Source organism: Deltaproteobacteria bacterium, assembly GCA_023382265.1.
Taxonomy (GTDB): Bacteria; JAMCPX01; JAMCPX01; order JAMCPX01; family JAMCPX01; genus JAMCPX01.
Window position 1 is genome coordinate 1 of record JAMCPX010000026.1, and the last position, 47,048, is coordinate 47,048.

The 47,048-nt window shown below is 39.6% G+C and carries 38 protein-coding genes and 2 pseudogenes; 23 read left to right on the forward strand and 17 right to left on the reverse strand.

Annotation, left to right across the window (positions count from 1 at the left end):
* The 3 genes and pseudogenes from M1381_05040 to miaA form a co-directional block, all read right to left on the reverse strand.
* Positions 1-420: pseudogene (locus tag M1381_05040) on the reverse strand (sigma-54 factor interaction domain-containing protein).
* 126 nt (positions 421-546) lie between these two features.
* Positions 547-852, reverse strand: a pseudogene (locus M1381_05045) (GAF domain-containing protein).
* Positions 853-988: 136 nt separating this feature from the next.
* The gene (gene miaA / locus M1381_05050) at positions 989-1,927 is read right to left on the reverse strand and encodes a tRNA (adenosine(37)-N6)-dimethylallyltransferase MiaA (GenBank protein ID MCL4478453.1); all 939 of its coding nucleotides are present in this window, start codon (positions 1,925-1,927) and stop codon (positions 989-991) included.
* 282 nt (positions 1,928-2,209) lie between these two features.
* Here miaA and M1381_05055 point away from each other — a divergent pair, with 282 nt between their 5' ends.
* From M1381_05055 to M1381_05065, 3 genes are read left to right on the forward strand one after another with little or no spacing between them, the layout of a single operon-like run.
* On the forward strand, positions 2,210-2,800 hold the full coding sequence (locus M1381_05055) for a YdcF family protein (protein MCL4478454.1): 591 nt from the start codon (positions 2,210-2,212) through the stop codon (positions 2,798-2,800).
* On the forward strand, positions 2,800-4,713 hold the full coding sequence (gene asnB, locus M1381_05060; GenBank protein ID MCL4478455.1) for an asparagine synthase (glutamine-hydrolyzing): 1,914 nt from the start codon (positions 2,800-2,802) through the stop codon (positions 4,711-4,713). Before M1381_05055 ends, asnB begins: the two co-directional genes overlap by 1 nt.
* The gene (locus M1381_05065) at positions 4,710-5,837 is read left to right on the forward strand and encodes a DegT/DnrJ/EryC1/StrS family aminotransferase (protein MCL4478456.1); all 1,128 of its coding nucleotides are present in this window, start codon (positions 4,710-4,712) and stop codon (positions 5,835-5,837) included. The genes asnB and M1381_05065 overlap by 4 nt, the downstream gene beginning before the upstream one ends.
* Before the next feature lie 42 nt (positions 5,838-5,879).
* Here M1381_05065 and thrC read toward each other — a convergent pair whose 3' ends face one another.
* Together thrC and alaC are read right to left on the reverse strand one after the other, a co-directional pair.
* Positions 5,880-6,938, reverse strand: coding sequence for a threonine synthase (gene thrC, locus M1381_05070; GenBank protein ID MCL4478457.1), 1,059 nt, complete (start codon positions 6,936-6,938; stop codon positions 5,880-5,882).
* A 151-nt stretch (positions 6,939-7,089) separates the two neighbouring features.
* Positions 7,090-8,268 carry an alanine transaminase gene (alaC, locus tag M1381_05075; protein MCL4478458.1) on the reverse strand — a complete coding sequence of 393 codons (1,179 nt, stop codon included), beginning with the start codon at positions 8,266-8,268 and terminating at the stop codon, positions 7,090-7,092.
* Positions 8,269-8,703: 435 nt separating this feature from the next.
* Between alaC and M1381_05080 the strand changes: the two genes are divergently transcribed.
* A complete protein-coding gene (locus tag M1381_05080; protein MCL4478459.1) occupies positions 8,704-10,239 on the forward strand; it encodes a hypothetical protein in 1,536 nt (511 codons plus the stop codon).
* Positions 10,240-10,381: 142 nt separating this feature from the next.
* On the opposite strand, the gene M1381_05085 is transcribed toward M1381_05080, so the two are convergent.
* From M1381_05085 to M1381_05110, 6 genes are all read right to left on the reverse strand, one after another.
* Entirely contained in the window at positions 10,382-10,903 is a 522-nt protein-coding gene (locus tag M1381_05085; protein MCL4478460.1) for a hypothetical protein, read from the reverse strand.
* Positions 10,904-11,058: 155 nt separating this feature from the next.
* Positions 11,059-12,249 carry a type III PLP-dependent enzyme gene (locus M1381_05090; protein MCL4478461.1) on the reverse strand — a complete coding sequence of 397 codons (1,191 nt, stop codon included), beginning with the start codon at positions 12,247-12,249 and terminating at the stop codon, positions 11,059-11,061.
* Between the two features lie 3 nt (positions 12,250-12,252).
* Entirely contained in the window at positions 12,253-13,698 is a 1,446-nt protein-coding gene (locus tag M1381_05095; protein MCL4478462.1) for a saccharopine dehydrogenase NADP-binding domain-containing protein, read from the reverse strand.
* Positions 13,699-13,764: 66 nt separating this feature from the next.
* Positions 13,765-15,159 (reverse strand): cellulase family glycosylhydrolase, encoded by a 1,395-nt coding sequence (locus tag M1381_05100; protein MCL4478463.1) that lies wholly within the window; start codon positions 15,157-15,159, stop codon positions 13,765-13,767.
* 21 nt (positions 15,160-15,180) lie between these two features.
* Positions 15,181-15,447: a hypothetical protein gene (locus tag M1381_05105; protein ID MCL4478464.1), complete on the reverse strand. Its 267-nt coding sequence runs from the start codon at positions 15,445-15,447 to the stop codon at positions 15,181-15,183.
* 51 nt (positions 15,448-15,498) lie between these two features.
* Entirely contained in the window at positions 15,499-16,914 is a 1,416-nt protein-coding gene (locus M1381_05110; protein MCL4478465.1) for a radical SAM protein, read from the reverse strand.
* A 458-nt stretch (positions 16,915-17,372) separates the two neighbouring features.
* Between M1381_05110 and M1381_05115 the strand changes: the two genes are divergently transcribed.
* The 9 genes from M1381_05115 (at position 17,373) to M1381_05155 (ending at position 28,167) form a co-directional block, all read left to right on the forward strand.
* Complete coding sequence (locus M1381_05115) at positions 17,373-19,448, forward strand: methyl-accepting chemotaxis protein (GenBank protein MCL4478466.1); 2,076 nt, start codon at positions 17,373-17,375, stop codon at positions 19,446-19,448.
* 69 nt (positions 19,449-19,517) lie between these two features.
* The gene (locus M1381_05120) at positions 19,518-20,693 is read left to right on the forward strand and encodes a hypothetical protein (protein ID MCL4478467.1); all 1,176 of its coding nucleotides are present in this window, start codon (positions 19,518-19,520) and stop codon (positions 20,691-20,693) included.
* 118 nt (positions 20,694-20,811) lie between these two features.
* Complete coding sequence (locus M1381_05125; GenBank protein ID MCL4478468.1) at positions 20,812-22,080, forward strand: hypothetical protein; 1,269 nt, start codon at positions 20,812-20,814, stop codon at positions 22,078-22,080.
* A gap of 273 nt (positions 22,081-22,353) precedes the next feature.
* Complete coding sequence (gene purL, locus M1381_05130) at positions 22,354-24,534, forward strand: phosphoribosylformylglycinamidine synthase subunit PurL (protein MCL4478469.1); 2,181 nt, start codon at positions 22,354-22,356, stop codon at positions 24,532-24,534.
* Positions 24,535-24,548: 14 nt separating this feature from the next.
* Positions 24,549-25,973: an amidophosphoribosyltransferase gene (gene purF / locus M1381_05135; GenBank protein MCL4478470.1), complete on the forward strand. Its 1,425-nt coding sequence runs from the start codon at positions 24,549-24,551 to the stop codon at positions 25,971-25,973.
* Positions 25,963-26,517: an orotate phosphoribosyltransferase gene (gene pyrE, locus M1381_05140; GenBank protein ID MCL4478471.1), complete on the forward strand. Its 555-nt coding sequence runs from the start codon at positions 25,963-25,965 to the stop codon at positions 26,515-26,517. The genes purF and pyrE overlap by 11 nt, the downstream gene beginning before the upstream one ends.
* Positions 26,510-27,085, forward strand: coding sequence for a hypothetical protein (locus tag M1381_05145; protein MCL4478472.1), 576 nt, complete (start codon positions 26,510-26,512; stop codon positions 27,083-27,085). The genes pyrE and M1381_05145 overlap by 8 nt, the downstream gene beginning before the upstream one ends.
* A 22-nt stretch (positions 27,086-27,107) precedes the next feature.
* Positions 27,108-27,725 (forward strand): MotA/TolQ/ExbB proton channel family protein, encoded by a 618-nt coding sequence (locus M1381_05150; GenBank protein ID MCL4478473.1) that lies wholly within the window; start codon positions 27,108-27,110, stop codon positions 27,723-27,725.
* Positions 27,726-27,744: 19 nt separating this feature from the next.
* Positions 27,745-28,167 carry a biopolymer transporter ExbD gene (locus tag M1381_05155; protein MCL4478474.1) on the forward strand — a complete coding sequence of 141 codons (423 nt, stop codon included), beginning with the start codon at positions 27,745-27,747 and terminating at the stop codon, positions 28,165-28,167.
* A 204-nt stretch (positions 28,168-28,371) separates the two neighbouring features.
* Here the strand turns inward: M1381_05155 and M1381_05160 are convergent, their stop codons facing one another.
* Positions 28,372-29,559, reverse strand: a complete 1,188-nt coding sequence (locus M1381_05160; protein MCL4478475.1) for a thiolase family protein — start codon at positions 29,557-29,559, stop codon at positions 28,372-28,374.
* Positions 29,560-29,682: 123 nt separating this feature from the next.
* Between M1381_05160 and M1381_05165 the strand changes: the two genes are divergently transcribed.
* The 3 genes from M1381_05165 to M1381_05175 all read left to right on the forward strand — a co-directional run bounded on the left by M1381_05165 (position 29,683) and on the right by M1381_05175 (position 32,725).
* Entirely contained in the window at positions 29,683-30,483 is an 801-nt protein-coding gene (locus M1381_05165) for an SDR family NAD(P)-dependent oxidoreductase (GenBank protein MCL4478476.1), read from the forward strand.
* Between the two features lie 71 nt (positions 30,484-30,554).
* Positions 30,555-31,628, forward strand: coding sequence for a glycosyltransferase family 4 protein (locus tag M1381_05170; protein ID MCL4478477.1), 1,074 nt, complete (start codon positions 30,555-30,557; stop codon positions 31,626-31,628).
* Positions 31,625-32,725 (forward strand): polysaccharide deacetylase family protein, encoded by a 1,101-nt coding sequence (locus M1381_05175; protein MCL4478478.1) that lies wholly within the window; start codon positions 31,625-31,627, stop codon positions 32,723-32,725. The genes M1381_05170 and M1381_05175 overlap by 4 nt, the downstream gene beginning before the upstream one ends.
* A 32-nt stretch (positions 32,726-32,757) precedes the next feature.
* On the opposite strand, the gene M1381_05180 is transcribed toward M1381_05175, so the two are convergent.
* The 3 genes from M1381_05180 to M1381_05190 all read right to left on the reverse strand — a co-directional run bounded on the left by M1381_05180 (position 32,758) and on the right by M1381_05190 (position 38,798).
* Entirely contained in the window at positions 32,758-33,957 is a 1,200-nt protein-coding gene (locus M1381_05180; protein MCL4478479.1) for an amidohydrolase family protein, read from the reverse strand.
* A 115-nt stretch (positions 33,958-34,072) separates the two neighbouring features.
* Positions 34,073-35,566: a kelch repeat-containing protein gene (locus tag M1381_05185; protein MCL4478480.1), complete on the reverse strand. Its 1,494-nt coding sequence runs from the start codon at positions 35,564-35,566 to the stop codon at positions 34,073-34,075.
* A 55-nt stretch (positions 35,567-35,621) separates the two neighbouring features.
* Entirely contained in the window at positions 35,622-38,798 is a 3,177-nt protein-coding gene (locus M1381_05190) for an IPT/TIG domain-containing protein (protein ID MCL4478481.1), read from the reverse strand.
* Positions 38,799-38,973: 175 nt separating this feature from the next.
* Here M1381_05190 and obgE point away from each other — a divergent pair, with 175 nt between their 5' ends.
* From obgE to M1381_05225, 7 genes are all read left to right on the forward strand, one after another.
* Positions 38,974-39,966: a GTPase ObgE gene (obgE, locus tag M1381_05195; GenBank protein ID MCL4478482.1), complete on the forward strand. Its 993-nt coding sequence runs from the start codon at positions 38,974-38,976 to the stop codon at positions 39,964-39,966.
* Positions 39,935-41,065 carry a glutamate 5-kinase gene (gene proB / locus M1381_05200; GenBank protein MCL4478483.1) on the forward strand — a complete coding sequence of 377 codons (1,131 nt, stop codon included), beginning with the start codon at positions 39,935-39,937 and terminating at the stop codon, positions 41,063-41,065. The genes obgE and proB overlap by 32 nt, the downstream gene beginning before the upstream one ends.
* 5 nt (positions 41,066-41,070) lie before the next feature.
* Positions 41,071-42,324 carry a glutamate-5-semialdehyde dehydrogenase gene (locus M1381_05205; protein MCL4478484.1) on the forward strand — a complete coding sequence of 418 codons (1,254 nt, stop codon included), beginning with the start codon at positions 41,071-41,073 and terminating at the stop codon, positions 42,322-42,324.
* Between the two features lie 2 nt (positions 42,325-42,326).
* A complete protein-coding gene (gene nadD, locus M1381_05210; GenBank protein MCL4478485.1) occupies positions 42,327-42,971 on the forward strand; it encodes a nicotinate-nucleotide adenylyltransferase in 645 nt (214 codons plus the stop codon).
* Between the two features lie 79 nt (positions 42,972-43,050).
* Complete coding sequence (rsfS, locus tag M1381_05215; GenBank protein MCL4478486.1) at positions 43,051-43,314, forward strand: ribosome silencing factor; 264 nt, start codon at positions 43,051-43,053, stop codon at positions 43,312-43,314.
* Between the two features lie 2 nt (positions 43,315-43,316).
* Positions 43,317-43,781: a 23S rRNA (pseudouridine(1915)-N(3))-methyltransferase RlmH gene (locus M1381_05220; protein ID MCL4478487.1), complete on the forward strand. Its 465-nt coding sequence runs from the start codon at positions 43,317-43,319 to the stop codon at positions 43,779-43,781.
* Positions 43,782-43,789: 8 nt separating this feature from the next.
* Entirely contained in the window at positions 43,790-45,136 is a 1,347-nt protein-coding gene (locus tag M1381_05225) for a hypothetical protein (GenBank protein MCL4478488.1), read from the forward strand.
* A 243-nt stretch (positions 45,137-45,379) separates the two neighbouring features.
* On the opposite strand, the gene M1381_05230 is transcribed toward M1381_05225, so the two are convergent.
* Both M1381_05230 and M1381_05235 read right to left on the reverse strand, forming a co-directional pair.
* Positions 45,380-46,006, reverse strand: coding sequence for a hypothetical protein (locus M1381_05230; GenBank protein MCL4478489.1), 627 nt, complete (start codon positions 46,004-46,006; stop codon positions 45,380-45,382).
* Positions 46,007-46,113: 107 nt separating this feature from the next.
* Positions 46,114-47,048, reverse strand: a 935-nt coding sequence (locus M1381_05235; GenBank protein ID MCL4478490.1) for an OmpA family protein, incomplete at its 5' end; no start/stop codon positions are given.

Genomic DNA, 47,048 nt, shown 5'->3' on the forward strand with positions numbered 1-47,048 from the left:
TTTAAACCATGTGATCTGCCTTTCAAACTGTCTTTCCTGTAGAACTCTTAAAAGTTTTGCCTGAGTGGATGGTGTCAATTCTCCGATTTCATCAAGGAATATGGTTCCCTCGTTAGCAAATTCAAATCTTCCTTTTTTCAGCTCGTTTGCACCGGTAAAAGCGCCCCTCTCATAGCCAAACAGCTCGCTCTCTAACAATGTTTCCGGCAATGCTGCACAGTTAATTTTTACAAATGGTTTGGATGCTCTCGGGCTATGGAAATGTATCGCTTTTGCAACAAGCTCTTTACCCGTGCCGCTCTCCCCTCTTATAAGAATGGTAGCAGAGCCGACGCTCACTTTATCTATAATCTCGAATACCTCCTCTATGCGCGGACTTATACCTATTATATTTCCCGGGCGGTATTTTGATTTAAGTTCATTAAGCAACTCCATCTTCTCATGTTCCATTTCCTGACGCTGTTTCTCTATGGTTTGATTTAACTTTATAGCCAATCCTATAAGCGTTGCAATCATGGAAAGTAAATTAACATCTTCTTCAAAAGAAGTATTATCCGTAAATTGCCTTTCTGCACCAAGAACTGCAACTACCTTTTTATCTACATTAACCGGTACTGCAACAAATGAGTTCATGCCCCGCTTAAGCTCTTTACCCATTTTATTTATGAACATTGGTTCATCTTTTATATCAGGAATGACAATCGGCGTACCGCTCTTACCCACTTTACCTATTATACCCTCACCTACCTTATATCTTGCTTTCTCTTTTTCCTCGTATGACACACCATAAGAGTACTCAACCACAAACTCCTTCGTTTGCTGTTCATAGACGGCAAGCATTATCTTATTCATTTCAAGATACGATACGATTAATTTTAAAGTAGAACTAATGGATTTGTTTAAATCAATAGTGAATGCGAGCTGTTTACTTACTTCATAAAGTAAAGTAAGCTCTTTATTCTTCCTGTTAAGCCTTTCTATTGTACCTTTATGTGTCTTTGGCATATACAAACCTGTCTATCAAGCCGTCCAACCTTTGCCGATCAGTTCTTACATCTATCCATATAGCATCTTTCACGGCTTTAAACCATGTGATCTGCCTTTTTACATAAGCCTTTGTATGCTGCTTTATTAAATTTATTGCAGTATCTTTATCAAATATACCCTCAAGGTATGCTATCATTTCCTTATACCCCACTGTCTTCATTGACGGCAAATCTGCTCCATAACCATTATCTGTCAGCCACCCGGCTTCGTCTATAAGACCTCTGTTGATCATGCCATCAACCCTGTTTTCAATGGCAGAGATGTGAGCTAGTTTATCAGCATAATAAAGTACGATATACAGATAATCGTACCTTTTATCAGAAAAGCCATGCTCTTTGAGATACGTATGCATTGTTATACCAGTAGCATCAAAGATCTCAAGCGCCCTTATTATTCTATACGAGTCATTAGGCTTTATGTGTACCGAATCTTCCGGATCTACCGCCTTTAACCTGTTATAGAGAAACTTGTTACCGTAGAGCCTTTGCTCCTCTTTTAATCCATTTCGAATTTCAGGGCTGATGTAAGGCACTCCTGCAATGCCGTAAACCAATGCTTTTATGTACAGTCCTGTTCCTCCGACTATGAACGGGATAAAGCCATTATTTGAAATTGATTTTATATGTTCGTCTGCCATTTCAATATATTTAGCAACACTGAAATATTCAGACGGTGTTATAATATCTATCATATAATGTTGTATCATAGCCAATTGCTCTTTATAGGGTTTCGCGGTTCCTATATCCATATATCGATACACCTGCCTTGAATCACAATTGACGATTCTCCCATTATATTTTAAAGCAAGTTCTATGCCTATCTCGGTTTTACCCGTAGCTGTTGGCCCTGTAATAATAATGATTTTTTGCTTCTTATTCATACGGTTATACTCCCTGTGTAACTCTCCAAACTTAGCCTTCTTCCATAGATGCCCTATTACATTCTTATTATATACAAAGTCAACAGGGTGCCCGAGAATTTAAAAATTCCTGTTTTGTTATATTTAACTCATTCCAATGTCCAATGAATTTAATATATTACAAACTGGAGATTTCCAGGTTATCATATATAAATGATATTCCGTGACAGTCTTGAACCGTATAGCCTTACGAAATATAAAAGTCCATAGACTGATTTTATTATTTACTGTATAAGAATAATTATGAAACGGACAATTATTAGAGTAGCCATAGTGGCATTGTTTTTATTTATAATGCCAATTTTAAGCCTGCCGCTTATCGGCAGATTACTTTACATTTCCAGTACACCGCATAAAGCAGACACAATTATTGTTTTAAGCGGTGATTCGGAGCCATATTATCCGAGAACAGAAGAAGCTATAAAACTATTCAAACAGGGCTACGCCCCCTATATAATCTTTACAGGATATGGGTTTGGCGGAGACAGCGCAGAGTTCTTATCAAAGATAGCATTGCATTTTAAGATACCGAAAAATGCAATTCTCATAGAGCCTCATGCACAAAACACTTATGAAAATTTTTTATTTTCAAAACCCATTATTTTAAAACATGGATTTCAATCAATACTGATTGTTACATCACCGTATCATCAGTTAAGAGCTTACCTTGTTGCAAAAAAAATATTTAAAGGAACAGGCATTAAGATCTATAACTGCGCCTCAAGCAAGCCGGAATCAATTCATTACGCTGTATATGAAAGAATAAGAGAGGGCAGATTCGAATTGATGGAGTGTATAAAGATATTGGGCTATTACATGCTTGGACGGATATAATGTGCGGTATCGCAGGCATAATATTATTTGACAATAAAAAGGTAAACAAGGAGGAACTGATTGAGGCAACCGATGTACTCAAGCACAGGGGGCCTGATGCAGGGGATGTATATATTGATAATGAATCAATACCCAGGGTTGGTCTTGGGCATAGAAGATTGGCTATCATAGATTTATCCGCATCGGCGAATCAGCCAATGACAAATGAGAATAAAGATGTATGGATTGTATTTAATGGAGAGATATACAATTTTCAGAATCTAAGGGCGCAATTAGGTCATAGGCATAGCTTCGTTTCAAACAGCGATACGGAGGTGATTGTCCACCTTTATGAACAGTATGGTGAAGATGCCATTTCAATGCTTGATGGCATGTTTGCTTTTGCTATATACGATAAAAAAGCCCATAAGATTATTATTGCAAGGGACAGGACAGGCAAAAAGCCTGTTTATTATTATAAAGATTCGCACAAATTGATCTTTGGCTCTGAGATCAAGGCGGTATTAAAGTTTCTTGAAAGGCATGAGATAATTATGAATGAGCATGCGATTCCATCGTATCTCGTTTATGGCTACACAATGCCTGCACAAACCTTTTATAAGGGCATATACAGGCTTGATCCTGCACATTACATGGTAAACAAACAAAATGGAAGCCTTGTTATAAAAGAGTACTGGTCATTAAAATCCCGCATAAATGATGTCTCATCTAATCCCGTACATACATCAAAAGACGATCCCATGCTGAGATTGAAATTGGCGGATGCTGTTAAGAAAAGACTTATATCTGACGTGCCTCTCGGCGCATTTTTAAGCGGTGGTGTGGATTCAAGTATTGTAACAGGCATAATGAGTAAGTTTATGAACGAGCCTGTCAAGACATTTTCAATCGGATTTTCAGAGGACCCAGACTACGATGAAACGGCGTATGCTTATATTGTTGCAAAGAGGTTTTTGACAGATCATCATTCATTTGTTGTAACACCATCAGCGATCGATCTCATAGACAAACTTCTGTACCATTATGACGAACCTTTTGGAGATGCTTCTGCAATCCCGACATACATCGTTTCTCAGCTTACAAGGCGGTATGTTACTGTAGCTTTGAATGGGGACGGCGGTGATGAGATGTTTGCGGGCTATCAGAGGTTTATAGCGGGTTCAATGTCAGAGTCAATGCCCGGACTGCTCCGCGGCATGTTTTATGATTTTTCATTTTTAATACCTGCACAAAAAAGAGAAAGGGCAATACCTTCCCGCATAAAAAAATTCCTTAAAGAGCTCAAATACCCGTTCATACAACGCTATCTTGATTGGATCTCATACATAAGATTGGATGCAATAAATACCTTTGTTAAACCGGAACTGCTGTACAGGGATTATAAAGAGGAAATACTCTCATACTTTGGCAGCCATATTAAGGGTATTGAGCATGCAAGCCCGTTAACGCAGCTTTTGTACATAAATTTTAAAACATACCTGCCCGATGATCTGCTTATAAAAATGGATCGTATGGCAATGGCAAACAGCCTTGAAAGCAGATCACCCTTTCTTGATACAGGTTTGATCGAATATGCATTCACACTGCCCGATAAACTTAAATTAAACTTTATAAAGACGAAATATGTACTTAAGCACACATTTAAAGATATACTGCCGCGGCAAATACAACACAGGAGAAAGATGGGATTTGGTGTCCCCCTCGGTGCTTGGTTCAGAGGCAGTTTAAAAGATTATACCGCTGAATATCTTAATTCAAACACATCCGAGATATATAATTATCTAAACAGGGAAGCTGTAAATCGTTTATATGAAGAACACCAAAAAGGTATGGCTGATCATGGTTTAAAACTATGGTTGATCCTTACACTTGAATTATGGTTAAGAACATTAAAAAAAGGGAGTGAAATATGATCAAACAATTGGATCTTTCAAAACATTATGCTTTGCTTAATGACAGGATCATGCAAAGGCTGAGGCAGGTTTTTGAAACACAGCAGTTTGTACTCGGCAATTATGTAAACGAATTCGAAAAGGCATCCGAGTCTTATCTGGGTGTGAAACACGCAATAGGTGTTGCGTCGGGTTCCGATGCTATCTATCTTGCGCTTATGGCCATTGGTATCGGTAAGGGAGACAGTGTCATAACAACCCCGTTCACATTCTTTGCGACCGCATCCCAGATAGTCAGGCTGAATGCGGTTCCTGTTTTTGTGGATATAGACCCCGTAACATTCAACATCTCAATAGATGCTGTAGAAGCGGCATTAAAAAAGCATAAAAACGTAAAAGCCATATTACCCGTTCATCTCTACGGCAGATCCGCCGATATGCAGGGAATTATGAAGCTTGCAAAGAAATACAGGGTATGCGTTATTGAAGATGCCGCACAGGCTTTTGGTGCAAGGGTATCTTATGACAACGGGTATAGAAAAGCAGGGGCCATTGGCGATATCGGATGTTTCTCATTCTATCCGACCAAAAATCTCGGTGGTGCAGGTGATGGAGGCATGGTTGTAACAAACAATGATAAGTCGGCAGATCTGTTAAAAATGCTAAGGGTTCATGGTTCTGCTCAGAGGTACGTTCACAAATATTTCGGCATAAACAGCAGACTCGATGCCATTCAGGCGGTTGTGCTTTCTATAAAAATCGAGTTTATCGAGCAATGGAATCACGCGAGAATTGAGATTGCAAAACATTATAATGAGAAGTTTATATCAGAAGGATGCGGTGAAGCAGTTGGGCTGCCGGAAATGTCCGATGATCATACACACGTGTTCCATCAGTATACGATAAGGATAAAAGACCGAGATAAGGTAAGGGAAGAGCTGCTGAAAATGGGAATTGGAACAGAGGTTTATTACCCCATACCTCTTCATCAGCAGCCCGCATTTAAGTATCTTGGATATAAAAAGGGCAGTTTTAAGGAGGCAGAGCTTGCGGCGAAAGAGGTGTTAAGCCTTCCGCTGTATCCCGAATTAACCGAGGAGGATCAGCTGGAGGTTGTTAGAAAGATAAAAAGTATTTTATGCTGATTATCCAAAAAATGTCATAACTATGGAGAGGTTTTTATTGTATTAGAGCCCCATTACCTTTAGCACTTCTTCGATTGAAGGCTGAACTACAATAGGTTCATGGAATGCTTTTAAAGCGGTGTTGGGATCCTTTAGCCCATGTCCGGTAAGTGTACATACAATAAATGCATCGGGCTTAAAATAACCGCGAAGATTCATTTTTATTAATCCGGCAATAGAGGCTGCTGATGCCGGTTCACAAAACACACCCTCCATACTTGCTATAAGCTTGTACGCCTCAAGTATCTCCTTATCGGATACCATATCTATTATACCGCCCGACTCATCTCTTGCTTGTTCAGCTTTTTTCCAGCTTGCCGGATTACCTATTCTTATTGCTGTTGCAATGGTCTCTGGATTTTTTATTGGATAGCCTCTTACTATCGGTGCAGCGCCGTCCGCCTGAAAGCCGACCATTATCGGTGTTTTATCTATGTAATCTTGAAGTCTGTATTCTTTATAACCCATCCAGTATGCAGTAATATTACCCGCATTCCCTACCGGCAGGATATGGTAATCGGGTACCTTTGATAACTGTTCGCACACCTCGAATGCGGCTGTTTTTTGTCCTTCTAACCTGTAAGGGTTAAGCGAGTTTACAAGTGTTACCGGGTATTTATCCGAGATCTCTTTTACTATTTTAAGGGCATCATCAAAATTGCCCTTTATCTGTATGACTTTGGCACCATGAACAATAGCCTGGGATAGTTTACCAAGTGCTATTTTGCCTTCCGGTATAATGACATAAGCCTTCATGCCTGCCGATGCTGCATAAGCTGCTGCTGATGCAGATGTATTACCCGTTGACGCGCATATAACAGCACGTGAGTTTTGTTTTTTTGCCATTGATACGGCTAATGTCATGCCCCTGTCTTTGAATGAGCCTGTGGGATTTAAACCTTCATACTTAAGATATATATGAAGGGATGGATTAATAAAAGAGCTCAGGTTTTTTGCCTCAACAAGAGGTGTATTCCCCTCGTTTATCGTTACTATATTTTCTTCTTCTATCTCAGGCAGAAACTGTCTGTATTTTCTTATTACGCCTCTATAAATGCTCATATCATATAACCTCTTCCTCTATCCTATAATTATGTATTTCATTTTACAACCTTCAATTTGTCTATGAATCTCAAATAATATCTTGTTTTTATGTAACCGATGTCAATGGTTTTAAGACTTTTTTATTTGAAGAAACACCATTTTCCATACTTTATAATACCCTTTTTATCCCCCTTACAGCCTGCTGTATACGTTCTTCGTTCTCAATAAGTGAAAATCTGACATATCCTTCTCCATAATCTCCGAACCCTATACCCGGGGAGGCTGCAACTTTTCCTTCGGTCAAAAGTAATTTAGAGAACTCGAGTGAACCTAACGACCTGTGTTGTTCAGGGATTTGAGCCCACACAAACATTGTAGCCTTTGGTTTCTCAACATGCCATCCTATTCTCTCCAGCCCGCTTATAAGAGTATCTCTACGGATTTTATAGGTATTGGCAATTTCTTTAACAGGCTCATAAGGCCCGTTTAATGCTGCGATTGCAGCTATTTGAATGGGCTGAAACATTCCATAATCAAGATAGCTCTTTATCCTGGATAAAGCATATATCATCTTCTGATTACCTACTGCAAAACCAACCCTCCAGCCCGGCATGTTATAACTTTTTGATAATGAAAAAAATTCAACTGCTATGTCTTTTGCACCTGCTATCTCAAGTATGCTTGGTGCCTTATAACCATCAAAAACAAGATCAGCGTAAGCCAGATCATGAATCACATAAAACTTATTTTCTTTTGCAAAAGAAATAACCTTTGCAAAAAACGCAAGATCTACAACTGCAGTGGTAGGGTTGTTAGGGAAAGATATGATAAGCAGCTTTGGCTTTGGCCAATTATTCTTTATCACTTTTTCAAGCTCATCAAAGAATGTCTGATCTGAAGAAAGAGGAATCGACCTGACGTCCCCTCCTGCGATAATAACAGAGTATGGATGTATCGGGTATGCAGGCCCTGGAACTATTGCGACATCACCTTTATCAATCATGGCGAGCATAAGATGGGCAATGCCTTCTTTCGCACCAAGTGTAACGATTGCCTCTGTTTCCGGATCGAAGTTTAGATTATAATTGCGTTTGTACCAGTCGCATATAGCGAGTCTAAGCTTAGCAATGCCTCTTGAAACAGAATACCTGTGATTCTTTCCATTCTGTGCTGCTTCGATCAACTTGCTGACGATGTACTTTGGCGTTGGTTGATCGGGATTACCCATACCAAGATCAATAATATCTTCTCCGGCATGTCTTGCCTTCATCTTTAACTCGTTAACTATATTAAACACATAGTACGGCAGCCTTGTTATTCTTGGAAAATCGTCAGTATCTATTTCCATTCAAAATCCTCCATAATTTATTTAACCAAAAATATAATCGGAATACAATAATTTTTGAAGGTTAAAGGTTAGATGACTATGAAGGTTTTCTCTACGTCCTCATTCCGGTTTATGAACGGATAAAAGGTGCCTTCAGGAACAGGGTGTTTGTCTATGCCTTTTCAACTTCTGTTCTGTTTATTGTATTTGCATCATTGAACTCCATTTAATCCTATTTGTTGTTTCAACCATTCTATTGCTCCGGGGGCTTTTTTCATTCTGATAGAAATCCATTTGAATAACAGTACGCCTCATCTCCACCATTATTCAAACTTCCTCATTGTATTATTTGGGTTCATTGTTTTACAGTAATACAGCCGGTGACGGGAAAGATTTTAACATTCCTTGACAGTTGAATATTTCTTATAATAATAATCTTAATAAAGGAGGAAGGCTATGAAAAATTTAAAAAAAGTTATGTTTCTCGCAGTAGCGTTTTCATCTTTGATAGGTCTCTTGTTTATCGCAAAACCGTCTTTTGCAGATCTTAAGGCGTCCAATTTTGAATTCGGTGGTTACTACAGGGTAAGGCAGATTTATTATCATAATATAGCGACTCGGAACTCTGAGAATACCTCATATTTTATCCAGCGATTTCGTCTTGATCCAATACTAAATGTGAATGAAGATATAAGCATACATGCGCAGATAGACATGCTTGATAATGTATTATGGGGAGATAATACTCAGGTGGATCTTGGTAATTCAGTGTACAGCGGTAATCCAAGCAACACCTCTGCTTATTATTACCCTTCGGTTACAACACCCGATGGTACAGCACTTCTGAATATTAATCTTACAAGGGCATGGCTTGAGTATCATTCACCGATTGGTAATTTCTCGATCGGCCGTATGCCATTAGGATTTGGACTCGGGGTAAATTACAATGATGGTGATGGTTTTAAAAATGAATGGGGTGATGCATACTACGGCAACACAGCGGACCAAATACAGTTTGCAACAATGCCAATGGGTAAAGATGGACCGCTCGTAACAGTACTTGATTATGCAAAGATGAAATCGGGCAATATAAACAATCCTTATGACGATGAGGATTGGTACATGTTTATTCCCGGTTATAAGACAAAAAACTATACGGTGTTTTTACTGCTGCTCAATATAGAACAGAATCTTTATAAGAAGAATATAAACTATGCAGAACTGTATGCTGATCTAAAGCCTACAGAGCATTTAAAGTTACTCGCGGATTATTTCTATATGAGTGGATCTCTCATGCCGTTTACAGCAGGCAGCACTGGAGCATCAGCTTTACAACAGCAATTAGGGACTTCCACATTAACCGTAAAGGATGCACAGGGCGGAGTATTGAGAGGCATATACACGCAAAACCCGCTTGATTATATTTTGGAAATCGGTTTCTCTCCTGCAAATGGAACAAAACCAGATTATATAGAGACGTACCCGTTCAGCAATGATTACAACTCAAGCTTAATCCTGTTCAACAACACAGGACTTGCGGGCCCGAACTCATTTCCAAATCCAACGATCTCAACACTTAGTGCGGTGGGTGGTCTAAACAACCCTCAAACTTCTATTCCACCACAATCAGTTTTGAAGGATGATTTTACATATTTTGCGCCTATGGTAAAATTTGTACCTGCTGATTTCTTTAATGCAAAGCTTCAGCTCATGTATGCTGAAACAAACGATTTTACAAACTACTCTCCAGCAGGTTTAGCTTGGTTGGCAACCAACAGGCAAGGTCCACCTCCAGCAGTTAAGCTTGCAAGGGACCTCGGGTATGAGGCAGACCTTGGTGTGGATTTCACATTATCACAAAAGTTTATTTTCGGCTTCGAGACAGGCTATTTGATTCCAGGTCATGTATTTGACTATACAAACAGTGCAGGACAGACCAAGAGTGCGGACGGCGTATTCGCGTTTGAAACAAGATTTACAGTATTGCTCTAAACGGATTATAACAAATAGCTATTTAAAAGGCATCCTGCTTAAAGCAGGATGCCTTTTTTTAGGTTTAATCATCAGGCGATATAGCCCGCATCATGCAATAAGAAAGTTTGTCCGCTTATACGAGATTCATACTTTAAAATGATCATTGATTATGTGGAGACGACACAGGATTAGCAGGTACACTATTGGGAGCTACAAAATATTTGAACCCGGGCCTAACCTCCGGATGACAGATTTCGCCCCCAAGGTTTCCTGTCCATGCTATAAAACCTATAGCAATAACTGATAGGATGATAAGGCTGTTAAATAGCCATGGTAAAAGCCTTTTTTTTCTGCGCATAAATTCCAATTCAACAATGGATGCGGCACCGATCACTTCAATGGTTATGAGTGAACCAGTTGCCGCATCACAATGCGGATCAATATACTTGTTATCCACGTTGGAAAGGTGTAAAGGCTTTATACTATCTTCCGCCATCTGTCCTGCTACGTATGTAGGAATTGTCATCAAGGCAATTAGTACAAAGAACCCGAGACTAACCTTTTTAACATCATTATTTTTCATCAATAACCCTGCCGAGAACAGTAAAAACCCAAAAAATACGCCTGCAATAGGAAAATGGATCAACATCAAATGCAGGTGCATCCAGTTTATGTGTGGCATTTTTTCTCCTTTTTAAAAGAAATTATTTGATCATATTTTCTGAGGGAATATAATCTTAAAATAATGTTTTATCAAGAATAAAGATTTGTTGTGTGATAGCCTGATGTAAACTTATTACGGGTGGTCTAATTTTATAACTGGGGGGTAAACCGGATTTATAGATTAATATGGATGACCTTTGCGGGAGGCATTCCGTTGAAATTTGTTGAAGAGGCTGTTGTATAAGCGCCCATGTTTTCCGTATAAACGAGATCTCCGTCGTTTAAACTGGGCAGGAAAATCTTTCCTGTATTGTGAATGTATTCATTCTCCGAGAGGGTATCCAATCCGTCACACGTCGGACCAAACAACCTGCATTCTTTGGGTTCACCGTCTTTAACCGCTCTTACCGTTATTGGAATATGATCATAAATTAATGCGGAAAAGGTATGATACACCCCATCATCTATATAATACGAAAAAGGATTTGTTGAGTGTTTCGCCAGTACGACACCCGCAACCTCTGTTCCCGCATTTGCAACTAAAAATCTTCCAGGTTCTGCGAGCAGTAATACTTTATCTTTTGAAAACAATCTATCAATCTCTTTATTTATTATATTGGCCAGTCCTTCAAAAGACTGCTCATCCCCGTTGTATTTTACCGGGAAACCTCCTCCAATATCCACAATCTTTATAGGATATCCCTTTGTTACGGTCTCTCCAATCGCATAACCTTTTGATTCCGCTTCCTTGAAGATTTCAGAAATAGTTCTTAACGCCCTTACAAAATTCTTTGGCTGATTGCACTGGCTCCCTGCATGAAAACTTATTCCCTCAACGGTCATGCCGTCTTCTATTGTCTTTTTTATCAAGTCTATGGCTTGTTCCGGTTCAATTCCGAATTTATTGGAGAATTTTACGACAGAACCTTCGTCCGATATTTTTATCCTCAATAATAGCCCGGCATCCGGAGAGTGTATTTTTATCTTTTTCATTTCTTCGATACTGTCATAGGTTAAGAGCGGTTTGTATAAATTTAAAACGTGCAGTGAATCCTGGTTTTTTACGGGATTTGCATAGATGATATTGTTCCAGATAAAATTCTGCAGCTCTCTCGGCTCAAGATGTTTTACCAGATCAAAAATCAAGTTAAATTCATTGAGAGAAGCAACATCAAAGCTTGAACCGAGTTTCAATAATGTTTTTATTATTTCAGGGTCGGAGTTTGCCTTTATTGCATAATAAATCTGGACCCTGGGGAGTCTTTCCCTGAATTCCAGATAGTTTTTTCTTATCTGCTCGTGATCTATTATCAGGAGTGGAGTCCCGTTCTCCTGAGCCAACTTTTTAATAGTTTTTCTATCCATGTTTCAAGGCAGAGTTCTAAAGCATTCGAATTGCCACGGATCTCCGTCTACACTATGACTCTGGTTTTCTTTAAAGAAGATAGTCCTGCTTTTCAGAGGATTCCAGTCATATGGCATTGAGTGCAGTTCGCCGAGATAAGGCTTTGCTATGGTTAAGATATAATCATGAGGAATATCATCCGGAATAAGAATTCCCCTCCTGGGATTTTCGATCATGTACCTTACCGCTGAAACAACCCCGGCTGCCACCTGAAGAGTTGTTGCGTTCTGTCCCGGTGCGAGTCTTCTTGTTTCTCCAATGCTTAAGATTGAACCTGTCCACCATGAATTGTAGAGATGACCCATTAACAATGCCCCCAGGATATCCTTACCTGAGATAATCTCATCGGTCATTATTCTCAATTTTGGCTGTAATTCATAATTCCTTGCCCTTAATTCAGCAAGTGACACTATTGCCTCATGGCAGGGCATATAGGCATAATGTACTGTCGGTCTGTAGATTGGATTACCCTCTTTATCACGGACGGTCAGCCTGTCTGAAATTCCAAATGCCTCTCCATGTCTTATTATCATACCTTCAATCGGTCCAACTTCAGGCACAAACGATTTAATACTCGTGTTCATTCCCATCTGAGCCACGAATATCTGGTTTTTTGGACCATACGGCGCTTCAAATGCAAGCGGCGGAAGCTTTTTTTCATGAGTTCCCCAGCCCATTTCAGCCGGTGCTATACCTTCCTCTCTAAAACCCTCTATACTCCAGGTATTCACAAATTCATCAACCTCTTTCGGCCTATTCGTTATTTGTGTGTCTCTTTCGCTGCAATGAATTACCTTGACTCCGAGTACCCGTGCTAAATTGGGGAAATCTTTCGCTTTTTTATAGCTTGATAATTCTTCAAGCAATACCCCTGAAAACTTTTTATCTTTCACAATCTCATCTGCGATATCGATTAATCCTTGTTTTGTAAAGTGAGAAATTAATCCCGGATTTGCTCCATGGTCCAGAATTGCCGTTGCGGAATCCCCGAATTCGTTTTTCAGCTCTTTTATCTTCATCTGCCTCCGGTAAAGGGTTTTTTCAAAAATATCCTGGTTTTTATAGGGGTCCCATAATTCAATAGAGGTATCTACGTACAGTGCATTATTATTATGACACCATGTTAATGTGTCTGCCGTTTCTATATTCCATGCCAGATCAACAATTAACCCGTTTTTACCTGCATAGGTATCCAAAACCGATGTCAGATTTTCAGGCGTTATTTTTTTATGCACAAATTTTATTCCTGTGTCTGTAAATGATTTCAACTTAGAAGATTTATCCGCAAAGTCAATAATGGTTATTTTTCCCCTCGGTACATCTATGTGGTCGAGAAGGATTGGAAGTGTGCATTGAGAAACAGCACCATACCCCATGATTAAAATGTTATTGCTGAAGTTTAATTTCATAAATTATTTATCTGCAATGAATATAAAAGTGTTTCTATTAAGTCAATGTTTTTTTTAATGATGTAGCTATATCGCAGGGATAATCTGGATCCAGTGCTTCTGCACGCTGCCAGTGGTTGTAAAATATAGCTCGTTTGAGGAGGTATCCGTATTATAAATGCCGTCACTGATCTGAACAGAAATACCTGTTTGATAAACCTCCGGAGGTATGTATATAACCGTTGGTGCAGTAATGCCATTTTCGTTAAATTCCAGTCTGAAATCTTCTGTAGCCGGACTGAAGTTTATTAGTGTAGGGATACCTGCTATTGCCATCGGGTAAGGTCTTATAAGAGCGTTTACATAAGGTTTTTGACTCATGTCGGGGTTAACAAGGCTGGCGCCTTCATTATTCCATGTATCCTTTACTGCATAGTCCCAGATTGTTCCTCCCATCAGATGTTTGTCCAGCATGTTATAGTAGCTCTGAATCACAATGTCTGTGGCTCCGCCGAACTCACCGAGTATGACAGGTGTGCCGAGCTGCTGTGCCTTTTGCTGAACAAGTGTTAAAGCCTGATCAATGCTGTTTGTAATCGCAGCCCCTGTTAAGGTTCCCGGAACATAGTAATGAGGTGCATAAACAATATTTGAATCGTATAGCTTCGGAAAGTTACTCTGCTGCCCAAGATCGCCGTAAAATACATAAGGCTCAAAAAAGATTATAGCGCCCGGGTCCACCGGTCTTATAGCGTCAATGACCTTCTGATAAAATGGAGCAAGATAATCCTGCTCAAAAGTTGAAACAGTAAAATATCCATTCCACGGCTCATTGAATATCTCATAGCCTACAACCATATTGTTGTTCTTGAATTTACTGGCAATCAATTTGAACGCATTGATAAAATGCGACTGCAAAGTAGTATCCGTCCAGAACCTGGTAAATGACTGCATAACGGGTGGTGACAGATAGTTCAAAAACCAGTTTTGCCCGCATGAAGGGTAAGGTACAGAAAGTTGAGAAGGGTCACCTGTTGCAGCCCATTGAGGTGCTCCGTCTCCGCAGAATCCCCTTGTAAAAAGGTCCTGGTGCATATCAATAAAGACATATATGCCCTTTGATGTAAGCCAGTTTACACGCTGGCTCATATCGTCAAGATATGCCGTATTGTAAACACCTTCTGTCGGTTCAAGTGCCTCCCACACTGTGACGTATCTTACGAAATTCATTCCCCAGTTTTTGATCTGTTGAGCACTTGTTTCTGATGTAAACGGTATGAACGGAGGTATCTTGCTGTCACCTCCTGCATTTATGCCTCTTAAGATAACAACCCTACCGTATTGATCCTTAAGCCATTGACCATCGGTATGCAGTGCTTTTGCAGCAGCAGATTTCCCGCTGCCGCTGCAGCCTGAGAATACGGCTGCAGAAAAGAGTGCAACGGTTATCACAACAAATCTGTTAAGCATATCTTTATCCATTGAATCCCTTTTACCACTGCTCTACCAGCCTGTCAATTCTATGCAGGAGTCCATACCGGCCTCAGCAGTACCTGTCCGCTCAATAAAGAACCCTAAATCAACCAAAGTACAAAATGCAGGGAAAAGGCAATTAAGCTCCCCAAAAGCAGGCGTCTGGTATATGTTATACCAGAGTATGTGGGCATACATTCTAAGGATTACCGCTATTGCAGGAATGACAACGTAAACCGCTTTACCCTGCGTAAACATCGAAGAAATCTTTTGATTATAAGTGGCAGAGATGTTCATATTGCCCGTATATTATTTTATTGTTAATTTTAACAACCAAAATCTTTCTTTTTATTTTATCATATCCTTCTTTATCCTGTCACCAAACATATTTATGTAATCCTCTACCGTGCCATTTCCTATATGATGCTCGGTCCCCGTTTCTTTTGGTCCTTTATATTCAGTATCCCATGATTCCTGAGCTATCTTGCTATATTCTCTTGCATATTTATCAAGACTGGGGCCAAGAGTCGTTACCGTCTCCCATCCTCCGCCCTGTGAAGGTACCGCACCTGAAGAGGCTACTACATCCCTGAGCACCTGCGGTCTATCAATAACCATGCATGGCATTAAGAGGTTTGTATACTCTTCCTGTCTCTTCCTTATTGTTGTAAACAGAGGCGAACGGAGTATATCGATTACTTTATTGTCTACAATACTGTCCGTATGATACTGGACAAAGACGCACGGATCTACATGACCGCTTGCTGTAACATGAAAATAACCCCTTCCTCCGGCAAGGCATGCATGGCCGTCTGAACCCGCAACCGTTCCGTCCATCCAGAAATCAATAATAGGCAGTTGTCTTGTTTTTCTCAACTCACGAATCCTTTTGCCGCGGTAGTATCTTTGCTGTGGTGTAGGCATTAAATCTATATCAGGGGATCTCCCAATAGGCATATAGTTAAAATACCAGCCTACGTAACATCCCTTTTTCTCAAAAAAGTCTACAAACTCATCACTTACAATGAGTTCGTTATTCTCTTTCGTTGCGGTGGCAGAAAAGCCATAAAGTCCGCCGAGCCCTCTTAATTCGTCCATAAGTGACATAACAGTATTAAATGCACCTTTGCCTCTCCTCGCGTCTGTCTGCTCTTCAAAACCCTCTACGGAAAAACAGGGGATTATATTCCCGAGTTTTACTATATCCTTTGCAAGATCATCCTTCTCTATATAAACACCGTTTGTGTAAACCTGAAAGATCATATCGTTGTGCTTCTCAAAGATCTTCATCATATCTTTTCGTATAAACGGCTCTCCACCGGTAATTACGGCAAAATACATACCGTACTCTTTACTCTCAGTCAGAACCCTATCTATCGTATTAAAATCAAGTACGTCATCCTGCGTATAGTTTGCTGAATAACAGCCATAGCATTTTAGATTGCATCTGAAAGTCGGGCTGATCACCGGAAGCGAAGGTGGTATAAATCCATACTCTTTTATGAATTTATCTATTTTTTCGGAGGCAAATAACATGGCATTCCCAAACAGGTTTTCTGTAAATCTTTTCTTGACAGTAGGTGCAAGGCGTTTATATTGCCGCTTAAAGTTAAGGAGCAGTAGATTTATAAAATCTCTTGCATCGGGATACTTAATTAGATCCACCTTTGATTTTACAATTGATAGGAACATCCTGTCCGGTATATGCGCGGCCACATTCGTTAATCCGTTTAAAAGACTTCTGTTCAGTTTCGTGTTCTTCATATAAACCTCCTGAAGTTAATTTTAATATTATACGGTTAGGCATTGATCAGATATAGCTTATACAATTTTTCGTCCTTTTTGGCTCCAGTCCGTTGAGCACAATCTATTCTGAATAAATATCATTATCAATATATATCTTTGTTATGTAATTGTCAAGAATAAGGGTTGGGGCCGCAATTGGTCAGGCGTATACACGGAGACAAAGAGTTTGAACCAGCTGGAAATAGCGGAACAAAACTTTTAGTTTGTCAAGAATCCATAAGCTTTCATCTCCGTGATTGAAGATTTAGAAAAATTCCCAGATGGCTAAGTGCAGGGGCTAAAAAAGCTTGTACGGTTACAGAGGCAGGAGTATTTAGAGCTCTTTCGTGAAAGTGCTTTTCGATACCAATATCATTGATAAACTTGATTATATGAGTCTTAATGGTGTATGAAGGTATAAAAAGGAGGTCTTTAAAGTGTTTAGTATCAATATAAGACTTAAAATAACTTTACTCATAGCAGGAATATTATTTATACTTGAAGCCACTCAATTAATCTTTAACTGGTACGGCTTAAAATCCGGTTTCTATGATAATATTACGAAACAGGCTGCAAGTGTTACAAGTATGGAGTCATCATATCTGTCCTATCAATTGGCAACTCAGTTCACATCCGGAACGGTTCCGCATATATCTGGAGAATCACTATCTGAGGTAAAAAAACTCGTACAGGGGCTACAGAGCGTTTATGTCCTTACGCAGAGCGGGGAGATAATAGGTTCATACAGTGAAAACGGACGGGCTGAAATAGTTCCACAGAATGTTTTGAACTATATACAAAAAAAACATGCAGCCAAAGGTACTATCAGTGGAATGAGACACAAGTATTTTATAAATTCCATTCCAACCAATCCAGTTAGTTATGTAGCAATTGTCTTGTCTTATTCAGATCTAAGCAATGTGTTATGGAAGGATTTTAGGCATAATGTCTGGATTTCCATCATCATCTATTTTATAGTTATCTTTATCACATACTTTTCTATATACATAATTACCAGACCTGCGCTAAAACTGCTCTCACACACAAGACAGGTTGGGAGTGGAGAATTGACGCACCTTGCGAGAATTTATTCGAATGACGAGTTTGGAATGCTAACAAAGGCTTTTAATGAAACAACTTCAAAATTAAAAGAAGTTATAATAAAAATAAAAGACGTAACAAAAGAGGTCATTGATATTTCCTCATCCCTTTCGGACACATACAATGGACTTGAAAAAAGTTATAATAAGGAGATATCGGGACTAAAACTTGCGTTTAATGCAATAAATTCCGTTATGACAGGCATAGACAATATAGCAAATACGATGGAAGGGATTGTCGGTCAATATTCTGATATTAATGCTGCATTAAACGAATTTATGAGTTCAATCGGAGAGGTTGATAATTCTACGGAAAAATTAACGGTATCTGTAGGCGACATATCCGTTTCTATTGAAGAAATAGCAAGCTCTATTAAAGAAGTATCAAATAACGCCGGTGAGCTGTCAAAATATATTGAAGAATCAACAGCATCTATGAATCAGATGCGGAGTGCGGTAAAAGATATAAGTGAATCTTCAATACACAGTGCAAACCTTTCGGAAACCGTTAAAAATGAAGCCATAGATGGTTTAAAATCAGCTGATGAAACATTGAAAGGTATAGGTAAGATAAAGCAGGCAACAGACGGCATCGTGGCATCCATCAATTCGCTTGTTCAGGGTTCTAATCAAATAATGGATGTACTCGATGGTATAAATCAAATCGCGGATAAAACAAATCTTCTTGCACTTAATGCAGCGATAATAGCAAATCAGGCAGGAGAACACGGTAAAGGTTTTGCCGTAGTAGCCCAGGAGATAAATGATCTTGCGGAAAGAACAAAACTTTCTACAACGGAAATAGACAGGATAATAAAATCCATAAATGTAGAAATGCAAAAGGCTAAAATTGCCGCTGATACAGATATCAAATCAGTGGATGACGGAATCAATCTGACAAAAACGACACATAGTAAATTAACCATAATAAAACAAAGCTCACAGGATGCAGGAGCAATGGCTTTATCAATAGCAAGGATGGTAAAAGAACAATCGATTGGTATAAACACTATTGCAGAAGCGCAGGAGATGATCTCAAAGGTTTCAAAACAAATACTCTCTGCAATGAATGATCAGGTAAGCGGCACAACTCAGATCAATCAAACGATAGAGGGTATAAAACAACTGACAAATAAACTACATATAGCGACTTCTGAGCAAACAAGAACCATTCAGCAGATAACAAAAAATGCGGATACCACAATGCATTCTATTACAAGCGTTAATCAAACACTTGGTATGCAGAAGCAGGAAAACAAAACAGCAGTGGACACAATCGAGAATAGTCTTAAGATTATAGAAGAAAATATCTCTATGTTGAATCACACAAAATCTCTCCTTATAAATCTAAGAGAAAGGCTTTCATACCTAAGTGAAGGGGTTGATTGGTTCAGGCTTGATAAGACAAATTAAACATATTGACTTTTACATTTTGTGTGATATAATATAAAAATAAATCACTAAAAAAAGGAGGAAAATGTAATGAAAAAGTTATTTATTATCTTAAGTGTTTTGTTTATGGGAGGAATGCTTTTCGGCTGCGGCACAACCAATCAGGCCAGTACCCCTACCACAGCTGTTCAGCAGTATAACATTACCGGGACACTTCAGGGAACGATCATGGATGCTCTTACCGGTGCAGCCATAGGAGGCGGGAATCTTCAGTTATTTTTAATTCAAGGTACATCAACCCGCACACCGAACAAGCTGATCACGGATACTAATAATCCACTCGCTGGTGAATATGCTTTTAGCAATATTCCGGTTGATATAGTTAATGGAGATACTGTTTATCAACTTGTTGTTATCAAGCCTGGATATCAGGAGTTTGATGCTGATGTGGAATTGAGCGCCAATTCAGCCGTAGTCCCTATTGTTGATAGTGTAATTAACGAAATAGGAAATATCTATCTCTTCCCTCTCGGTTCATCTGCTGGTAATTTAACCATTTCTGTACTCGATCCTTACGGCGTACCGATCCCGAATGCAAACGTTCTCTTAAAGCAGAACGTAACCAATAACAGTACAACCGCTAATACCGGTGACAGGCTTGTTCCTTCGGGCGGGTTGTATCCGGAGTTGAATGCAACTACCAATGCAGCAGGATTGGCAACATTTAGCAGCGGAACCTTGACCCTTGGCGGTAATTACAATGCGGTGGTACCTGCCATGACATTCAATGGTGAGCAGCTTGAAACGACTCCATCTGCAGTGTTTTTCATCGGAACATCTTCAACAACTCAAGTCGTGACCATGCTGTCTGCTTATGATACGCTTTACGCAGTTTCTGCATCGAACTCGGTATCCGGACAGATTACAGCCAACGGTGTGCTTGTCATAACGTTTAACCAGCCCATTATTCTTAGCACGACTACCTTTAACGTAACGCTATCAGCCGGCTCTGGCGGTGTCCTCGGTTCGGCTACAGTAACCGGAGTTCTATCCAACAATAATACAACTCTGACACTTACCCCGAGTATCACAACTCCACCTACTGCAAAGGGTGCGTCTATTATCTACACATACGGCGGGAGAATAACATTGCAGAATTCGCAGAAGTTGACTCCGTATACCTTATTTACAGGCGGCGCCAATGATGTAAAAAACATAACCACCAATACAGCAGTCAGCGGTGATGTACAGTTAACGAGTTACTGAGAGCTATAAGCTAAATTTTAGTATTAAAGCCCCGTCAAATACGGGGCTTTTTTTTATTGAAAAATATTAATATGTCTGATAATGTAACACAAAAATAAGGGATGTGGATGGAGGTAATATGAAACCAAATAAGTCATTAATAATTATATTACTTTTTCTGAGTTTTATGCCGCTTGATGTCTTTGCACAGCAGTTGCCACAGCATGGTCTGATGATGCTTTCCGGAAACAGGTTCCTGCGTATAGTAGATGGCGGCAGGGTTTATTCCATGATAGAATTTACCAGACAAATGCCCTTGAAGATCGAAGTGGGTGGACCGGGTAAGCTTATTGTTTATATAAAAACCGCGATATCTCAAAGATATATTGGTTTACCCGCATTCAGACTGTTCATAAAAAAGGACAGCTATATGACAAATCAATATATGTTTCCCAAGACCACGAGATCTACCCTTTCCTTTGAAGGGATTAAAGGTTACAACCCGTCTGTAGAGGTACATTCTATACCCATTGATGTGCCTGAAGGCGTACATACCTATGAGATATACCTTTCCCAGAGCCCCTACATCGTGGGGCTTGCGAGTTTTGGGTATACGCAACTGGTTAACAAGCGTATCCCTATAACTCATGGGAAGGGCATAGGAAATATTACACGTACAGGGCATCATGCGCACGGGTATGAAGAAAGCTATGGAAAAACTTTTTACATAGAACCCTATTTAATGGCTGGAGAGGTATATGAACAAGGCACAAGCAGCGATTCTGTTTATGGAGGCGCGGGTGTAAACGCAGATTTTTTTATCAATAAATATCTTGCAGTATCGGGGATGGCAAACTATACGGACTCGGCTCAAAGATATCTTACGCTGAGTAACAATATTCTGCCCACCGGTTCGGACACGTATATCGCAAATGAGCAGATCATACTCATACATGCACTGATTTCATACGCTTTTTTACACACCAGCAGAAACATCCTTATGATTGGTGCCGGATGGGGCGACCTTGAGATGATAAATGATGTGTTGCCGGATGTGAGAAATGATCCCGTTGCATCAGCACTATTTAAAGCCGCTTATCAATCGGCTCCGTTACAACAATTGGTATATAATATAAACGGACCAGTTGTATCGGCACTACTTAAAATAGGTCTGTCTGAAAGTACAAGCCTGAGCATAAGGCCTTCTTACATGCAGGACGTATCCGGTGTATCTGCAAACACGAACCCGGTACTGGGTGCGCCCTACAACCTTTTGCTGTACCCTGTAGGACTTGCATTTAATCTATCATCCGGTGTATCCGTGGAAGTAGGCTACGATGGAAGATTTCTTGCATTTAAAGGAACAAGCAGGCTCTATAACGGAGGTTTTATTGCGGTACTGTTTTAGATTATTAACGGGTTTATACCATAACATTGCAAACTGATTTTAACCCAAAAATGAGATACGAGAATTTGCCTGTTCGCTTCATACGCCAGCTTAAAAGTATGGATTGTACAATTAATTACTCAAAAAGTAGACCGGTATGAGAGTAAAGCTTGCGTCAACAGAAAACTCAAACAGCATAAGAGCTCATGCAACAATACCGGAGCACTGTAACGCTGCTGCTGAGATGGAGCTTGAAGTTGACGGATGGAACTATTAACTATATGAAGGCATGATATGGAAAAATTAGACAGGATGCTTAAAGAACTTAATATCGCAACCAGCGAGTATAAAAAAATAGTTAAATATTTAGGCAGAGAACCCAACATTACAGAGCTCTGGATATTCTCTGCTATGTGGAGTGAACATTGCAGTTATAAAAGCTCAAAGGTTTACCTTAAAAGACTGCCCTCAACAGGTAAACAGGTTTTGATCGGCCCAGGCGAGAATGCGGGGGCTGTTTCAATAGGTAATGGGCTTGCAGTGATCTTTAAAATGGAGAGCCATAATCATCCATCATTTATTGAGCCGTACAATGGTGCTGCAACAGGTGTTGGCGGCATACTTAGAGACGTTTTTACAATGGGTGCAAGACCTGTTGCTATACTTGATTCCCTAAGGTTCGGAGAACCCGACAATGATAAAATGAGATATCTGATAGATGGTGTTGTATCGGGTATTGCTGGATACGGTAATTGCATGGGTATCCCGACCGTCGGCGGTGAGATATACTTTGATGATTCATATAAATCCAATATCCTTGTTAATGCAATGGCGGTTGGAATAGCTAACGTTGATCGCATATTTCTTTCAAAGGCTTACGGAGTAGGTAATCCCGTTTTTTATGTGGGTTCTAAAACAGGAAGGGACGGGATTCATGGAGCTACAATGGCTTCCGCGAGCTTTTCAGAGGAAACCGCGGAACTAAAACCAACTGTTCAGGTGGGAGATCCTTTTATGGAAAAACTGCTAATGGAGGCATGTCTTGAGCTTATGCAAACAGACCATATTGTTGCAATACAGGATATGGGTGCTGCAGGGCTTACTTCATCATCAGTGGAAATGGCCGCAAAGGGCGGTCTCGGAATTGAGATCGACCTTGACAGGGTTCCCACAAGAGAGCAAGGCATGCTTGCGCATGAGGTTATGCTTTCCGAATCACAGGAGAGGATGCTTATTATTGCAAAAAAAGGTCATGAAAAAGCGGTTGAAAAGATATTTAAGAAATGGGGGCTTGATGTCGGCATTATCGGCAAACTTATAAAATCGCCGGAGATCATAATAAAGACGGGTAATGAAATTAAGGCACAATTACCTCTTTCATCGCTTGTTGATATCTCGCCAGTCTATATAAGGTATGCAAAGATGCCTGATCACATAAGCACTTTAAAAGATTTTTCTTATGATGAGCTTCCGGAACCCGGTGATTATAAAAAAACGTTACTCGATTTGCTTGCATCACCAAGCATAGGTAATAAAGCATGGGCGTATAAACAATACGATTACATGGTAGGCACGGATACGGTTATAAAACCCGGCGGCGGTACCGCTTTGATAAGAATAAAAGGCACAAAAAAGGGTATAGCAATAACGACCGATGGTAATGGCAGGTATACTTATCTTGACCCGTATGCCGGATCTGTCATTGCCGTATGTGAAGCTGCAAGAAATATTGCATGTGCCGGAGCAAAACCAATTGCAATTACAGATTGTCTTAATTACGGAAATCCGGAAAAACCTGAAGTTATGTGGCAGTTTATAGAATCAATAAATGGAATTGAGTCGGCCTGTATGAGATTGGGCATACCGGTCGTTAGCGGCAATGTTAGTTTTTATAATGAAACAGAGGGTAAATCCATATTTCCTACACCCGTTATTGGTATGGTGGGATTGATAGATGATGTAAATAAACGCATAACGCCTGATTTTAAGAACAACGGGGATCTCATCATTACGCTTGGCAACACCCTTGATGAGCTTGGCGGCAGTGAGTATCTTAAACTTATAACAGGTGCAATAAAGGGCAGCCCGCCCTCGATAAAACCGGAATTGGAGAATCGGATTATTGAGTTAATTCTTACAATGAACGAATCGGGTATAGTGAAATCGGCAACCGATTGTTCTGAGGGAGGGCTTGGTGTTGCAATAGCAGAAAGCGCAATATCGGGAGATATAGGTGCAAAAATAAAGATAAAATGGAGATACAGACCCGATATAGAATTGTTTTCCGAGACGCAACACAGGATTTTAATAACTATAGATAGGTCAGACTTAAAAAGGTTAAAGTTGATGGCGGATAAAAATAATGTGCCGTTTCAAACGATTGGGACAGTTAATGGAAAATCGCTGAGCATTGACGGCCTGTTTTCCATTCCTGTTAATGAATTAAAAAATGTGTATAATAAAGGTTTACAATAGTATAGATTAATCTTATGGATGAATTAAAAGAAGATTGCGGCGTGTTTGGTATATGGGATGATAACGATGCAGCAAAGTTAACATATCTTGGGCTTTACGCGCTCCAGCATAGAGGGCAGGAAAGTGCAGGCATTGCCATATCAGACGGGACAAAACTTTATTCATATAAACAGATGGGATACGTGAATGAGATTTTTAATGAGCATGTACTTGCCATGTTTCGGGGCAAAAACGCAATAGGACATGTAAGATACTCAACTTATGGTTCGAGTGATTTGAGAAATGCCCAGCCTTTTGCTGTTGAGTATAAAGCGGGCGGGCTTGCAATCGCTCATAACGGCAATATTGTAAATTATGAAACAATCAGGACAAGGCTTGAAAACGAAGGCAGTATCTTCCAATCTACAATGGATACGGAGGTTATTGTTCATCTTGTTGCCAAGTCAAACAGAGAAACTCTTCATGAAAGACTCGCCGAGGCTTTGAATGAAATACGAGGTGCGTATTCTCTTCTGGTACTTACGGAAAATGAACTCATAGCGGTGAGAGACCCATATGGATTCAGACCGCTCGTCATCGGGACAATTAATGATAAGTTTGTCTTTGCCTCTGAAACCTGTGCCTTTGACTTGATTGGAGCAAAATATATGAGGGATGTTTTACCGGGTGAAATGATCATGGTAAACAAGAGTGGTATGCGGAGCTACAGATTTTCGGATAGAACAACAAGGGGCGCTCAATGTGTATTCGAGCACATATACTTTGCAAGACCCGATAGTATTGTATTCGGTAAAAGTGTTTATTCAATAAGGGTAGAGCTTGGTAAAATGCTTGGCAAAGAGTCGCCTGCTGATGCGGATATAATAGTACCTGTTCCAGACTCCGGTGTGCCTGCTGCAATAGGTTATGCACAGCAAACAGGGATACCGTTCCAGATGGCTTTAATAAGAAACCATTACGTCGGCAGAACATTTATTCAGCCGCAACAATCTATAAGGGACTTTAATGTCAGGGTAAAACTTAATCCCATTTCTGAGCTTATAGAAGGCAAGGAAATTGTAGTTATAGATGATTCGATTGTAAGAGGAACAACGAGCAGAAAGCTTATAAAAATGATACGGGATGCGGGGGCAAAAAAGGTTCATTTCCGGATCAGTTCACCCCCGATCACATCATCGTGTTATTATGGCATCGATACGCCCACTAAAGAAGAACTCATAGCAGCCAATCATGCCCTTAAAGAGATCAACGCCTTTATAGGAGCCGATTCATTGGCGTATCTGAGCTTAGAAGGATTAAGGGCTGTTGTTAGGTACGATGCTGATAACTTTTGTTATGCATGTTTTAACGGCGATTACCCCGAGCCGTTTGAGACTTCAAAAAGGGATCACCAGTTGATTCTATTTGATGACGAGAGGAGTATGGGAAATGGACAGTGAAAAACAACAGCTGCTGGCACTAATCAAAAAACTTTCTTATGAGAAAAGGGACGTTACCCTTTCTTCCGGTAAGAAAAGTAATTATTACATTGATGGTAAACAAACCACTCTTGATGGGCATGGTGCGTATCTTGTCGGAAAATTATTTCTTGATATCATAAAAAAAGAGTTCAAAGACATAAAAGCCGTCGGAGGGCTAACGCTCGGTGCAGACCCTATTACATCAGCCATAATAGTTGTAGGGTACTCGCAGGGTATGAATATGAAAGGTTTTATAGTAAGAAAAGAGGCAAAAAGTCACGGCACCGGAGCATGGATAGAAGGGATGAAGGGCTTTGCACCAGGGGATAAAGTGGCTGTTGTTGAGGATGTTGTAACGACAGGTGAATCGGCTATAAAGGCTGTAGAAAGGGTTCAAGAAGCGGGTTTGCGTGTTACGGGAATTATTGCAATGCTTGATAGGCTTGAGGGTGGAAGAAAATACATTGAATCAAAAGGATACAGGTTATACTCCCTTTTTACAAGGGCAGACCTCAATGAATAAGAGTAGCCTTGCAATAGGTGTAGCGGCTCTATTGTTAACAGGCTGCAGTGTATTTACGAGGAGCGCTGTTTCGGATCGTTATGAAAATACTGTTTCTAAATACACAAAACACATTATGATCGAAAGAGATTTTACGGACGTTCTTTCCATTGATGTTGTATACATGAATCCTGAAATGAAAAAGGCTTTTGTAGATGAATACGCAAAGATTTACATGTTGCCGGAACAGGAGAAAATCAAGATGTTTGATGAGCAGAAGAATAATTCAGAGAAGTGGGAAGAATTTATTCTGATAGTTTACTCGGCGCCGAACCTCGGTTCGATAAATGGTTCCGATTCTATATGGAAATTATATCTCAAAGCCGGTAAGCGTACGGAAAAACCTGTTTATATAGACGACCTGTCTTCTCAATATAATCTGATGAAAGGCTTTTTCCCGGGTGTAGATTCATGGGATCGTTTATATCTTGTTCGTTTCAATAAGTTACAACCGCATCCGCACGATAGATTGAAGTTTGTGGTTACGGGTGTCCTCGGCAACGGGGAGGTATCGTTTAAGTATGAATAACATGGTATTAAAGGAGGTATAAGTGGAGCTACTTATTAAAGGCGGTATTTTTGTTTACCTGATACTTGTTTTTTCTATATTTTCAATAGGTATATTTTTTGAGAAGTTGTGGACACTCAGGCGTTCAAAGGTGATTCCAGATAACTTTATCCTTGCGATAGAAGGGCTTATTAAAAATGGAGACCTTGAGAAATCGATAGAGCTGTGCAAAAGGGACGGCAGTGCTATTGCAAACATTGTGCTTGTTGCAATAAACAATATCGGTAAGGGTGAAAATACCATAAAAGAGCTTGTAGAGGCAGCAGGCAAACAGGAGATTGCAAAACTTGGCAGGTACGAAGAGGCAATATCGGCAGTAGCTGCTACAACCCCGCTGTTAGGGCTTCTTGGAACGGTATTCGGTATTATAAAGGCATTCAAGGTTATTGCTGTCGGCGGCGTAGGCAACCCATCATTACTTGCCGTTGGTATTTCGGAAGCATTGTTTGCAACAGCATCAGGGCTTGGTGCTGCCGTTATTTCCTTTATAGCTTACAAATATATAGACGGCGTGCTTACCAAATTATCGATAGCACTTGAAGCAGACGCGGTAAAGATACTCAGTGTTATGCCGGTTAAAAATAAGGAGATAATGCCATAAACCTTTAATGGCATTTATCATGAATTTTAAAGTAAAAAACAAGCACGAACTACATATAGACGTGATCAACATGGTTGATGTGTTTTTAAACCTGCTTATCTTTTTTATGCTCTCAACAACGTTTATTTCATCACCCGGCATAAAGGTAAATCTACCTCACGGCAAAGGCGATGTAATGATTAAACCAAAAGGCGAGATAAGGATTTATATAGATGCAAAAGGTCAGATATTCTATAATAAAAAATTGGTTACTAAGAACGGGCTTAGATCGCAGCTTGTGCCAACGGGTAAATCAACACCCGACATGCTTGTTATTATAGTAGCAGATAAAGATGTTCTGCACGGAAGGGTTGTTGACGTTATGGAGGCAGTGAGATCAGCAGGACTGCATAGACTTGCAATTGCTACGACGTACAGCCCGGAATCACGGAAAACCCCGTAAAGAAACCTAACCCTATGAGGTCGCCCATTCACAGGGCAGACACAGGTCTGTCCCTACGAATCATCAATGGATCAATATTCTGTAGGGACGATTCCCTGGATCGAACTGTGTTACATTGTTTTGGGCAACCCAACGGGCCGCCACTCCAACATCATTCAATAAAATAATCTATTGCTTCTTAATGGCGGGTTACATCCATGCCATTTATCCTCTTTCAACAATAGTTGCCACGCCCATCCCTCCTCCAACACACATGGTTTCAATGCCGAATGTTACGTTGTTATCGGCCATTTCATTAACAAGTGTTGTCATGATCCGTGCGCCGGTTGCACCAAGTGGATGCCCTATCGCAATTGCACCGCCTTTTGGATTCACTTTTTCTGCCTGTATTCCGAGTTCTCTTATTACGGCAAGCGATTGAGATGCAAACGCCTCATTCAGCTCGATTACGCCGATATCCTTTAGTATAAGTTTCGCTTTTGACAAAACCTTTCTCACTGCTCCGATAGGACCTATGCCCATTAGCTCCGGCGGTACTCCGACAGCAGCCATTGCCCTTATAGTAGCAAGAGGCTCTATGCCGAGTGATTTTGCCTTTTCCCTGGACATCAACATTACAGCCCCTGCCCCATCATTAAGCGGGCTTGAATTCCCGGCTGTTACAGTGCCAGTGTCTGAAAATGCTGGCGGCAATGAAGCAAGTTTTTCAAGTGATGTGTTCTCTCTCGGGCATTCATCGGTATCAAAGAACTTGATTGTGCCGTCCGCCTGCGGCGCATTTATGCCTATGATCTCCTTTTTAAATAATCCGGCTTTGATGGCCTTTACGGCTTTTACATGGCTTTCATACGAGAATTTATCCTGATCCTCTCTTGATATCTTGTATTTAACTGCCACATTCTCTGCAGTCTGTCCCATTGTAATATACACGTTTGGCTGCTTGCCTTCCTGGATATCATTTAATAACGGTATGTTTAATGCCTTGTCAGGATTTAATCCTCCCATCGGGATATGGCTCATACTTTCTATGCCTGCGGCTATGCCAACATCTATAAATTCCGTCATTATTCGCATGGCTACAAAGTTTATAGCCTCGAGACTCGATGAACAAAACCTGTTGAATGTTGCAGCCGGGACCTCCACGGGTAGTCCGGCAAGTATACCTATTACCCTTGCCACATTCAGACCCTGTTCACCGTCTGTCATGGCGCATCCAACGACAAGATCCTCTATCTCCCTCGGATCAAGTTTTGGAGTCAGTTTTACAACCTCTCTTACAACATGAGCGCCAAAATCATCCGACCTTACATTTATAAGACTACCTTTGTTTGCCCTTGCTATTGCTGTCCTTGTTGCTGCTACTATCACAGCATCTTTTGGATTTTTCTCCATAATGAACCTCCCCGATATTTTTTGATTTTATTATCAACTTATAAGCTGAATGTCCAGCATTACTTTATCCTGCTTGACTGGAGCGTTAATTTCTTTTTAGATGTAATCAAGAGGTAAATAAATATGCAATTAAATAACAAAACAATCCTGCTTACAGGTGCCTCGGGTGGCATAGGCAGTGCGATCGGACGATTACTCATAAACAAAGGTGCAAGGCTCGGTTTAATGGCACGCAACAAGCCTGCGCTTGACAGACTCGTAAAGGAATTGGGCAATAATGCAATAGCCGTGGCCGGAGATGTAGGTAACAGAGAAAGCTCTGAGAAGGCTGTAAAAGAAATAATAAGCCGTTTTAAATCGCTTGATATCCTCATTAACAATGCAGGCGTTGCATACTATGGGTCCATAGAACGGATGGACATGGGTTCATTTGATAAAATGATGAAAACAAATGTTTACGGCGTAATCAATATGATTCAGCTTACGCTGCCGTATATACAAAAATCACGCGGCATGATTGTCAATATATCATCTGTTGCAAGTAAAAGGGCCATACCTTTTCTCGGTGCATACTCAGGGTCAAAAAGTATGGTTGATGCAATCTCGGATGCACTAAGGGTTGAATTAAAGGATCGGAATGTAAAAACCTTAAATTTCTGTCCGCCCGAGGTTGAAACAGGATTTGCTGGAAATGCAATGAAAGAAAAAGGCATAGATTTTGAGGATAATAAAGCTGTCAGAAGGATGTTCATCTTAAAACCGGACAGGGTTGCAAAGATGATAGTTAATGCCATGGAAAAAGAAAAGAGAGAGGTTGTTGCAATCAAATCCATACAGTTTGTCAACTATGCAATACCTGGTATACTTGATAATCTCTTTTACAGGTTTATTGTAAAAAAACACGCTAAAAAACCAGGGAAGTAAGAAGATTGTCATGATTTGGCTTAAATATCTATGCTTAATTCAATAATTCATGTTAAAATAATTTTTATAAAATGAAGATTTTACTTGTAACATCGTCAACAGGCTGGAGCGGTGGACAGCATCAGGTTTACCTGCTCGCAAAAGGTTTGAAGATAAAGGGACATGATGTATCCATTGTCACATCCACAGGCAGTGAACTTGGTAAAAGATTAAGCAACGACGGTTTTGATGTACATTTCTTAAGGATGAACAAGGAAGCTGATATGTTTTCAATTTTCAGAATGACGGGTATATTGAAAACATTAAAGCCTGATATTATAAATGTTCACAGGCCTACCGCCCACACCATTGCAATGATATCCAATATGCTTTCAATTCGTTCAAAATTCTTTGTAACAAGGAGGGTATCTTACGGCATACCTTCAAGAATCTCGGCAAAGATTAAGTATGAATGGTTTGTGCACGGTGTTATTGCGATATCAAACGATGTAAAGGACAGCCTTATAAGAACGGGCGTTAATGAAGATATCATAAGTCTGATCCCTGATGCAGTTGATACGGATTTTTTTAATCCGGAACATACTGCACCGGCGCAGGGCTTTGATAATCATGGTACAATTATAGGGACCGTCGGAAATGCCAATCCACAAAAGGGACACAAGTATCTTATAGAGGCTATGCCTGCAATACTAAAAAAACATCCTGAAGCATTATTAGTTGATGTCGGCGTGAGTGATCAAGACATTGAATTGTCAGAGCTTGCCAAGAACCTTGATATGGGAGACAGGATAATATTTACAGGGAACCGGCATGATGTTAGACCGTATCTAAAGGCAATGGATATTTTTGTTTTCCCATCACTTGTAGAAGGGCTTGGAACAGCCATGCTCGAGGCAATGTCAATGAAAAAGCCCGTGATAGCAAGCAGGTCAGGCGGCATGATAGATGCGATAGATGACGGCAGGACCGGTATGCTAATAGAGCCTGCATCTCCCGATGAAATAGCAAATGCGGTATGCAGGCTGATCGATAATCCCGATTACCGGACGAATCTCGGTACAAACGCAAGAGAGGCAGTAATAAAAAACTTTTCCGTCAATGTTGTTACAGAAAAAACTCTGAAATTATTTGAATCGGTATTATGATTATTATCCTATTACTTATCGCATTTATTATTTTTACTGTTTGGTATCTTGAATTTTTTGCATATTCGATTCCGGTGCTTTACTACCATCATATAGAGCCGGGTGACCCTGTCACACCACAGGTGTTTGAAACACAGATGAAGTACCTGATCTTCAGAGGCTATCATTCCGTATCGCTTGATGAATTGTATGGATTTATGAAAGGCGGATTAAGATTACATAGAAAAAGCTTTGTTCTAACATTCGATGACGGTTTTTACTGTAATTATCATTATCTTATGCCATTGCTTAAAAAGCATAATCTCAAGGCAACCATATTTGTAGTATCCGGCGTAAGGAAGCAAACATCGGATAATCCGGAGCGGGAGGTTCAAAGAGGCTATCCTTCAAGAACCGGTACAAATAAAGAAGCAATGGATAAGTTCGCCACATGGGACGAATTAAAAGTAATGATTGAGACAGGGCTTGCGAGCATAGAAGACCACAGCCTTTACCATGATCGGGTTTATATTGATGACACCGTAAAAGGCTTTAATACGGGGGCAGAGCTTGATTGGCAGATATCCGGAGATACTCGGCAGGGTACGGTCAAATACAAAACAGGCTCATTCCTGGCATACAAAATCTTCACTGGGGATATAAGACTCAATAATCGGCTTTTTACGCTTACAAAAGAAAAGCCCTTTGATCCATACACTGATGAAGGATTAAACGCGCTTAAAACGGAGTATATTAAATATAAAAAGAAAAATCCTGTTAAATACATGTATGAAGCAAATGACATTTACATAAACAGGATTAAGACAGACTTAAAAAAAAGCAAACAAACGATTTTAGAACATACGGGACGGGACCCTGGATTTTTTTGCTTCCCTTGGGGGCAGTACAACAGAAAGCTCATTAAAGTTATAAAGGATCTGGGTTATAAGGGTGCAATAACAACAGATAAAGGGGCAAATACAAAAGGCGGAGATACGTACAGAATAAAAAGATTTAAGGTTTACAGATCAGAGCTTAAATGGTTTAAAACATTTTTCTTCATCCATAGATCAAGGTTATTTTCTACAATTTATAGCGTGTTCTATGGCTGGCTTTAACATAAAAAATGTAATCCGGGTCCAGAAAAAACTTAAACATCCGTTAAATTTCTTATTTGCGAAGACTGGGTGTTTATGATTGAGAGGTAAAAGTTTTTTGTTATTTCTGTATCAAGGTAGATCAATGCACCAAGCTTGCCTTTTTCAATACTTCCAAGCTTATCTTCTATAAATAATGACATAGCACTTCCAATAGTTGCAGCTCTTATTGCAAAAAACTCTGCTTTTTCCTTTATAATAGGCCTCGACATTAAATAGAGAAACCTTATTTCTTCCGTCATATCAAGCGATACATTACTGCTCAATCCGTCTGTTCCAAGACCAACTCTTGGATAATCATAAAGCAAATCTATTCTTGGTAAGCCAACGCCGAGATATGCATTACTTCTTGGGCAAAGGACAATACCAGAGTTGTGTACCCGTGCGAGTTCAAGATCGTATTTATCAATATGGACAAAATGGACCAGTGTTGCATTTTTATCTAAAAACCCAAGCCTGCATATATAATCAACAGGGGAAATACTTCTTCGCATAAGCGGTTTTCTCCTGATAAACGGGCTGAATTTTTTGATAAATTCGTTCGACTTACCCGTTATAAGTTTGAACTCGTCAATGCTTTCGGCAATATGAGTGCCGTAAGTATTAAATAGCTTTGATGCAAGTATATAGGCTTCCGATGAGGTAGAGTATGGTGCATGTAAAAAAGGCCTTTGCTCCATACTGTCAGACGATTTGAACATTCCTTGATTTAGTTTCTTTGCGGATGTAAATTCTTTAAAAAGCACTGTGTACAAATGTGATTTTGATAAAGGTTCTACATCATAGCCGAGTGTAGAGATCTCACCAACTCCGACAACCCCGGAACGGATAAGCGATTCTATCCCTTTTTGAACAGATTCTATAGCCTTCTTTTTTGTTAAACCCAGCCTGTACTTAAGGATCTCTAAAATCCATGAAGGAAAACTATCCCCGGGTTCAAGCTTTGCTTTTAATGAACCGAGTTCAAGATGCGTATGTGCATTAATAAATCCTGGCATCAATATGCCGCTGCCAAGCTCCCGTACCACTACATCCTTATACCGTGACGTGATCTTTTTTAGATCCCCAAAATCATAAATAATGCCGTTACGAACATAAACAGCCCCGTTCTTTATAGCAGAGGATGTTACAGGGAACATATACCTTGCAGCAAATATAATAGATTTATTGTCCATGTAAAACTTATTTATCATACGCAAAGTTTTAATACAAACACACTCAATTATCCCCGCCTGTGTATGACGGGTGATTCCCGGTAACAAAATGCACTGAGATATGATGTTTGTTTAACTGTGCTGTTACTATTGCTTATGGGTTATAAATCTCGGCAGTATCAACAAAGGAAATGTTTCCTGCACTCATGTCCAGTGCAGAAAACCCGCCGGCAATCAATGCAGAGCCATCGGGCAGGGACTGTGCGGAATAACCTGCCCTCGCTTTATTCATAATAACCTCTTTTAGAAATGATACTTTGACAGGGCTAAAAACATCGGCGCAGGCTGTGGGAACTAACGTAGAGGTTGTTACCCCCCCTGCTATGAGCATATTCCCGTCCCCAAGCAAGATGTCGGAAAATAATGCCTTTGGTATTGGCATGGTATTAAAAGAAGAAATAGAATTAAGTGTAGTATCAATAATGATCAATTGATTTGTTGTATGCCATGATGTATCAAAGCCACCGTTGAAAATGGCTTTACCCGTAACAGATATAAATAAAGAGGCTGGTAAAAACGATGTAATTGTAGAGGCAAGACCCGGATTGATTGTAAAGCCTGATTGTAAATTAAAGGTTTCGATTGTGCTTCCGGAGCTATTTCCGCCGTAAACAAAGATACTGCTTTGCTCAGCATTAACCGGATATGTAACACCCGCATGGAATACTCTTTCTGTTGTCATCGTATAATAATTTACGGTATTTGATTTTGCATTAATCAGCTCAGCAGTATTTGTCGGTCCGTTTATACTTATGCCCCCTGAAATGAGTATATTATCGTCTGTTAAAATATTTGCCGAATGTCCTGCCCTTGGCATGGTGAGGTTATGAGATAAATAAAAATTTTTGGTTTTCGGATCATAAACCTCGATTGAATCCTCTAACCCGCTTGTTGGTATCGATATCGAGCATACCGCTTTGTCACAAACTATATTTATGTAGTCTGCCCCACCCGTTATTACAACATTGCCATCGGTAAGCATATTCGCTGTAAAGAATACTCTTGGATGCAGCATCGGTGGACCCTGCTCAAATATGCCTGTTTCAGGATCATATATTTCCGTAAGACCGGTTGCTGTTACCCGTATGCAGTTGATACCACAGGAGCCAGGTGTACCTGCTATACCTCCTGAAATCAAAAGAGTTCCATCAGGCATAGGGACAGAGACCGCAAATGCCCTCGGTATTATCCTGGAAGGCAATTCGGTAAAAACATTTGTGTTGGTTATAAGTATATTTACACTTGTTATGACGTTGCTTTCAATTCTTACATTTGTAGTTCTTCCTCTAGCAATAATATTGCCTGCTGGATCTTTTACCTCAATGATTATATACCTGTCCACGCCTGCCGGTATGTTATCAATCGTCGTCCCAGATGGATTGGATGCAACCATTACCTCTTCTATAATAGGACCAAAATCAGTGCTTGTAATTGTGATTGCTACTTTATATGCATTTTTAGGCAGGCTTGCTGTATAAAGGACAGAAGTATTTTTAGGGGGGATGTAGGTTGTATGGATCGATATTGAGCCATAATCTTTCGCTGCACAAGATATGGCAATTATAGACCACATAAGTGGTATTACCATACGTGTTATACGTTTAACTTTTCCTGAATACATATCAAGCCTGCCGATCATTTTTTTAATGTAGTATAAGCTTTTTTATCTGCTTATCCCGGTTGTTTGATACAAATAAATTCCCTTGCCCATCAAACGCAATACCATAAGGGCTGTTAACATGTGCAAACGGCGTAACACCGCCTGTTGGACTAACAGTAAAAATCATACCTGCAAGTTGATCTGCAACATAAACTATGGATTGATTATCAAGTGTAATCCCTATTGGCATGCCAAATCCGGAGGCAAGAATACTTACCCCACTGCCCTGGACTACCTTTGCAATTTTGCCGTACGTACTGTTTGATGCATAGATATTGCCAGGTGATATAAATGATAAACCCATAGGACCGGATAGCCCTAAAGCAAAGGTAGAGACCAATCCTGAAGCAGTAACAGTTGACACTGTATTATTAAAATAATTCGCCACATAGAAAAGATAATTTAATGGATCAAAGACAATGCCTGTTGGTCCACTAAAGCCTGAAGCAAAGGTAGTCAAATTATTATTTGCGTATTTTAATATTCTACCGTTAGAAAGATCGGAAAGGAAAATATTCACTGAATTATCAAACACAAACCATGTAGGAGACGTGATGTTGGTTGCAAACAGGCTGATAGAGTTTGTAGTATCATCTACCCGGTAGATCGCATTATTCGTAGCATCAGCAAAATATATATTCCCGGATGGACTTCTTGCTAAACCGCGTGGGTCGCTTATAAATTGATGTGTATATTCAGAAACCTGCTGTTCAATTCTGTAGATGTCATAGCCTGCTGAACATGCATTACTGCAAGTCCACCATGTGTGTCCGAGATAAATGACTCCTGCAGGGCTTATTCCTACAACAGAGCCTGTTACTGACGATGCAATGGGTTGTTTAATATTATATTGAGGAACAGCATAGAGTGTATGAGTCCCAATATCAAGAGCGTATATAGTACCATTTGAATCACATTTCAGATCAAAAACATTATTAAACCCAGCCACATAAAAACCAGCTGCATTGTTAGACAGGTCATACCAATTTATAGATGTGCCTATTATACTGTTAAGTCCATAGAGCCTGTGATCAGTGCATATAGTAATCTTGCCCGCAATTCCTGCATTATGGGCAAGAGATGTCAAAACACCATTGTCATTTATATCAGTTGTTAATCTATAAATATCTCCTATGACCCCGATTGTTGAGCTTGTAACAGAATTCACATAAAGTTCTTTATTTGTATTATCATATACAATCCCGCCAGGTGCACAGGTATATCCACTGCCATTGCATGATAATGTTGCAAAAGTAATAATAATGCCACTGTTTGCCTTTTTATATATCTGAGGGGCATTATCCCATCTTGTAATATATGTATTGCCTGTAATATCAAATGCCATTTGAAAAGGTTGAAAAGCAAAATCAGTTACTGCATTAGAAGTTATAAGTTCACCTCCATAATAGCTGTTGGGATAGCAAGCATAATCCCATGCATACAACTGGGAAAGGACACCATTTTCAGGAGAAAATAAATCATTTAATTGGTAAAGATTAATGGAGGGTGCGACTCCCCAATCACAGCTATAAAGATATAAAGAAGCATTACTGCCTTTCAAAACAGGCGTGAATTGAGGTGAAACCTTATAGATATTATTATTGTTCATGCTTGATACATAGATGCTGTTATTAGATATAGCAATTGCCCTTGCATGGATTATCCCGAAAGCGTCTCCAGTTACATAAGGATGCTCATAAGTTGTGTTTACCCTTTGCACGAATAACCCATCACTTAAAGCGGTGTCAACAGCAAAGATAATTTCAGCATTCCCGTTAGATACAATTCCATAAGGCGATTGTATATTGAGATATGGAATCGCATATCCAGTATTGTCAATTTTATATATCTTATCGGTCAGAGGATCCGTCACATATAGATACGGGTATACAAAAGAGAGCCCATAAGGATGGGATACACCTATGGAGAATACAGAAATTGTTCCATTTAGATCTATCTTCGATATGATACCGCTGCCATAATTTGCCACATACATATTGCCTGCATTATCATAAGTAATACCAGTAGGCTGACTAAAACCTGAGGCGTATGTATATGCAGTTACTGTTGCACCAAGAGTTATCTTTTGTATTGTTCCATCGCCTTCACACGCGACATAAAGGATTGATGGTGAGTTATAATACAAACCCATCGGCTTGCTCAGACCTTTATAAATGGTCGTCTGGGTAATCCCTCCAGGCAGTACTTGTATGATTGTACCATCCGTGTAATTCGCAACATATATATTCTCATTTTTGTCCATTGCAAGCCCTGTTGGCTGATTTATGGAGTAAAATGCCTTTGTTACAGTAAATCCGTAGCCTGCAGATAAAATATTACTAACACTAACAACCGCATCACCTTTTATTGCTCTGTCATGCACAACCGTCTTTATAACCGTATCAGACCAGCTTAAAGCAGCCGCGGTTATCCCTGATAATGTAATAGTGCTTGTTCCTTGTGTAGACCCGAATAAATTACCATTTATCGTTACAACATCACCCCTTTCTAATGTATCAGGGGTTAAACTATTTATAGATGGATGTACTGTTAAGGTTACGCCGTTACTTGCTGCGTTATTAATAAATACATTGGCCTGCCCGGTAGAAACATGAGAGATATTACCAATAACAGCATTAATCTGATGAGCAGACCATGAACTAACAGGCAGGTTTGTTCCGGCATAGCTTATTATCCCGCTGCCTTGCGTATCACCAAACCCTGTCCCCTGTATGGTAATTATATCATTAAGAACACAGTCACTCTTGCTTGTACCGCTTATAAAAGGCAGTACTGTAAAATCCACACTATTCGAGGTATGGCCCAAAGCAGAGATTGATACCTTTGTAATCCCTGCTGTCATATCAGGCACCACAGCGCTGATGGATGTATCCGACCATGATTGTATAGAAGCGATTGTATTATCAAACATAACTGTATCGGATCCGGGGCCAAACCCTGTTCCTGTAATAGTTATAATAGCATTTGCATAAGCATTAGCGGGTTGAATCCCTGCTATCACAATATGATTGTCCGTAGTAGTATCATTGTTACTATTGTTGGTTTGGTTAGCCGGATGCGTGCTGGATGTTTTTGAACAACCCATAAATGCGATAGATATACCCAAAAGCACTGTAAAGATAATTTTTACTTTATCCATATTTTCCTCCTTAATACGATTAATATGCGTCATTGTATGAGATTGTCAAGTGTTTTTTTATATTGTGGCGTTTGCTTCTTATAGATCAAAAAAAAGGATTAAATCGTAAATATGCGATACAATCTCTTTTTATCCTTTACTATAATGCTGAACAAGTGTATCAATCATATAAAATATGAAATTTATCGATACTGCAGAAATATTTGTTAAAGCAGGTAATGGGGGCAATGGATGTGTGGGCTTCAGGCGGGAAAAGTATGTTCCAAAAGGCGGGCCTGATGGCGGAGATGGAGGAGATGGCGGACATGTTATAATACAAAGTTCTTTACGTATGTTTACGCTTATCGATTTTAGGTTCATCAGTCATTATCACGCAAAGAATGGCGGGCACGGTAAAGGCAAAAATATGCATGGTAAGAATGGGGCTGATCTTATCATTGAAGTTCCGGTTGGTACGGAGATCTATGATACGGCGACTGGAGAGCTCATAGGAGATCTTACAAAACCGCAGCAGCGGATTGTCATTGCATGGGGAGGTAAAGGCGGTAAGGGAAATACCAGATTTGTTAGTCCAACCCATCAACAGCCGCTTGAATTTGAGCATGGAAAACATGGTGAAGAAAAACGCATAAGATTAGAACTGAAACTGCTTGCCGATGTTGGGCTGGTAGGATTACCCAATGCAGGCAAGTCAAGTTTCCTAAAAAAGGTATCAAAGGCAAGCCCAAAAGTTGCAGATTATCCGTTTACAACTATAAATCCCGTACTCGGGGTTGTTTTCTATAAAAGCGATAAGAGTTTTACAATAGCCGACATTCCCGGATTGATAGAAGGCGCGCATACCGGCAAAGGCATGGGTGATCAATTTTTAAAGCACATAGAGAGGACAAAATTACTTGTTCACATAATCGATGGGACGAGAGACGATCCATACAATGATTTCAAGGTAATAAATGAAGAGCTTAACAACTATAATGCCCTGCTTAAAGAGAGAGAACAAATTGTTGTGATTAATAAAATAGATATACCTGGGGTAAAGGCAATCCTCATGCAGTACGTTAAATTATTCGTGGATATAAATATTGTACTATATCCAATATCATGCCTCACTGGAGAAGGCATTGATACGGTTTTAAATGAGATCGTACAAAGGATCTACAAAAATTAGATTTATGGAAAACATTGTAATAAAAATAGGCAGCTCTGTATTAACGGTGGATAATGGGAGCCCCGATCATAATAGATTCAAAGAAATTTGTAATGATGTATCTCACATCATAGATGAAGGATACATGGTTGTGCTGGTGTCTTCCGGTGCAATTGCTTACGGCAGGGCTATTGCCGGGAATAAATTAAAATCATTAAGCCTGCCTGAAAAACAGGTGCTTTCAAGTATTGGTCAGCCTATGTTGATTCATACGTATATGACAAATTTCAAACCCCACAATAAGATTGTGTCCCAGATCCTGTTAACACACGAAGATTTCCTCGACAGAACAAGGTATTTGAATGCAAGACGCTCTATTGAGCTTATGCTTAAGCATGGATTTATCCCTATCATTAATGAAAACGATGCAATCGCTGTTGATGAAATAAAGGTTGGGGATAATGATACGCTTTCTGCAATGGTTAGTGTGATGGTGAATGCAGAAAGGCTTATAATACTTAGTAATATAGATGCAATCTATGATAGGGATCCAAACAGGTATAAAGATGCAAAGCCTGTTAAAGAAATCATGGATATCGGTCAATATCACATTACCGATGAGGGTAAAAGTAAATACGGCGTTGGTGGAATAAAAACAAAAATAGAAGCTGCAAGATTGCTCTCAAGGCTTGGGATATACACAACCATAGCGGATGGAAGAGTCAAGAATATTATCACAAGGCTGATGAATGGTGAAAAATTGGGAACGACCGTTTTACCGTCATCCAAAAAGATTGAAGCGAAAAGAAAATGGATCAGTCTCCTTATGAAATCATCAGGTTCAATTGTTATAGATAACGGTGCTGTCTCTGCTGTATTAAAAAAGAAAAGTCTTCTTGCCGCCGGGATCGTTTCCGTATCCGGGGCATTTAAACAGGGCGAGGTCGTTAGTATAATGGATACCGGAGCCAATCAAATCGGGAAAGGCATAACAAACTACTCGGTAACAGATATTGAAAAGATAAAAGGGAAGAAATCGTTGCAGATCAATAGCTCACTCGGCTATAAAAAGGGCGATGAGATTATACACCGTGATAATCTTGTTATCATAGAGGAGTAAATTATATGAACAAAGAAGACGTTTTAAATACCTCAAAACAGGCACGGCAGGCTGCATTAGAACTAAGCACTACCGGTACATCAAAAAAGGATAAAGCGCTTGAACTTATGTCCGAAGGATTAATTAAATACAAAGCCTTTATATTTGAAGGGAACGTAGAAGATTTAAAAAATGCAAAAGAACAAGGGTTACCGGGTGCCTTTGTAGATAGATTGACGATAACGGAAAAGACAATAAAAGCGATGGCAGACGGCATACTCGAAGTTAAAGCGCTGAAAGACCCCATAGGTGAGATAACAAAGTCATGGACCAGGCCTAATGGACTTTTCGTAGGAAAAATGCGGATTCCCCTCGGCGTTATACTGATGATTTATGAGTCAAGACCGAATGTTACCGCAGATGCATCGGCATTATGCATTAAATCAGGGAATACCGTTATCCTGAAAGGCGGTTCTGAAGCGATTCATACAAATAGAGCAATAGTTAAAATACTTACATCAGCATTGAATGATTCAGGCTTGCCTGGAGATGCTATCCAATTTATTGATACAGCAGACAGAGATGTATTGTATGAATTTCTTGTACAAGAAGATTTCATCGATCTTGTTATCCCCAGGGGCGGTGAGTCATTGATAAGGTCCGTTGCAGAGCATTCACGCATCCCAGTTCTAAAACACTATAAAGGTATATGTCATGTTTTCGTTGATCAAAGTGCGGATATCGATATGGCTAAATCGATCTGTTTTAATGCAAAGGTGCAAAGGCCTGGCGTTTGTAATGCAATGGAAACACTTCTTGTTCATAAAGATGCAGCGCGGGTATTCCTGCCCGGCATGATCAATATGTATAAAAAAGCACAGGTTGAGATTAGAGGATGTGAGAGAACAAGGGAAATCATAAAAGACATCAATGCCGCTGCAGAAGAAGATTGGCATACCGAGTACCTTGATCTGATCCTTTCTGTAAAGGTTGTGGATTCTCTGGATCAGGCAATAGCACACATTAATCATTATGGCTCACATCATACGGATTCCATAATTACGAATAATTTGAACAGTTCCACGAGATTTTTAAGAGAGGTTGATTCTTCTACGGTATTTGTAAACGCATCAACAAGATTCAGCGATGGATTCCAGCTTGGTCTTGGCGCTGAGATAGGGATATCTACATCAAAGATACATGCGTTTGGTCCAATGGGATTAGAAGAACTCACATCTCAAAAGTTTGTCATACTTGGGAATGGTCAGATAAGGGAGTAAAATTGGTAGAACGCATAGGTGCATTCGGAGGAAGTTTTAATCCTGTCCATTTTGGGCATCTGAGAACCGCAGAAGAGATCAGGGCAAGGTTCTCATTGTCAAAAATACTCTTTATCCCTACTTATGAACCACCGCATAAGCAGACAGCAGCATTATCATACAACCATAGAAAATCAATGACAGCTCTTGCAATTATGGGCAACCCTTTTTTTGTACTTGAAAATATAGAAGAAAAACTGCCTGTTCCTTCATATACCTATAGAACAATGCAGGCTCTTATAAAATTATATAGATCTGATGCGGAGTTTTATTTTATAATGGGCGAAGACGATTTCAGCAACATCAATACATGGCATTCCCCATCTTTACTATTTTCACTATGTAATATCATTGTTGTAACAAGGCATAATAAAGAAAGGCTTCCGGCTGAACTTGTACCCGTTGATTTAAAAGATGAGTTCTGGTATAAAGAAAGTGAAAGAGTTCTAATGCATAAAGGAGGTAGAAAAGTTTACTTATTGCAAATACCCATACTTGATATTTCTTCAAGTAGAATCAGAGAACTTGTGCAGAAAAACCAATCAATCAATTATCTTACCCCTGAGCTTGTAATCGATTATATAAAGAAGGAGAATTTGTATCATTAACTCCGCTTCCAGAGATTTTATAAAACACATAAACAAGCTTTTAAGAGATAAACTGGCATTAGACATTATCATAATTGATATGCATGCTCATCTCGCTATTGCAGACTATTTTATCATTTGTTCAGCACAATCGGAGAGACAGGCTATTGCTATCTCAGAGCATGTGAGGGATGAACTTGCCAAGAATGGCATAAAACCTATCGGGATCGAAGGAGTACGATACGGAAGATGGATAGTAATGGATTATAATGATGTTGTTCTTCATATCTTTCTTGAGCCTATAAGGCGGTTTTACGATCTCGAAAGCCTCTGGTCAGACACGGAACGGGCAGCCGTAGAATAATAATGCTTATAAATATTGTGCCGGTAGGGCTTCCAAAGGACGCGAGTATAAAAGAGCTCCTAAATAAATATACAAATAGGATAAAACCATATACTGAGCTCAGGCTTTTGCATGTAAAACCTGAACCGGTAACAAAACAAAATTCTAAGGTAGTACTTTTAAAAGAATCAAAAAGGATCACGGATATTATGGGTTTTGGATATAATATAGTTTTTGATAGCCATGGTGAGATGATGGATTCTGACGTGTTTGCAAATTTTATTAATAAGCATATAATGACAGGCACAAAGACTTTAAATATGATCATTGGCGGACCAATAGGCATTGATAACGGTGTAAAGCAAAAAGCGGATAGACTTTTATCATTATCAAAAATGACATTGCCGCATGAGCTTGCTCTGATAATGATTGTAGAGCAGACCTACAGGGCTTTTGCTATTATAAATAGATTACCATATATTAAATAGGAGACAGCATGTATCAAGCGATGATTTTTTTGTTAGTTGTAATACTTTTTTTGTTCGGGTATCTATCTTTATTTAATTCAAAAGAGATAGTACTTTTTCTCTCAAAAAACACATCAATTAATACTACAGCCTCTGCTATTGTCATAGCATCGTTTATTCTTGGCATGTTTTTTATGGCAGCCGTAAGTCTCGTCAGGGAAGCTGGCAGGCTCTACAGGGAATGGCAGCATAAGGGACAGATAAATAAAGAAAGCATAAGTGCATCGCTTGTAGAGAAAGGCAATGTTGAGATATTACGAGGCAGCATAGAAAGGGCTAAGTCATTTTATATGGATGCAATCTCAAAGAGCCCTGCCAACATAACAGCCCATATAAAGCTTTCAGAGGCATACACGCTTTCAAAAGATAATCAGAACGCTTTAAAGCTGTTATTAAAGGTAAAATATCAGGATCCGGAGAATATTCAACTCCTGAATAGCCTGTATAATTTGTATACGGTTTTAAATGATACAACAAGCATGATAGATACCGCAAAAAAACTCGTTAGCATAGATGAGGATAATACGAGATTCTTATCTATGCTCAGGAACGCATACATTGCCTCTGCTAAGGTAGAAGAAAGCTATAGAACACAGAAAATCATAATGAGGCTTATGAAAGGTACAGATGCATATACAGGAGAGAGAATAAAACTCGGGGAACTTAAATATGATTATGCAATGATGATATATAAAAACGGCGATGCAGATCTTGCAATAAAAAAACTCGGAGATGTGAAAAGACTAAACACCCTGTTCTCACCTGCTTATGTCTCAATCGGTGATATATATATAAATACCAAAAATGATTTAGAAAAAGCTATAGATGAATGGAAGAGCGGATACTCCGAAACTCATGATGTAATCTTTCTTATTAAGATGGAAGACGTTTTTTTGAAGCATGATAACCCCTATGAAATCTTAAGGATATACAGAAAGATACTATCAGAGGAGCCGGAGGATAACCTTGCACGAATACTCTTTTTGAAACTGGTTTTGAGGCTTGAAATGGTAGATGAAGCAAATGAACAGCTTGCATACCTTGACAACAAATGGATACACATACCATCTACGGAAATCATGATGGCAGAATTGATGTCCAAAAAAGGGGATTATGAATCTGCATTTAAGAAATTAATGATGCTGCATAGTAAGGAGAACCATATAAATTTCCCCTATGTATGTTCTATGTGCGGATATGAAAACTTTACATGGAGTGCAAAGTGTCCATCATGTAATGCACCGGGTACAATGTATTTAAAAACTGCCGAGGAACTAAAATCTATAAAGATTAATACTCCCAAGATTCTTACATAGATGTAAACATGCCGGATCTTTATTGTTCAATTTGTGGCAGGGCTGTTAATCCAACAATACATTTTAAAGATCATTATATAGTTGACTATTATATTGAAATCACCGGAGACACGCAAGAGGTACATATTACAGGTGATGATCAGAATAAACCAGACATGCACTATTCTAAACTTCTGAATCATGAGGTAATAATAAGGTGTATCTCTTGTCTAAAACTTAATTAACCCAAAATGCAATAGCACATTACTCAATTTTTTTCAGGAGGTCCGGCATATAATAGGCTATCTTTATAAAATCATTGGGTGATGTAAACCCAAACCTAAAAATGTCCAGATCCAATTCACTAATTTTTTCAAATTCAGGTACAACATTCTTAAGATATATGAGGATCACATCAGTGCATACCCACTTCCTTGAGGTTATCTGAGGCACTTTTAAGGGAATTTTTAAACCCAACCTATGATAAATAACCATATTTGTTATATTAAATATGCCCCTTAGAGAGTTATAAGGTGTACCTTCGAGTTGTTTCATAGAATGTATGAAGTCTAAAGTCTGTTTTTCACTCCTCCATACGGGTCTTAAAACAAATGGCGTTCTATCAAACCTAAAGAAATGAGAAACCGGAAGTTTTTTAGTTATAGGGTATACGACATTAATGGTATCATTATTTTCCAGTACAACAGCAGAGTGATCATACATGGTGCAGGAAAGCTTTCTCCATAGCGAGTATACAAAACCAGAAGTCTGGGTAAGAAGTATATCACCCGGCATAAGTTTATGATAAAGGTCCATACCGCCGGAGTTATTTCCTGCACCAATACTCAAAGAAACATCATAGCATCTCTTATTTTTTATATGCTTAACCACGTGATGCGTTGTTTAACCATAGAATCATAGTAATACAATTATATCCACAACTTTCTAAACCCTTATCCATGGTAAAATCACTGTACCGACTTTTCAAAAAACAACGCTTACCTTTTTATAAGTAATAGAACTTTTCTATTCTGTGCGTAAGTATACTTTGTATGACCGAATTTTGATGTTGCTCCCATAGGTCTTATTAGCAGCCTTTTTGATGAAATACCATTCCTCTCAAGAGCCATTTTTACCCATATAGTCCTGTAATAAGACAATTCTTTATTGTACGATTCAGAGCCGTTCAAATCACTATAACCTTGTATGATCAATGTAACATGTTTATGTTCCAGCATATAATTAGCTACTGCTTTAAGCCCGTTTTCTGCATTTTTCGGCAATACAGCTTCATTGCTTTTAAATATAAGAGGAACTGGTGGTACAATAACATCATTTTTTATCCTGACACTTGTCCCCTCCGAGCTAATGGGCGCTGCTGGTGTTAACATTGCTATTTCTTCTTTAGTGTTTTCCTTTTTAGCTATCTCTTCTTTTTTATTCGAAATTCGTTTTTTTGACGGTATTATAATTGCTGCGGATGGAGCAGGAGCCTGCGGAGTTATAGTTAAAGGCTGCTGCGTAGCTGTTTCAACCGCTATTGGCTGTTCTTGTTCAGTTGTTATTGTAGGTGCAGCTACAATAGATGGGGCTTGTTCTGTTGTTGGACTTGTTGCCCCCATGCCTATCGGTGCAAGACCTTCAGGGGCTATTGTGCCTGCAGGAGCTGTGCTGCCGGATACACCTCCCTCCCCAAGACCTGATGGAACCGCCTCTGTTGTTGGACTTGTTGCACCCATGCCTATCGGTGCAAGACCTTCAGGGGCTATTATACCTGCAGGAGCTGTGCCGCCGGATACACCTCCCTCCCCAAGACCTGATGGAACTGCCTCTGTTGTTGGACTTGTTGCACCCATGCCTATCGGTGCAAGACCTTCAGGGGCTATTATGCCTGCAGGAGCTGTGCTGCCGGATACACCTCCCTCCCCAAGGC

Bases quoted from the DNA above. Each gene is read 5' to 3' on its own strand.
- miaA (MCL4478453.1), bottom strand. From the start codon at position 1,927: ATGAATAAGAAGCAAAAAATCATTATTATTACAGGGCCAACAGCTACG.
- M1381_05055 (MCL4478454.1), top strand. From the start codon at position 2,210: ATGAAACGGACAATTATTAGAGTAGCCATAGTGGCATTGTTTTTATTT.
- asnB (MCL4478455.1), top strand. From the start codon at position 2,800: ATGTGCGGTATCGCAGGCATAATATTATTTGACAATAAAAAGGTAAAC.
- M1381_05065 (MCL4478456.1), top strand. From the start codon at position 4,710: ATGATCAAACAATTGGATCTTTCAAAACATTATGCTTTGCTTAATGAC.
- thrC (MCL4478457.1), bottom strand. From the start codon at position 6,938: ATGAGCATTTATAGAGGCGTAATAAGAAAATACAGACAGTTTCTGCCT.
- alaC (MCL4478458.1), bottom strand. From the start codon at position 8,268: ATGGAAATAGATACTGACGATTTTCCAAGAATAACAAGGCTGCCGTAC.
- M1381_05080 (MCL4478459.1), top strand. From the start codon at position 8,704: ATGAAAAATTTAAAAAAAGTTATGTTTCTCGCAGTAGCGTTTTCATCT.
- M1381_05085 (MCL4478460.1), bottom strand. From the start codon at position 10,903: ATGCCACACATAAACTGGATGCACCTGCATTTGATGTTGATCCATTTT.
- M1381_05090 (MCL4478461.1), bottom strand. From the start codon at position 12,249: ATGGATAGAAAAACTATTAAAAAGTTGGCTCAGGAGAACGGGACTCCA.
- M1381_05095 (MCL4478462.1), bottom strand. From the start codon at position 13,698: ATGAAATTAAACTTCAGCAATAACATTTTAATCATGGGGTATGGTGCT.
- M1381_05100 (MCL4478463.1), bottom strand. From the start codon at position 15,159: ATGGATAAAGATATGCTTAACAGATTTGTTGTGATAACCGTTGCACTC.
- M1381_05105 (MCL4478464.1), bottom strand. From the start codon at position 15,447: ATGAACATCTCTGCCACTTATAATCAAAAGATTTCTTCGATGTTTACG.
- M1381_05110 (MCL4478465.1), bottom strand. From the start codon at position 16,914: ATGAAGAACACGAAACTGAACAGAAGTCTTTTAAACGGATTAACGAAT.
- M1381_05120 (MCL4478467.1), top strand. From the start codon at position 19,518: ATGAAAAAGTTATTTATTATCTTAAGTGTTTTGTTTATGGGAGGAATG.
- M1381_05125 (MCL4478468.1), top strand. From the start codon at position 20,812: ATGAAACCAAATAAGTCATTAATAATTATATTACTTTTTCTGAGTTTT.
- purL (MCL4478469.1), top strand. From the start codon at position 22,354: ATGGAAAAATTAGACAGGATGCTTAAAGAACTTAATATCGCAACCAGC.
- purF (MCL4478470.1), top strand. From the start codon at position 24,549: ATGGATGAATTAAAAGAAGATTGCGGCGTGTTTGGTATATGGGATGAT.
- pyrE (MCL4478471.1), top strand. From the start codon at position 25,963: ATGGACAGTGAAAAACAACAGCTGCTGGCACTAATCAAAAAACTTTCT.
- M1381_05145 (MCL4478472.1), top strand. From the start codon at position 26,510: ATGAATAAGAGTAGCCTTGCAATAGGTGTAGCGGCTCTATTGTTAACA.
- M1381_05155 (MCL4478474.1), top strand. From the start codon at position 27,745: ATGAATTTTAAAGTAAAAAACAAGCACGAACTACATATAGACGTGATC.
- M1381_05160 (MCL4478475.1), bottom strand. From the start codon at position 29,559: ATGGAGAAAAATCCAAAAGATGCTGTGATAGTAGCAGCAACAAGGACA.
- M1381_05165 (MCL4478476.1), top strand. From the start codon at position 29,683: ATGCAATTAAATAACAAAACAATCCTGCTTACAGGTGCCTCGGGTGGC.
- M1381_05170 (MCL4478477.1), top strand. From the start codon at position 30,555: ATGAAGATTTTACTTGTAACATCGTCAACAGGCTGGAGCGGTGGACAG.
- M1381_05175 (MCL4478478.1), top strand. From the start codon at position 31,625: ATGATTATTATCCTATTACTTATCGCATTTATTATTTTTACTGTTTGG.
- M1381_05180 (MCL4478479.1), bottom strand. From the start codon at position 33,957: ATGATAAATAAGTTTTACATGGACAATAAATCTATTATATTTGCTGCA.
- M1381_05185 (MCL4478480.1), bottom strand. From the start codon at position 35,566: ATGGTAATACCACTTATGTGGTCTATAATTGCCATATCTTGTGCAGCG.
- M1381_05190 (MCL4478481.1), bottom strand. From the start codon at position 38,798: ATGGATAAAGTAAAAATTATCTTTACAGTGCTTTTGGGTATATCTATC.
- obgE (MCL4478482.1), top strand. From the start codon at position 38,974: ATGAAATTTATCGATACTGCAGAAATATTTGTTAAAGCAGGTAATGGG.
- proB (MCL4478483.1), top strand. From the start codon at position 39,935: ATGAGATCGTACAAAGGATCTACAAAAATTAGATTTATGGAAAACATT.
- M1381_05205 (MCL4478484.1), top strand. From the start codon at position 41,071: ATGAACAAAGAAGACGTTTTAAATACCTCAAAACAGGCACGGCAGGCT.
- rsfS (MCL4478486.1), top strand. From the start codon at position 43,051: ATGCATGCTCATCTCGCTATTGCAGACTATTTTATCATTTGTTCAGCA.
- M1381_05220 (MCL4478487.1), top strand. From the start codon at position 43,317: ATGCTTATAAATATTGTGCCGGTAGGGCTTCCAAAGGACGCGAGTATA.
- M1381_05225 (MCL4478488.1), top strand. From the start codon at position 43,790: ATGTATCAAGCGATGATTTTTTTGTTAGTTGTAATACTTTTTTTGTTC.